At 40.6% G+C, this 42710-nt stretch carries 35 protein-coding genes and 2 pseudogenes; 29 read left to right on the top strand and 8 right to left on the bottom strand.

Translation table 11 applies throughout. The annotated features are described in order from the left end of the window. Positions 1 to 36: 36 nt before the first annotated feature. The 16 genes from AAHB12_RS24520 (at position 37) to AAHB12_RS24595 (ending at position 22629) form a co-directional block, all read left to right on the top strand. Entirely contained in the window at positions 37 to 1011 is a 975-nt protein-coding gene (locus AAHB12_RS24520) for an ABC transporter permease (protein ID WP_342047701.1), read from the top strand. 453 nt (positions 1012 to 1464) lie between these two features. After that, complete coding sequence (tnpB, locus tag AAHB12_RS24525) at positions 1465 to 2655, top strand: IS200/IS605 family element RNA-guided endonuclease TnpB (protein WP_342047702.1); 1191 nt, start codon at positions 1465 to 1467, stop codon at positions 2653 to 2655. A gap of 357 nt (positions 2656 to 3012) precedes the next feature. Further along, a complete protein-coding gene (locus AAHB12_RS24530) occupies positions 3013 to 3186 on the top strand; it encodes a hypothetical protein (RefSeq protein WP_342047704.1) in 174 nt (57 codons plus the stop codon). Between the two features lie 422 nt (positions 3187 to 3608). Further along, positions 3609 to 4865, top strand: coding sequence for a M48 family metallopeptidase (locus AAHB12_RS24535; RefSeq protein WP_342047706.1), 1257 nt, complete (start codon positions 3609 to 3611; stop codon positions 4863 to 4865). Between the two features lie 422 nt (positions 4866 to 5287). Beyond that, positions 5288 to 6877 (top strand): malate synthase A, encoded by a 1590-nt coding sequence (aceB, locus tag AAHB12_RS24540; RefSeq protein WP_342047708.1) that lies wholly within the window; start codon positions 5288 to 5290, stop codon positions 6875 to 6877. Between the two features lie 56 nt (positions 6878 to 6933). Beyond that, on the top strand, positions 6934 to 8211 hold the full coding sequence (aceA, locus tag AAHB12_RS24545) for an isocitrate lyase (protein ID WP_342047710.1): 1278 nt from the start codon (positions 6934 to 6936) through the stop codon (positions 8209 to 8211). Positions 8212 to 8495: 284 nt separating this feature from the next. Further along, positions 8496 to 9512 (top strand): hypothetical protein, encoded by a 1017-nt coding sequence (locus tag AAHB12_RS24550; RefSeq protein ID WP_342047713.1) that lies wholly within the window; start codon positions 8496 to 8498, stop codon positions 9510 to 9512. 581 nt (positions 9513 to 10093) lie between these two features. Then, the gene (locus AAHB12_RS24555; RefSeq protein ID WP_342047714.1) at positions 10094 to 11647 is read left to right on the top strand and encodes an MDR family MFS transporter; all 1554 of its coding nucleotides are present in this window, start codon (positions 10094 to 10096) and stop codon (positions 11645 to 11647) included. Positions 11648 to 11886: 239 nt separating this feature from the next. Further along, positions 11887 to 12093, top strand: a complete 207-nt coding sequence (locus AAHB12_RS24560; RefSeq protein WP_446715608.1) for a YjcZ family sporulation protein — start codon at positions 11887 to 11889, stop codon at positions 12091 to 12093. A gap of 260 nt (positions 12094 to 12353) precedes the next feature. Continuing rightward, positions 12354 to 12932, top strand: coding sequence for a competence protein ComK (locus AAHB12_RS24565; protein WP_129726639.1), 579 nt, complete (start codon positions 12354 to 12356; stop codon positions 12930 to 12932). A gap of 211 nt (positions 12933 to 13143) precedes the next feature. Further along, positions 13144 to 13290: a hypothetical protein gene (locus AAHB12_RS24570; RefSeq protein ID WP_342047716.1), complete on the top strand. Its 147-nt coding sequence runs from the start codon at positions 13144 to 13146 to the stop codon at positions 13288 to 13290. Between the two features lie 513 nt (positions 13291 to 13803). Beyond that, positions 13804 to 14403: a TVP38/TMEM64 family protein gene (locus tag AAHB12_RS24575; protein WP_129726640.1), complete on the top strand. Its 600-nt coding sequence runs from the start codon at positions 13804 to 13806 to the stop codon at positions 14401 to 14403. A 50-nt stretch (positions 14404 to 14453) separates the two neighbouring features. Beyond that, positions 14454 to 15008: a signal peptidase I gene (lepB, locus tag AAHB12_RS24580; RefSeq protein ID WP_342047718.1), complete on the top strand. Its 555-nt coding sequence runs from the start codon at positions 14454 to 14456 to the stop codon at positions 15006 to 15008. Positions 15009 to 15062: 54 nt separating this feature from the next. Next, complete coding sequence (gene addB / locus AAHB12_RS24585) at positions 15063 to 18572, top strand: helicase-exonuclease AddAB subunit AddB (protein WP_342047740.1); 3510 nt, start codon at positions 15063 to 15065, stop codon at positions 18570 to 18572. Further along, complete coding sequence (gene addA, locus AAHB12_RS24590) at positions 18569 to 22300, top strand: helicase-exonuclease AddAB subunit AddA (RefSeq protein WP_342047720.1); 3732 nt, start codon at positions 18569 to 18571, stop codon at positions 22298 to 22300. The genes addB and addA overlap by 4 nt, the downstream gene beginning before the upstream one ends. A 23-nt stretch (positions 22301 to 22323) precedes the next feature. Next, positions 22324 to 22629, top strand: a complete 306-nt coding sequence (locus AAHB12_RS24595) for an HNH endonuclease (protein ID WP_129726643.1) — start codon at positions 22324 to 22326, stop codon at positions 22627 to 22629. 49 nt (positions 22630 to 22678) lie between these two features. Here AAHB12_RS24595 and AAHB12_RS24600 read toward each other — a convergent pair whose 3' ends face one another. The 7 genes from AAHB12_RS24600 to AAHB12_RS24630 all read right to left on the bottom strand — a co-directional run bounded on the left by AAHB12_RS24600 (position 22679) and on the right by AAHB12_RS24630 (position 25369). After that, the gene (locus tag AAHB12_RS24600; RefSeq protein ID WP_129726644.1) at positions 22679 to 22894 is read right to left on the bottom strand and encodes a spore germination protein; all 216 of its coding nucleotides are present in this window, start codon (positions 22892 to 22894) and stop codon (positions 22679 to 22681) included. Between the two features lie 48 nt (positions 22895 to 22942). After that, a complete protein-coding gene (locus tag AAHB12_RS24605) occupies positions 22943 to 23356 on the bottom strand; it encodes a spore germination protein GerPE (RefSeq protein ID WP_342047721.1) in 414 nt (137 codons plus the stop codon). Positions 23357 to 23370: 14 nt separating this feature from the next. Next, a complete protein-coding gene (locus tag AAHB12_RS24610; RefSeq protein ID WP_129726646.1) occupies positions 23371 to 23565 on the bottom strand; it encodes a spore gernimation protein GerPD in 195 nt (64 codons plus the stop codon). Positions 23566 to 23568: 3 nt separating this feature from the next. Continuing rightward, positions 23569 to 24186, bottom strand: coding sequence for a spore germination protein GerPC (gene gerPC / locus AAHB12_RS24615; protein WP_342047723.1), 618 nt, complete (start codon positions 24184 to 24186; stop codon positions 23569 to 23571). A gap of 179 nt (positions 24187 to 24365) precedes the next feature. After that, positions 24366 to 24560 carry a spore germination protein GerPB gene (locus AAHB12_RS24620; protein ID WP_129726648.1) on the bottom strand — a complete coding sequence of 65 codons (195 nt, stop codon included), beginning with the start codon at positions 24558 to 24560 and terminating at the stop codon, positions 24366 to 24368. Between the two features lie 180 nt (positions 24561 to 24740). Then, positions 24741 to 24962, bottom strand: coding sequence for a spore germination protein (locus tag AAHB12_RS24625; protein ID WP_129726649.1), 222 nt, complete (start codon positions 24960 to 24962; stop codon positions 24741 to 24743). Between the two features lie 248 nt (positions 24963 to 25210). Next, complete coding sequence (locus AAHB12_RS24630; RefSeq protein ID WP_342047742.1) at positions 25211 to 25369, bottom strand: aspartyl-phosphate phosphatase Spo0E family protein; 159 nt, start codon at positions 25367 to 25369, stop codon at positions 25211 to 25213. 252 nt (positions 25370 to 25621) lie between these two features. On the opposite strand from AAHB12_RS24630, the gene AAHB12_RS24635 reads away from it, so the two are divergent. The 8 genes from AAHB12_RS24635 to AAHB12_RS24670 all read left to right on the top strand — a co-directional run bounded on the left by AAHB12_RS24635 (position 25622) and on the right by AAHB12_RS24670 (position 36254). Beyond that, entirely contained in the window at positions 25622 to 26524 is a 903-nt protein-coding gene (locus tag AAHB12_RS24635; protein WP_342047725.1) for a fumarylacetoacetate hydrolase family protein, read from the top strand. Between the two features lie 674 nt (positions 26525 to 27198). Beyond that, positions 27199 to 28944 (top strand): sensor histidine kinase, encoded by a 1746-nt coding sequence (locus AAHB12_RS24640; RefSeq protein ID WP_342047726.1) that lies wholly within the window; start codon positions 27199 to 27201, stop codon positions 28942 to 28944. 5 nt (positions 28945 to 28949) lie between these two features. Continuing rightward, a complete protein-coding gene (locus tag AAHB12_RS24645) occupies positions 28950 to 29738 on the top strand; it encodes a response regulator transcription factor (RefSeq protein WP_342047728.1) in 789 nt (262 codons plus the stop codon). Positions 29739 to 30210: 472 nt separating this feature from the next. Beyond that, the gene (locus AAHB12_RS24650; RefSeq protein ID WP_342047729.1) at positions 30211 to 31524 is read left to right on the top strand and encodes an extracellular solute-binding protein; all 1314 of its coding nucleotides are present in this window, start codon (positions 30211 to 30213) and stop codon (positions 31522 to 31524) included. An 87-nt stretch (positions 31525 to 31611) separates the two neighbouring features. Then, a complete protein-coding gene (locus AAHB12_RS24655) occupies positions 31612 to 32487 on the top strand; it encodes a carbohydrate ABC transporter permease (RefSeq protein ID WP_129726655.1) in 876 nt (291 codons plus the stop codon). An 18-nt stretch (positions 32488 to 32505) separates the two neighbouring features. After that, positions 32506 to 33408 (top strand): carbohydrate ABC transporter permease, encoded by a 903-nt coding sequence (locus AAHB12_RS24660; RefSeq protein WP_342047731.1) that lies wholly within the window; start codon positions 32506 to 32508, stop codon positions 33406 to 33408. A gap of 38 nt (positions 33409 to 33446) precedes the next feature. Further along, positions 33447 to 35582 (top strand): glycoside hydrolase family 52 protein, encoded by a 2136-nt coding sequence (locus AAHB12_RS24665; RefSeq protein WP_342047732.1) that lies wholly within the window; start codon positions 33447 to 33449, stop codon positions 35580 to 35582. 36 nt (positions 35583 to 35618) lie between these two features. Then, positions 35619 to 36254 carry a YesL family protein gene (locus AAHB12_RS24670; RefSeq protein ID WP_342047733.1) on the top strand — a complete coding sequence of 212 codons (636 nt, stop codon included), beginning with the start codon at positions 35619 to 35621 and terminating at the stop codon, positions 36252 to 36254. A 495-nt stretch (positions 36255 to 36749) separates the two neighbouring features. On the opposite strand, the gene AAHB12_RS24675 is transcribed toward AAHB12_RS24670, so the two are convergent. After that, a complete protein-coding gene (locus tag AAHB12_RS24675; protein WP_342047734.1) occupies positions 36750 to 37736 on the bottom strand; it encodes a glycoside hydrolase family 43 protein in 987 nt (328 codons plus the stop codon). Positions 37737 to 39256: 1520 nt separating this feature from the next. Here AAHB12_RS24675 and AAHB12_RS24680 point away from each other — a divergent pair. The 5 genes and pseudogenes from AAHB12_RS24680 to AAHB12_RS24700 all read left to right on the top strand — a co-directional run. Then, positions 39257 to 40651: an MFS transporter gene (locus tag AAHB12_RS24680; protein ID WP_342047735.1), complete on the top strand. Its 1395-nt coding sequence runs from the start codon at positions 39257 to 39259 to the stop codon at positions 40649 to 40651. Between the two features lie 170 nt (positions 40652 to 40821). Next, on the top strand, positions 40822 to 41067 hold the full coding sequence (locus AAHB12_RS24685; RefSeq protein ID WP_342047738.1) for a hypothetical protein: 246 nt from the start codon (positions 40822 to 40824) through the stop codon (positions 41065 to 41067). Positions 41068 to 41094: 27 nt separating this feature from the next. Then, positions 41095 to 41184 (top strand): annotated as a pseudogene (locus AAHB12_RS24690) (hypothetical protein); the annotation flags it as partial. Positions 41185 to 41202: 18 nt separating this feature from the next. Further along, positions 41203 to 41865 (top strand): fructose-6-phosphate aldolase, encoded by a 663-nt coding sequence (fsa, locus tag AAHB12_RS24695; RefSeq protein WP_342047739.1) that lies wholly within the window; start codon positions 41203 to 41205, stop codon positions 41863 to 41865. Between the two features lie 262 nt (positions 41866 to 42127). Then, positions 42128 to 42710 (top strand): annotated as a pseudogene (locus AAHB12_RS24700) (xylose isomerase); the annotation flags it as partial.

The raw sequence follows: 42710 nt of genomic DNA on the forward strand, positions 1-42710 counted from the left end.
AGAAAAAATTATGTATTATGCGACAGGAGAGATAGCATGAAAACAGACGTATCGGTTTTACAGGCTAGTCGTGCCAAGGGAAAATGGAGTGTTAAAGAGCTATGGAATCAATATAGCACGATTGTGATTCTTGTGTTAATGTGTGTCGTTCTGTCAATTCTTACGTCTAACTTTTTAGAGGTAAACAACCTTCTTAATGTATTGAAGCAAATTTCGATTATCGCTATTTTAGCGGCTGGTATGACATTTGTTATTTTGACTGGCGGTATCGACTTATCCGTAGGATCTACAGTTGCATTGTCCGGTGTTATATCTGTTATGCTTTCGCAGCAGGGAGTCAATGCTGTTATTTCCATGGCAACGGGCGTGATCATTGGTGTGGCAGCTGGTTTTGTGAACGGCTATTTAACAGCTAAAGTAAAGCTTCCGGCATTTATTGTAACGTTAGGAAGTTTTACATATATCAGAGGACTTGCTTATGTAATTAGCGGAGGATATCCAATTGTATTGGCAGACCCGTTATTTAAGTTTTTTGGTGCGGGTGATATTGTAGGGATTCCTACACCGATTTTCATTATGGCCTTCATTTATATCATTACTTTCTTCGTTTTAAAATATACGATGTTTGGCCGCCATGTCTATGCAATCGGCGGAAATGAAGAAGCTGCCAGCCTTACTGGAATTAAGGTAGGAGCTACCCTCATTAAAGTGTATGTAATCAGCGGTCTTTTATCAGGACTTGCGGGCGTAGTGCTTGCAGGCAGATTGTATTCTGGACAGCCAACAGCCGGTGTTGGCTTTGAACTAGATGCGATCGCCGCTGTTATTCTCGGTGGAACAAGCTTTACCGGCGGAGTCGGAACAATTCGCGGAACGATTATCGGAGCGCTTATTATGGGGGTTCTTAGCAACGGTCTCACTTTGTTAAACGTGAGCTATTATTGGCAGCTTGTTATTAAAGGGGCGGTTATTATTCTAGCTGTTTTGTTGGATCGTTTGCGTACGAAATAATGTAGTGTTTGTTGTTGAAAAAGACAACTCGAAGTACAATGTCGATGATTTGAAACGTAGAAAAGGCTAGCGAAAACAATAACTGCAAGAGAAAATATAAAATGGATTGTCATAGAAACCTTTGATTTTGATAGGTTTTTCCTGACAGTCCATTTTTTTACAATGAAAGTATAACTGTTGGGAGCGATGTCTAGCTCCCACGGCCTATTTCCTTCCGCAAAATAACCTTCACCATAAAAGGAAAAAAGTTCCTTCCGTGGTGAGGAACATTTTACAGATTTTCTAAACGGGAAAGCTCGCTCCTTCAGGTGTGGGATAAAAGTGAGGTCAAACAAGGTGTACCTTTAGGTACGTCAATTGTTTGATTTTTTTATGTTGTTTATCACAGCTACTTTTCAAATATTTTCTTTTTTTGTATAATAGATACAGAACGTATGTACTGGGTGTGAAAAAATGAAAATTCACAAAGCATATAAGTTTAGAATCTATCCCACTGAAGAACAGAGAATCTTAATACATAAAACGTTGGGATGCTGTCGTTATATTTGGAATCTGGCTTTAGGCGCTCAAAAGAAACAAGATGCTTATTGGTATATAACTGAGGAAATGGTTCAAAACGGACAACTTCCTGAAAACCGATGGAAATCGGATTTTTTTAACGCAGTGAAAGAACAAAAAGAAGTAACAGAATTGAAAAAACAATTGGATTGGTTGAAAGAAGCAGATTCTACTGCTTTGCAAAACTCTCTACAAGATTTAGGGGAATCCTTTAAACAATACTACCAAAAGAAGAAAGGGAAACCTAAGTTTAAAAGCAAGAAAAATGAGGTGCATTCCTACACCTCCAAATGTAACTATAGTAAAAGTGGTCCGACTATTCGAGTGGAACAAGACCGTTTTATGAAAATCCCAAAGTTAGGGCTCGTTGAATTTGTTCCCACACAACAAGTAAAGGGGAAAATATTGTCTGCTACAGTCAGTATGAATGCAACAGGAAAGTATTTTGTTTCGCTCCTAACAGAGCAAGAAATAGAATATGTACAACCTTCACTCTTTCAAGTGGGTATAGATGTGGGATTAAAAGATTTTGCTACATTTTCCGATGGAACAAAAATTGAAAATCCAAAGTGGCTTCGGAAACTAGAAGACAAACTCATAAAAGCACAACAGGTTCTATCAAGACGGAAATACAACAGCTCCAATTGGAAGAAACAACGCAAAAAGGTAGCGAAAATTCATGGAAAAATAGTCAATGCTCGTACAGATTTCTTGCACAAGATAACTTCTTCGCTTGTTCGCGAAAACCAAGTGATATGCATAGAAGACCTTCGTGTGAAGAATATGCTCAAGAATGGGAAATTGGCAAAAGCAATATCTGAAGTCTCTTGGTTTGAGTTTCGACGTATGTTGGAATATAAGTGCAAGTGGTATGGTAAAACACTTGTCGTGGTAGGCTCCAATTTTGCTTCTTCTCAATTATGTTCATGTTGTGGGCATAAGAACCCAGAAGTAAAGAACTTAGGAGTCCGAGAATGGATATGTTCAGAATGTAATGCAACTCATGATAGAGACGTAAATGCTGCAAACAATATCTTGGCTGAAGGGCTGAGAATTCTCGTCGATGGACAGTCGATGATCGCCTAATGGGTACCGAGCAGTAGTAGGTACATCCTTTTTGAACTGAAGGTTCAAACGACGTAGGAAAACCTGACAGCACAGATTGACCGCTGTGAAGCGTTATGTCTAACGGCGTGGGGGTTAGAATCCCACTGCTTCAGCTGTGGGATTGTCAAACCTCCTGTAGGCGTATCTTCAAATTCCAAATAAGCTGCTACTTGATCCCTTCAGCAAACAGAGCTTTAATAGGCATTTTGAAGGGCTAGAGTATTTTTCGGAAGTTAGGTGTATACACTATCTACCAAAGCCTTTAAATTGTGCTCTAAGAGGTTTTTAGGGGCAGGGGGGTTGGTATGGGGTATGGGAGAAAGGAGGCTAAAAACCATGAAAAAGGATGAGGCCCTAGTAAAAGCTGTTGTCGCTCTCATTGAGAAAGAAAGAAACGCAAATGAGGGAATATTTGTTGGGTCATCGGAACTTGATGAAGTCATAGGCACATTGATATCCCTTGCTGATGATAAAGAACAGGTGATAGAGCATACTTCAAAAGAAATGTAACAACTTCAAGGATTTAAATTAATAAAAAATCACCACATTTTTCACCCTGCGTAAATTTTTCCAATTCCCCCAAAAAAGCTCTCTAAATTTGGAAGAGAGCCTTTTATCATTCATTTTTGATCGAACACAGATAAATGAAGTCACGCCTTTACCCTTCTGTTTATGAACCACAATGTGAGAAAAATAACTATAAGGAAAGCCGGCGCAAGCTGTTAAAAAAATAACTTGCATACATGTTGATCTGATATATTGAAGAATTAGTTTTTCTCCTATGCCCCAGCAACCTTTTTCTTATAAGAGATAAAGGAAGCAATTGAAGGGAGGACCTGAAAGATATCCGGTATTGCTTGTTCTAATTTTTCTGCTGCGCACTACAATAATAGTACGTGCAGTAGTTTGTACATCAAAGGGGAGGGGAACAAATGCGCAAAGCAGTGAGTTGGTCTCTTTTCGTGTATGTATGTTTCGGGCTGTTTATATATTGGTATTTATTTTATGGAACAAGCGCGGACATTCCAGAGGCGTATAAGGGAACAAGCGCAGATCCGGCAACGTTTATGAATGCCCGCGAGCTTATGCTGAGTCAGGAATTTTCTCGCACAAAGTATTTGCTGTTCTTTTTGGCGACACCATTTGAGTGGCTTGTTTTATTCCTGATCCTTGTTCTTGGTATCTCCAAACGATTTGAGGATTCGGCTAAACTGATTACGAGGCTGCGTGTTGGGCAAGTTGCTATTTACTTCTTTTACTTATCGCTGGTAACGACAGTTTTAGCGCTTCCCTTTAAATGGATGGGCTATCAAGTGTCAAAATCATATGGGATTTCAACACAAACATTAGCAAGCTGGTTCAAGGATATTGTGATTGATTTTTGGGTCAACTTTGGCATCATGCTGCTCGTTGTTGCTACTTTGATGTGGCTGATCCGAAAAAGTGAAAAACGATGGTGGTTCCATGCTTGGGCCTTGTCTGTACCGTTTACCATTTTTCTAACGTTTATTCAGCCGGTTGTCCTAGACCCGCTGTATAATGACTTTCAGCCATTGCAAAACCAGGAATTGAAACAAAAAATTCTATCTCTTGCCAGCGAAGCAGATATTCCTGCTGACAATGTATATGAAGTAAATATGTCCGAAAAAACGAAGTCTTTAAATGCATATGTAACAGGTATCGGATCGAACTCCCGTATCGTACTATGGGATACAACTCTGAAGCAGTTGAGTGAAAACGAGATCTTATTTATTATGGCTCATGAAATGGCGCATTACGTGAAAAAGCATATTTATTGGGCTGTAGCCAGTTCGATCGCCATATCATTCGTCGGCTTATATCTCATACATCGCATTTTACAGTTTATCATTGCAAAATGGGGAGGCGTGCTGAACATACGCACTCTTGCCAGTTTGTCGGTACTCCCGTTATTTTTTCTTGTTTCCTCCGTGCTTTCTTTTGCAGTCAGTCCGGCAGAAAACTATGTATCTCGTATGGAGGAGCGGGTGTCTGATCAATACGCCATGGAAATGACGGAAGACAAGAAAGCGGCTGTAGAGACCTTTCAAGATCTTTCCAAAACAAGCTTAAGTCAAGTAAACCCACCAGGACTTGTAAAACTTTTTCTGTATACACATCCAACGATGCTGGAGAGAATCACTTACTTAGAAGAGTATGGAAAGAAGTGAAGGGAACCGTTTATTTATAATTAACAGGTTGACCTAAAAAGGAATGCATATTCCTTTTTAGGTCAATTTCGTTTGTGAAAAAATAGGATAAGAACGCAGTAAATTAGCAGGGATATTTTAATCTCTCTCCTTAGTACTGTAAGAAAGTATAAATTTCCAGTTAGGCACGAATTCGACGTAGTCAGAAATTTTAGGAATCCAGTATAAGTGCAACTACGTCTCTGTCTTCACCCAAGGGCAGGGCTCGCCAATCGACGAGTTTTCTTTATTTTAGGCTTATTTTTCCTTGGTGTTCAACTTTTACATAAAAATTTACCATAAAATTCAAAAAACATCTTCCATTTTTGTGAATCTGTTATATAATATAAAACAGGTAAAGGAATCATGTTATAATACAGAAGGTATAGAAAGGAGTTGGTCATATGCCAACACAAACGGCTGGAGTAACAATTACTGAAGAAGCAACAGCTGCCACCTCTGAAATTTTAACACCGGAAGCACTGGCGTTTATTAAGTCTCTGCATCGGAAATTTAATGGGCGAAGAAAAGAATTGCTTGCGCTTCGCAAGGAAAAGCAGGAGCGAATCAACGCTGGAGAGCTTCCTAGGTTTTTGAAAGAAACAGAGCATATACGAAACGGTGATTGGACAATTGCTCCGCTGCCGGCAGACCTGCAAGACCGCCGCGTGGAAATTACCGGTCCGGTCGATCGTAAAATGGTTATCAATGCTCTAAACTCCGGTGCGAAAATGTTTATGGCGGATTTTGAAGACGCTAACTCTCCTACATGGCACAACAACCTCGAAGGTCAAATCAACTTACGCGATGCTGTCAACCGAACAATCTCACTTAGCCACTCGAATGGAAAACAATACAAACTTAACGAAACAACTGCTGTTCTTCTTGTAAGACCGAGAGGATGGCATTTAAACGAGAAACATATTCTCATAGACGGTGAAGAAATCTCCGGAAGCTTATTTGATTTTGGATTATATTTCTTTCACAACGCAAAGAACTTGCTGGAAAAAGGGAGCGGTCCATACTTTTACCTTCCAAAGCTGCAGAGTCATTTAGAAGCGAGACTTTGGAATGATGTGTTTGTCTACTCGCAGGAGTATATCGGCATTCCAAACAGTTCCATTAAAGCAACTGTACTTATAGAGACCATTCATGCTGCATTTGAAATGGATGAAATTTTGTATGAACTGCGCGATCATTCTGCGGGTCTCAATTGCGGTCGATGGGATTATATTTTCAGCTTTTTGAAAACATTTCGCAAGCTGCCGCAGTTCTTAATTCCAGACCGTGCTCAGGTAACAATGGCGGTTCCATTTATGAAAGCATATTGCCTCAAGGTCATTCAAACATGCCATCGCCGCAATGCACCAGCAATGGGAGGTATGGCGGCACAAATTCCGATCAAAAATGATCCGGTGGCGAATGAGCAAGCATTCCAAAAGGTGCGTGCCGATAAAGAGCGTGAGGCTACGGAGGGTCATGACGGGACATGGGTTGCCCATCCGGGACTTGTGCCGGTGGCAATCGAGGTATTTAATCAGGCGATGGCAACGCCAAATCAAATTCATGTAAAGCGCGATGATGTTCATGTGACAGAGGAGCAGCTCATCGAGGTGCCTGTTGGAACGATCACAGAACAAGGATTGCGCACCAATATTAATGTTGGAATTCAATATATTGCATCATGGCTATGCGGGAGGGGCGCCGCACCTATTTATAACTTAATGGAAGATGCTGCAACAGCGGAAATTTCTCGGGCCCAGGTATGGCAATGGGTGCGTCATGACGATGGCAAGCTTGAAGATGGTACAAAAATTACGTTCAGACTTGTTGAGCAGCTGCAAGAGGAGGAAATGCGGAGAATTCGGCAAGAGGTCGGAGACGAGAATTTTGCGAACGGGCGCTTTGAAGAAGCGGCAGAGTTATTCACGAAACTCGTACGGGATGATGAATTCGTAGACTTTTTAACACTGCCAGCCTACGACATTCTATAAGAAAGCAAGTTATAGGCAATGTATCTTTTATACTATGTAAAGGGGATGACATGATAATGACAAATACAAGAATTCAACAATTACAAGAAAGCTGGGAAATGGACTCTCGTTGGAAAGGAATTACGCGTCCGTATACTGCTGAGGATGTAATTCGTCTGCGCGGTTCTATTGATATTGAGCATACGCTTGCCCGCCGCGGTGCAGAAAAGCTCTGGAAGGGCCTTCATACAGAGGATTACATCAATGCACTTGGTGCATTAACTGGAAACCAGGCGATGCAGCAAGTAAAGGCTGGTTTGAAAGCTATTTACTTGAGCGGTTGGCAGGTGGCGGCAGATGCCAATCTTGCCGGCCACATGTACCCAGATCAAAGCTTGTATCCGGCAAACAGCGTGCCAGCTGTTGTAAAACGCATTAACCAGACGCTTCAGCGTGCTGACCAAATTCAGCATATGGAGGAAAACGGAGAGATTGACTATTTCGTTCCAATTGTAGCTGACGCAGAGGCGGGATTTGGCGGTCAATTGAATGTTTTTGAGCTGATGAAAGGCATGATCGAAGCGGGAGCTGCCGGTGTCCATTTTGAAGACCAATTATCTTCGGAGAAAAAATGTGGTCACTTAGGCGGAAAAGTGTTGCTTCCGACGCAAACAGCGGTACGCAACTTAATCTCTGCACGCCTTGCAGCTGATGTAATGGGGGTTCCAACAATTATCGTAGCCCGTACGGATGCTGACGCTGCGGATTTGATCACAAGTGATATCGATGACAACGACAAGCCGTTCATTACAGGTGAAAGAACAGCAGAAGGCTTCTTCCGTACGCGTGCGGGTCTCGACCAAGCGATTGCCCGCGGTCTTGCCTATGCACCATACGCAGATTTAATTTGGTGTGAAACGTCTGAGCCGAATTTAGAGGACGCAAAGCGCTTTGCAGATGCCATCCATGCAAAATTCCCAGGTAAGCTCTTAGCGTATAACTGCTCGCCTTCCTTCAACTGGAAGAAGAAATTAGATGACAAAACAATTGCAAATTTCCAGCGTGAAATTGCGACATACGGATATAAGTTCCAATTCGTAACATTGGCTGGCTTCCATTCTCTAAACTACGGTATGTTTGAGCTGGCGCGCGGCTACAAGGAGCGTGGCATGGCAGCATATTCCGAGCTGCAGCAGGCCGAATTTGCTGCTGAAGAGCATGGCTACAGCGCAACCCGCCACCAGCGCGAGGTCGGAACAGGCTACTTTGATCAAGTAGCTCAGGTCATTACTGGAGGAACATCTTCAACAACAGCGTTGAAGGGATCTACAGAGGAAGAGCAGTTTACGAAATAAGAAGCTGGTGAGGAGGGGTGTCCCGAAATGAGGGCACCCTTTTTGCGAGTGAAAGGAGAGGGAATCTGGAAGAAGATATTTAATCTGCCTCAATTCCTATTAAAGCCTTTTCATTTTCTAGCTTAATAATATCAATATGCGCAATTTTACTAGATTTTCTGCGCTAGAATCTTAAATTGCATACGGTAATTTAAGTGATTTGTTGTACGATGGGTTTGTTTTCTTAGCAAAAAAGGAATACAATAAAGATAGATATGAATTGGTAATTTCAAGGGGGAAAAATCATGACTGATAAAACAAAAGTGTTCCCAGTTGAAGCAGCAGGAGAAAAGGGACTGAAAAAGAAAGAGGAACTACATAACAAATCGACACGCATAGCTGATGAAGAAAAAGCGAAGGGTAATAGAATGGTAGAGTTAGAGAGTGTTGCTCACTTTAATGAAGCGATGAAAACATTAACGGCCCGCTATTTTGCTGTTTCATTAGAAAGCGTTGAAACTTTTGGAACTCAAATCCAAAGAGCAAACAACTTGGCTTTTCGACTGCATGATATTTTCACATCCGTTATTACAACATCGAGAGAAAGGCTAGAACAAAATCCATTTGGTTTTGAACAGAATAAAAAGGAATTACAAGGAAAGATAGAGGAGCTGTCAGCTAAGCTAAATTCTGAAGAAGAGCTTACAAAATCCCAAGTAAAGCAAATTCTTGAATTAAAAAAGGCTGAAGCACGTTTAGAAAAATTAACACAAACGCAAAAAACTTCTATCGAAAAATTAAATGCAACAATTGAGATACTTCATTCTGATAAGGCAAAGCTAGCAGCTGATAAAGAGGAGCTGCACCTTAAAGTAGAGGCAGCAACGAAAGAAAATCAGGAATCCCTACAAAAGATAGCAGATTTGCAGAATCAATTACATGCTGCACAGCAAGAATTGCAAGAAATAGGAGAGTTAGAACAGCAGTTAGCCCTTGCTGTTGAAACCCACAAAAATGAAATAATACAAATTTCTGAACAAAAAGATTTAGAAAAACAAAGTGAAATATTAGAGCTGCAACAAAAGCTGTTAACTGAACATCAAGAGGAGCTATCCAAAGAAGTTAAGAAAAGAGAAGAAATGAATGATACGGTTTTAGAGTTAAACCGAATCATCGAGAAACAAACAGTAGATGCAGCTAAAGTAAAAAACAAGCATGAGAAAGACATTGAGAAACTAAACAAAAAAGCGCTTGAAGCCCAAAATGGATATGAAGCGCAATTTGCAAAGTTAAAAAAGGAAATTACCGCTTTAAAGCAGTAGAGGAAAGTAAAAAGTGCATTTGAAGAGAGTGCCTCATGACCGCCAAATTAAGAAAATGATATAAACAGACACAAAATGACCATCCTGATTTATTTCACATCTGAATCAGGATGGTCATTTTTCTATGATGAATGTCACCTAGCTTTTTTACACTTTAAGAAATTTCTAGCTGGAAGACAATTCGACGTAGCGAGAAACTTTAGGAATACAGTATAAGGGAAACGATGCCTCTGGCTTCGCCTAAGAGCAGGGCTCACCAATCGGCGAGTTTGCTTTATGAGTAGAGAATTATCAGTATACAAACATATGTTCTTTTAGTAGAATGAGATTACCAAAATGAACCAAAAGGGGGAGAGTGAAGACGTGCGGTTTTCCCAAGCGAGTCTATAAACATACTGTACCTCATAATCTTAATCAGGAACTCTTTTGTTCTTTTTTTGTACGCAATACATAAAGTGTGAAGGCAAGTATGCTTTTTTGCTTACAAAAGAGGGCTTTGAGTTCGAAATATCCAAATGAATAAAGGTTTATATTTTGCATTGCTACTGATTTTCTCTAAATTAAGAAAGGAATTCATAAATATGAGGATAAAACAAAGCAATTTAAAAGTTGTGTTGGCAGGTCTCTTGTTAGCAATTTTAATGGCGTCTATGGATAATACTATTGTCGCTACCGCAATGGGAACAATTGTAGGTGAACTTGGCGGGCTCGATAAGTTTGTATGGGTTACATCTGCGTATATGGTTGCTGAAATGGCGGGGATGCCAATATTCGGCAAATTGTCGGATATGTTCGGACGTAAAAGGTTTTTTATTTTTGGATTAATTGTCTTTTTGTCAGGATCTATTTTGTGCGGAATGGCGGACAGCATTGTCCAGCTTAGTATCTATCGTGCAATCCAGGGAATCGGCGGCGGAGCACTTATCCCAATCGCCTTTACAATTATGTTTGATACTGTACCAGTTGAACAACGCGGCAAGCTAGGCGGATTATTTGGGGCTGTATTTGGTTTATCCAGTATCTTTGGTCCGCTATTAGGTGCCTATATCACAGACTATCTGGACTGGCGCTGGGTGTTTTACGTGAACATTCCTTTAGGTTTATTGGCTTTAGTATTTATCGTTTTCTTCTATAAGGAATCACCTGTTCACACCAAACAAAAAATTGACTGGTGGGGCGCCTTGACACTAGTTGGAGCCGTAATCAGCTTGATGTTTGCATTAGAATTGGGCGGCAATGAGTATGATTGGGATTCAGCTTTCATTCTAGGCTTGTTCGCTGTTTTTGCCGTGTTGTTTGTTGCCTTCATTTTCATTGAACGAAAAGTAACAGATCCGATTATCTCATTTCCAATGTTTAAGGTTCGCTTATTTGCTACAAGCAATCTTTTAGGATTGTTGAGCGGTATGGCTTTCATTACGGCTTCTGTGTATATCCCTATCTATATTCAAGGGGTGTTAGGGGGAACTGCAACAAATTCCGGTCTCGTCCTGCTCCCAATGATGTTAGGTTCGGTTGTTTCTGCTACAACCGGGGGCTTTTTAATGAGCAAATGGAGTTACCGTAACATCATGATCTTTTTTGCTATTATTTTTGCAGCAGGAATGTTCTTATTAACTACATTAGAGCCAGATTCAGGACGATTCCTAGTGACAATCTACATGATTCTGGCAGGTTTAGGAATTGGAGCTACCTTCTCTGTCCTAAGCAATGCGGCCATCCACCATTTCGAACCGTCACAGCGGGGCTCTGTTAATGCTACTGTATCGTTTATCCGCTCATTGGGAATGTCACTTGGAATTACTGTTTTCGGGATTATTCAACGAAATGATTTCTCTGCGAAGCTAAATGATATTTTTGCAAGTATGGGGAACGGGCAAATGGCAGAAAATCCGGCGTTTAAAGACCCTCGTGTGCTGCTTGCGCCGGAGGCTCGCGCTCAGATACCAGCACCGATTTTAGATAAAATTACGGCAGCCCTATCCTCCTCCATCACAACTACATTTATGTGGGCACTCATTCCTACGGCACTAGCATTTATTGTAGCGATGATGATGAGTAAGGAACGATTGCAATCATCTATTGAATATCAGCAGGCTAGAGGGGAACAGAAAGCTGGGCATGCACACCAATAACCGTTTTTGATGATAAAGCGTAATCCGTGTTCAAACACTTATGAGACTGGAACGAAAAGCAATGGGAACCCGTTTGTTGCGAAGATTTTTATTTATGCAGATAAAAAATAGACGCGCTCACATTTCCTCTATAGGCATATGATATGGTATCCGTACAGCAGTATCCCTCCTTATCAACGAAGGGAAGAGTAAAAAAAATGATGTCAAATGCGAATATTCCTTACAGCAACAATGCGCCAATGCCTGCAAATGTGGCTCCTGTAGCCCCTGTTCAACAAGTTCCAGTCTATGGTGGTTATTGCCACACACCATGTTTTGATTATGGATATGGATATGGCGGTTACGGCTGCGGAGGCTACGGTCATGGCTTTGCGCTTATCGTCGTACTATTTATCTTGCTCATCATTATAGGCGCTTGTACTTTCCACCACGGTGATAAGTGTTGAGGTACTAACCTTTACCCCCTTGTATTCGTACAGGGGGGTTTTTGTTGTTAGAATGAAAGGTATGTAAGTAGTAGGGTATGTGCCAACGACGACGTACTAATCGATGTAAATGTTAATCGCTTATACATAAAGATGACGACAAATAAAGTTTATTTTTAATAAATAAAGAAAAAAATCTCCACTTTTTATAAAAAGGTGGTATAATTCTCCGTAAAGGGATATCTTTCCTAATCTTTAATATAGAAAGGTGGAGAAATCATATGAAATTTAAACCATCGCGATTTGTATATGATTATATTATAAATCGAAAAACAATGGCGATTGTACCTGTGTTAACGGTAGATAATCGAATTTTATCCGGTATTTTAGAGGAAGAGGATACCCTCATTGCGCTTCCAAGGCCTTATGAGGTTGTTGATCAAAGCTGTCGTTTCCACGGTTCTAGCTTTGAAGGCCGCAAAGAGGGCACTCGTGAATTAATTGGAATCACCCATAAAGCACCTATTGCAATCAGCTCCACAGAAAGCCTGTATTTTCTTTCTACTTTGTCCTACACCCGCAGAGAATGCTCTTGGATTTCTCATTTCCACGTTACTAACACGAAAGCAACTCCTCATAACAATGTTCTCATTACATTCATGAACGGCCAAAGCTTTGAAGTGGGAATTTCAAAAACAAGCTTTGACACATTGCTATATCGAACCGCACACCTTCGCTCTGAGTCAGAAGATCGCCAAAAGCGCAAGCTTCTGCAAGTATCACGAACAGTAAACAAACAAGACCTGCCGCAGCTTGCTTCTGAGCCAATGTATCCGTACAAAGCAAAATGGGAAACCTAATTTTGTAGGGCTGTTTCACAAGTCGGTGTTAACTGACTTGTGGACAGCCTATTTGCATGCAGATTTGATTAAATGAAATAGAAATTGGGTAGATTTATTATAAAACAGAAGTTGATTTTTACAATCTGTTATAGTACAATGAATGTAACAAATATTAGAAAATGAAACAATTAAAAAACATTACCGTACAGGATGAGAGGAGAATGTACAAATGGAAATGTATACAGAGGCTTATCGAAAATATTCTGAGAAGTGTCAGCGCTTTGGGATTACAGGCATTGAATTTATTGATTTTATTCAAAGCTTAACATTAGAGCAGATTCAAATGATGGTAATGGATTTGGACTGCGTCAATTGAGGTGGAAAAATGGATAGTGATGTGGACGTTATAAAAAGATGAGCCATCTGTTTATCTTACTTGTAAGAGAGCGGATGGTTTTTTCGTGTTCTTTTTCACGCTTTAAGAAAGCATACATTCTCAGACGTAGCGAGAAATTTTAGGAATCCAGTATAAGTAGGGTTACGCCTCTGTCTTCGCAGGGGGGCAGGGCTCGCCAATCAGCGAGTTTTCTTTACAAGAAAATATAACTTTTCGGGGTGATGTCTAGCTCCCAAGGTCCAAAATGGCAGCGTAGGGCTGAACCTCCGCAACAGGCAAAAAGCGTCTTTTACTCCGAGCCACCCCTACGCTGCCATAAAAGGTGGGTCTTGTCCGCTTTTCTTTATAACTTACCTATTTCTTTCGCAAATGAAAAGGAATTGCGCAGAATATATGGAAATAGAAACAAGAAAGCAAACAGCGCGTTTAGCGAAATCGGAAAATAGTGGTACAATACAAGAAAGTATGAGATGAAGGAGCAGCAGTATTTACATGGATATACATACAATCAGGGAATTTTTCACATTGGAGCATATGGAGCGGTTGCTTGAAAGCTATCGGGATTTTGGGCCGCTTGCAGGTATTCTTCTTCCGATAGTCGAGGCATTTATACCGGTGCTGCCGCTTGTTGCATTTGTGTTGGCAAACGCGGCAGCATATGGGCTTTGGGTTGGATTCTTCTATTCATGGCTGGGCTCTTGTATTGGGTCATTGCTTCTCTTTGCGCTTGTTCGAAAATTTGGCCGCCATCGTTTTTTTACATTTTTAAATGATCATCCAAAGGTGCGGCAGTCGATGCTTTGGATCGAGAGAAGAGGTTTTGGTCCTATTTTTATCTTGTTTTGTCTCCCGTTTTCGCCGTCTGCCTTAATCAATGTAGTTGCCGGCCTATCGAGAATTAGCCAAAGGCAGTTTGCGCTTGCGCTTTTGCTTGGAAAGGTTGTTATGATTTTTATTATTAGTTATGTTGGTCATGATTTGCTTTCATTTGTGCAAAAGCCTTTGAAAACGGCAATTGCAGTTTTGGTTATTTTCCTGCTTTGGTATGTTGGGAAAAAGGTTGAAGTGAGGCTAGAACTCGCAAAGAAATAATCTTCATGTTGATAGACAGCCCTAATACATGGAAGAAATGGGGGAGCGTCATGAAGCGAGCGTGGAAGCAAGAAGGTGTGCAATGGATGCAAATAATTGGATGTGGCATTATTTTGGCTGTATGTGTCCGGATTTTTTTCTTTTCGACCTATGTAGTCGAGGGAAAGTCAATGATGCCGACGCTTCAGGATGGAAACATGATTGTCATTAATAAGCTTGGGTATGATGTAGGAAGCTTGCATCGGTTTGACGTTGTTGTGTTTCATGCGAATGAGAAGGAAGATTATGTTAAGCGGATTATCGGGCTTCCAGGTGACACAATTGAGTATATACGTGATAGACTATATATAAATGGTAAGCTTATGAAAGAGCCATATTTGGATCGCTTTAAAGCAGAAATGATGGGCGGGCATCTGACCGATGATTTCACCTTAGAGGAAGTAACAGGAAAAATGAAGGTTCCAAAGGACAGCGTGTTTTTGCTTGGAGATAATCGTTTAAGAAGCTGGGATAGCCGTTATTTTGGCTTTGTAAAAATAGAGAAAATTGTTGGGAAGGTTGACTTACGGTATTGGCCGATTAATGAGGTCAGCACTGCATTTTAAAGGGGGTAATTCAACATTGAGTTACCTTCTTTTTTCGTGAAGGGTGGAGGTATGATGTCACTTCGTTTTATTCTCGGACGGGCAGGCAGCGGCAAAAGTGAGCTGTGCCTAGAGGAAATCCGTCAAGAGCTGCGCATATCAGCACGCGGCCGTACAATTTTGTATCTTGTGCCAGAGCAGATGACATTTCAGGCGCAAGTGGCGCTTCATCACGGTATAAGTGGTTCTGTTCGCGCCCAGGTGTTCAGCTTTTCTCGTTTGGCATGGAAGGTGCTGCAGGAGGCGGGAGGAGCAAGCCGTCTGCATATTGACGGAGCTGGTGTACAGATGTTACTTCGTAAAATTGTTGAGGCGAGAAAACAAGAGTTAACAGTGTTTCAAAAAGCAAGTGAGCAAACTGGTTTTCTAGAGCAGGTAAGCCGGATGATTAGCGAATTGAAGCGCCATAATGTCAATCCGTCTCATCTGTACGCCATTTGGCAGGAGGCAGACCAAAAAAGCCAAAAAGCACAAGAAATATTGCTGGCTAATAAACTGCATGATTTGCAGTTGCTATATGAAGATTTTGAGCGGTCGCTTATTGGCCGTTATTTAGATAGTGAGGATTATTTGCAGCTTCTTGCGGAAAAAATTCCATATTCTCGCTATGTGAAGGATGCGATTGTATATGTAGATGGGTTTCATACGTTCACACCGCAGGAGATAAATGTGTTAAAGCATTTATTGCTTGCAGGTGCTGAGGTGACAGTCGCATTAACGATGGAGCATGCGCCAAACGGATATATGCAGGAATTAGATTTGTTTTATCCATCGAGCGGTTCCTATGAAAAGCTTGGGCGTATGGCAAAGGAATCTGGCATTGCAATGCAGGAGCATGTGCTGCTGCAGGAGCAAAAGCGCTTTGTGAAAAGTGAGTCTTTAGCTCACCTAGAGAAGTATTTTGATACGCGGCCTTACAAGTATTTCGGACAAGAGCCAGATGTTGCATTATATTCTGCCGCCAACCGCCGTGCGGAGGCAGAAGCCGTCGCACGGGAAATTCGCCGTCTCGTTCGTGAAAACGGCTATCGCTATCGGGACATAGCTGTTATGGTACGAAATGGCCATAGCTATTATGACGTACTAAAAACGATTTTCCCAGATTACAATATTCCTTATTTTATTGATGAGAAACGAGCGATGCTGCATCATCCGCTTATTGAGCTGATTCGTTCTGCGCTTGAGGTGATAACTGGAAATTGGCGATACGATGCAATATTCCGCTGCGTGAAAACTGAGCTGTTGTACCCGCTGGGAGAGGAAAAGAACAAGCTGCGCGAGGACATGGATGAGTTTGAAAATTATTGTCTCTCCTATGGTATACAAGGGAAGAAGTGGACATCTTCAGAGCGATGGACATACCGCCGCTATCGGTCTTTGGAACATTATACAGAGAGGCAAACAGATAGTGAACGGGAGATTGAAGAAAAGCTGAACGAAATGCGGACGTTAATCGCAAAACCTCTTCTTCAGCTGCAAAACCGCTTCAAACGTGCAAAAACAACGATGCAAATGTGCGAAGCGCTGTATTTATTTTTAGATGAGCTAAAAATTCCGAAAAAATTGGATGCACTTCGGCTGAAGGAGGAAGAGGAAGGAAATCTTCTGTTTGCGAATGACCATGACCAAGTGTGGCAAGAGGTTATCGATTTGCTTGATAAATGTGTGGAAATGCTTGGGGAAGAAAAGCTGTCCCGTGATATGTTCATCAAGGTCATTACAGCAGGGTTAGAGGCGCTTCAGTTTGCAAATATCCCGCCATCGCTTGATCAGGTGCTCGTCGCAAATATCGATCGCTCCCGTCTGGCCAATGTGCGCGCTGTATTCGTCATCGGAGCAAATGAGGGTGTGATTCCATCAGCACCAAGCGATGAGGGTGTTATATCAGACGAAGAGCGGGAGATGCTGTTTACAGCAGGTATCGAGCTTGCGGCAACGAGCCGTCAAAAGCTGTTAGAAGAGCAGTTTGTATTGTACCATACGCTGACGAGATCATCGGAGCGGTTATATGTATGCTGTCCGTTAGCTGATGAAGAAGGGAAAACGCTGCTGCCGTCCTCGTTGTTTAAAAGACTCAAAGCAATGTTTCCGCGTGCGCAGGAAGTGTTTGTAACGAATGATGTGAATGATATAACGCTAGAGAAGCAGCTTTCATTTGTTGCAACGCCGTCAGTTACATTGTCATACTTAACGCAGCAGCTGCAGCATTGGAAACGGTACGGCTATGAAAGCAATTTGTCATTTTGGTGGGATGTGTACAATTTTTATATTACATCACCAGCTTGGAGCGGGAGAAGCAAGCTGGTGCTCAGCAGCCTGTTTTATGAAAATAAGGCCCGCAAGTTAACAGAACGTGTAAGCCAAGAATTGTATGGGGAAACAGTGCAAGGAAGTGTTTCGCGTATTGAGCTGTTTCAGCGCTGCTCCTATGCGCATTTCATCCAGCACGGCTTGTTACTAAGGGAGCGCGACATTTTTAAGCTCGATGCTCCGGATATCGGGCAATTATTCCATGCAGCTTTAAAGCATATTGCTGATAAGCTGGAAAAAGAGAACAAGACGTGGCAGGATTTAGATAGACGCGGGTGCGAGTATTTGGCGGCAGATGCGATAGAAGAGCTTGCGCCGCTTTTGCAAAAGGAAATCTTATTAAGTTCCAACCGCCATCATTATCTCAAGCGGAAGCTGCAGCATATTTTATTTCGCACCTCTCTTATCTTAAGTGAGCATGCAAAGGCGAGCGGGTTTGTGCCGGTTGGGCTTGAAATTCCGTTTGGCATTGGAGAGGAAGCTTTGCCGCCGCTTCAATTCGAGCTGCCTGGCGGTACAAAAATGAAGGTTGTCGGACGGATTGATCGTGTGGATAAAGCTAAGCATGAAAAGGGCACATTTTTACGGATTATTGATTATAAGTCGAGCGCGAAAGCTCTTGATGTAACAGAGGTATATTACGGGCTGGCGCTGCAAATGCTTACCTATTTGGATGTTGTTGTTGAAAATGCCAGCAAGTGGGTTGGAAAGGGAGAAGAAGTCTCACCGGCGGGCGTATTGTATTTTCATATCCATAACCCGCTTATCGATTTGAAGCGTTCTTTGTCAGAGGCAGAGATTGAGCAGGAAATGATGAAGAAGTTTAAAATGAAGGGACTTTTACTTGGAGATACCGATATTGTTACGTTGATGGATAAAAATTTAGAAGAAACCAGCTCGTCCCATATTATATCTGCAGGCTTCAAAAAGGGTGGCGGATTTACATCCAATTCGTCGGTAGCGAGCGAAGAGGATTTTCAAGTGCTCAGGTCTTATGTTCGCCGGACATTTGAGAGTACCGGAACACGTATCGCAGAAGGAGAGATTGATATAGCTCCTTATAAAATGGATAAAAAAATAGCCTGTACATTTTGTCAATTTAAAGCGGTTTGTCAATTTGATGAATCGCTCGGAGATAATCAATATCGGGTATTAAGACCGATGAAAGGGAACGAAGCCCTACAGAAAATGAGGGAGGAGGTTGAACCAGAATGATAGATTCTATTCTAGCAAAGCCGCCTAATAGCCAATGGACGGATGATCAGTGGAAGGCAATTGCGGCGAGCGGCCGTGATATTCTAGTTGCAGCAGCGGCTGGCTCAGGAAAAACGGCTGTTCTTGTAGAGCGCATCATCCGAAAAATTATTTCTCCTGATAACCCGATTGATGTGGACCGGTTGCTCGTTGTGACATTCACGAATGCCTCAGCACAGGAAATGAAAAACCGAATTGGCGAGGCATTGGACAAAGAGCTGACGAATGACCCTTCATCACAGCATTTACGCAGGCAGCTCAGCCTGCTTAGCCGTGCATCCATCTCTACGATTCACTCCTTTTGTTTACAGGTAATTCGAACATATTACTATATGCTTGATATTGATCCAAGCTTTCGGATTGCCAATGAAACGGAAATTGAATTGCTAAAAGAAGAAGTGATGAACGATATCCTCGAGGAGGAATACGGTCTAGATGGAAATGAAGCGTTTTTTGATTTAGTGGACCGTTATACAGGGGATAGAAGTGACAGCGATTTACAGGATATGATTTTAAAGCTTTATACTGAAGCGGGGGCACACCCTAATCCGGAGAAGTGGCTGGACAAGCTTGTTGCATTTTATGATGTGGAAGGAAAAAGTATTGATGATTTACCATATACGCAGTATTTGCTTCAGGATGTTATCCTTCGGCTCGAAGGAGCAAAGCAATATACGCAAAAAGCCATTCGACTTTCTCAGCTGCCCGATGGTCCTGCGCCGAAAATCGAGGCATTTGAGAGCGACCTCAGCCTGTTGGAAAGGCTGTTAGCAGCGGCTCATACCTCCTGGCAAACGCTGTATGGTGCGATGCAGGAGATTGAATGGAAAACATTTAAGCGTATTAAAAAAGCTGACTACAATGCTGATTTAATTGAGAAAGCAGATAAGCTGCGTAAAAAGGTGAAGGATGACATCGGTAAGCTGCAGGAGGAGCTGTTTAGCCGTTTACCAGAGAATTATGTAAAGGATTTATCTCGTATGCATTATGTGCTGCAGACGCTCATTCACCTTGTGAAGGAGTTTTCTGTTCGTTTTCAAGCAGTAAAGCGTGAGAAAAGCATGGTTGATTTTACAGATTTAGAGCATCTCTGTCTTGCGGTTTTAGCGGAGGATACAGCTGCAGAAGAGCTGAGACCATCCGCTGTGGCGCTGCAATATCGCGATAAGTTTGCAGAGGTGCTTATCGATGAGTATCAGGACGTTAACTTTGTACAAGAGTCGATTTTGCGGCTGGTAACGAAGGAAACAGAAGCGGCGGGCAATTTGTTTATGGTTGGAGACGTGAAGCAATCGGTATACCGCTTTCGTCTTGCGGAGCCAGGTTTGTTTCTTGGGAAATACAGGCGCTTTACGCCAGATGGTATGAATGGCGGCATGCGTATTGATTTGGCTAAAAACTTCCGGAGCCGTTCTGAAGTGCTTGATGGAACAAACTTTGTGTTTAAGCAAATTATGGGTGAAGCAGTTGGTGATCTTGACTATGACAAAGATGCTGAATTAAAGCTTGGCGCAGCTTATCCAGAGGGAGCAGATACTGCAGCTGAATTTCTGATTGTAAATCAAAATACGAAGGAAATGACGGGCGAGGAAGAGGCAGACGCCGAAGAAGCAATGGATTTGGAAGCGGCACAAATGGAGGCACGCTTGATTGCAGCAAGAATAAAAGAGATGGTCAGCTCCGGTTATGAGGTGTACGACCGAAAACATAATGCGATGCGTCCTGTTTCCTACCGTGATTTTGTCATTTTGCTTCGCTCGATGACAACTGCCCCGCAAATGACGGAGGAATTTAAACGTTCGGGTATTCCGGTGTACGCAGAACTTTCCAGTGGATATTTCGAGGCAACAGAAGTAAGTGTTATGCTGAATGTGCTTCGTGTTATTGACAATCCAGCGCAGGATATCCCGCTCGCAGCTGTTCTTCGCTCCCCGCTTGTCGGGGCAACAGACGAGGAATTAGCTGTTTTGCGTATTCATGCAAAGAAAGGTTCTTTCTATCAAGCGATGCGCAGCTTCTTGCAGGCTGAGCGGGATGGGAGTGCAGCACTTCGTAAAAAGCTGTCCTCCTTCTTTGACAATGTACAGCGTTGGCGCAGTTTTGCTACGCAGCAGCCGCTTTCGGATCTGATTTGGAAGGTATATCGTGAAACGGGCTATTATGATTTTGTGAGTGGTCTGCCAGGCGGCAAGCAGCGTCAGGCTAATTTACGCGTCCTGTATGACAGGGCACGGCAATATGAAGCTACATCATTTCGCGGATTATTCCGCTTTCTCCGATTTATTGAGCGTATCCTAGAGCGCGGCGATGACATGGGAACGGCGCGGGCGCTTGGTGAGCAGGAGGATGTTGTACGTATTATGACAATTCATAAAAGCAAAGGTCTTGAGTTCCCGGTTGTTTTTGTTGCCGGCTTAGGCCGACGCTTTAATATGCAGGACTTAAATAAAAAGTTTTTACTTCATAAGGATTTAGGATTTGGTTCTCCGTTTATTGATCCACAAAAGCGCATTAAGTACGCAACAATTTCGCAAATTGCGATAAAACGAAAGATGAAAATGGAGCTCATCGCAGAGGAAATGCGTGTTCTCTATGTTGCCTTGACGCGTGCGAAGGAAAAGCTTATTTTAATCGGAACAGTGAAGGATGCAAGTGCCGCACTTTCAAAATGGACAGAGGCGCGAGATTACGATGCTTGGTTATTACCTGACCATATGAGAGCGCAGGCCGCTTCTTATATAGATTGGCTTGGTCCTGCGTTAATGAGGCATAAAGGCAGCATATCTATGGAGGAGGCACTCGGTGCGTCTATACCAGCAGAAATCTATGAATATCCTGCGAGTTGGGCGATGAGGCAGATTGAAGCGGCGGATCTCCGAGAAGAGCAGCAGCTGCAGGAGGAAAAGCAGGAGCTGGTGCAAGCTTTATATGAGCAACGAACAGCGCCTGTGGAGACGGAGAAAAAGGATGAGGTGACGCAAATTCTCACATGGCAGTATAGCTTTGAAGCGGCTACAACCCACCGCGCCAAGCAGTCTGTTTCTGAGATTAAGCGTAATTATCAAGCGGATGAAGAAAGCGATACAGCTTTTCTGTCTGGTTTCCGTTCTCAGATTGAGAAGCGCCCGCGTTTTATGGAGCGAAAAGGTCTTACACCGGCGGAACGTGGAACTGCTGTTCATGCGGTGATGCAACATGTAGATTGGACAAAGCCGGTTACTGAATTAAGCATTCAGGAGCAGCTTGCTGACATGGTGAATAAGGAATTATTAACGTACGAGCAGGCGGAAAGCATTGTAGTCGAAGAGATTGTGGCGTTTTTCCAAACGCAGCTAGGAAAGCGGACGATGCAGGCAGAGCTGGCAGAACGCGAGGTACCGTTTATGATGATGATTCCGGCATCATCCGCCTATCAGGATTGGCATGGAGAGGACGAGGAGCTTGTCCTCGTACAAGGGATTATCGACTGTCTCATTGAGGAGCCAGACGGTATTATTTTAATTGACTTTAAAACAGATAGTATTTCGGAGCGTTTCCCTGGCGGATTTGAGCAGGCACGGCCTGTTTTGGAAAATCGCTATCGTTTGCAGCTTGAAATGTACAGTCAGGCACTCGAGAAAAGCTATGGAAAACGTGTAAAGGAAAAATATTTATACTTTTTTGATGGCAGCCACATACTAGAAATATAGTAAGTAACAGGCGAGTGAGCATAATGGGAAAAAAGCTGATTGGAACATGTGAGCTGTGCGGCAGGGATGATTTAGAGCTGACAGTGCACCATTTAACACCAAAGGAGCTTGGTGGAACCTTTCTTCCGACTGCAAATGTATGTATAGCTTGTCATAAGCAAATTCATGCGCTATACACCAATGAAGAGCTTGCGATTCGTTTATATACCATTGCATCCTTACAAGATGATGAAAAAATTTCGTCATTTTTGAAATGGATTCGAAAGCAGCCTGCTACAAAGCAAGTACGCATACGGAAATCAAATGAAAGAAAGCAAAAAGGAAGGTAGCTGCCTTCCTTTTTTGCTTTTTGGAAAGGACTGTGTCTGTTTGGTTTGTTTATGCAGTACCGATTTGGTTTTGGTCATTCACATCTGGATCAAATGTATTTGTAGCGTTTATCCCGTTAAATGTGTTCACAACAAAGCCGACATTGGAAGCGCCTGATCCATTATATGCTTTAGCATTTTCCTTTGGAGAAACATTATAAAAGTCTCCTAAATTAAAGGAGCCATTACTGTTTTGTACAACTAAATTGCCTACGAAAGAAGGCATTTTCCGCTCACCAGCCTCTTTTTTCTTGTAATAACGGTTTCCTATTATTTAAGGTATGAGGGAACGCTCAGAAGGTGTTTCTTCAAATGGATCCTCCGAAATGAATTGTCTGATTTGCAAAATGCGAGAATTATTAAACACGTAGTCAGTAGAGCCAATGTGAATGATACCGCTACTCAGTAAACTTATTATTTCAACACGATCAACGCATACAAATGGATTGGTGTTTACGACATGCATACGGACAGAAGTTTGTCTCGTTGGTATAGTTATTTCTGTATCTGTGAACATTACATATTTCTCGAAAGAACCTTCTTGTGCTAAATAGAATGACTCCTCGCGCTGCACCAAAATGTCACGGTTTCGTGATGCTATCATATTAGAATCACCGATTTGCAAAACGCCGTCTATCCCCATGGAAATAACATTAATCTGATTCACAATAGAAACATGACGAAGCATAGTATCTTCCTCTCTTACGCTGGAGTTCCTGGCACATTGAAAACAAGAGGAACGAATGGTCCAGCTGCAAGCGATTCTGGAGGTGTATCTAGGATGGAGGTCAGGATTAAAAAAGTGGCATCTCCAATGAGAAATAATGCAGAGCTTGATACACCAGCTGACTTGATGCGTCCAACTTTAATTTCATGATTCACAACGGTAAAATTCACCCTTTACCACTCCTTTTGGATATGATGGGGCATATTCTGAATAAAGGCGAGGAATGCTTTATCAATGTCTTGCTTCATATTTTGGACAATAATCTCCTTCATATATTGCGGATTAGAGGTGATTTCTGGATATGGTTCCACTTGGGATAAATAATACGGTAATCGATGCTCCATTTGCTTTTGAATATCGTCAATCATCATTTGCCGATACGTATCATCGAGAGCTGTACCCTGCTCTGTTTCCATTTCAACGATGCGGCTGTAAGCACCCTCATTTAAATAACGTGTAACTTGCTGCAAAACATCCTGATAAAAATCTGGATTTACCTTTGTTTCAGGATTCACCTTAAGTGTTTCCGTCTCTATATCAAAATCTTCAATTGCGTTCCCGTTGCTGTTAAATGGATTAAGTCCGATATTTAAAGTACCATTTAAGTTTTCAACCTTTAGCTGATCAAATTTATATTCTATCTTGCCGATGGACTGGGGAGGATTCCGTTTGAAATTTTCCAGCTCTGCTGTTAGTCTTTCAACAGTTTCTTCAAGACGCTGGAGCTGCTGCTGCTGTAATTGAATGGTGTTATATAGCTGTTGTAAGTAAGTAAGCCAATCTTGGGTCATAATCATAGCCTCCTTTACTCTAAGAGGGGAGGATTAAAGGTTTAAATCCCTATTTCACACTGTGAGAACATATAAATTTCCAACTGGAAGAGAATCCGACGCAGTCGAAAATTTTAAGGATAAAGTGTAAGTGCAACTGTGCTTCTGTCTCGCTGATCGGCGAGTTTTCTTTAAGAGGCTTAGGAATTGGTAGATGAAATGATTTGTCCCCTTGCTTTTAACGGACGTGCAGGTTCTGTAAATGCGCCAGTGTTGGAAAACTTGGAAAGTGCCTTAATCGTTCCGGTACTGCCAATCTGAAATACAGAAGAGGTCGTAATACTCCCTACTCGAAGATTATGAATGATAATGCTTTGATTTACATAGAAGTTCAAGCAGATCACTCTCCTTTTAGAAATAAGGATGTATCAGATACTAAAGTCCGCCTAACTCCCTTTTGTAAAGTACCTTCACCATAAAAATAGAGAAGATCTTTTTGCTGCGAAGAACATACAGAAAGACTCTATAAGCAGCCTCGTACGAACTGTATGTTTTCTTCAGGGCTAGGCATGTTCTTAATAGGTTAACGATATAGGCTGATCTATAACGTCTTGGTCGTTTACATTTGTAGAGTTCTCATAATTATAAACGTTTACTGTTTCTCCGACATTAAATGACCCTGCTCCCGCAAACGTTCTTGAATAGCTAATGGGACGAATCGCAAAGACATCGCCAATATGAAAGACGCCGCTAGACCCAATATTTACAACGTTGATGTGTCCTACGATAGCAGGCATGAAAAAACACCCTTCTTACAGATTCTTATGCTTATTATATGGACATTTATCCAAGAATGTGTCTAAAAATTTTTTAGATAAAAGAAAAATCGCTGATTGACAAGCCGTTAGGCGAAGACAGAGTGTAGCTGCTCTTGTACTTTGTTCCTAAAACTTTCTAATACGTCGAATTCGTCTTTAGCTGGAAATTTATACTTTCTTACAATGTAACAAAAAGACATGCCCCATAGAGGCATGTCCTGTATTTGTTAGCTCCCTAACTTGCGGCTGCATTGCAAAAACAGAAGTATGTTTAATAGCTTGTCCAGCTCCTGGCTGCAATGTACCGTTTTCTTTGCGGTAATTCCATACCGTTGTACAAAATACTTCATTTCTTCTCGTTTCTTTTCGATTGCTTGTTCAAACATAGCCTCTGCTCCGTCTCTATCAGTTTTCACAACAACTGCCACAATCTGTATGTAACTCATATTATACAAAAGTACTATAAAAAAGAAATGGTTTCGATAAAAGAAGAGAGAATTCTACACTTTACTCCAATGTATGGTGATATTAGAATTGAGAAAAGTTGAAGTTTGTAATTTTTCGCCGAAAGAAGAAGGAATTTCTCTGCTCTTTTTCGAATGTAATGTGTGGTAAAGTTTTAGATGGGGTGTGAAGGGATGAAGTTCGTAACGGCAAAGAGAGAGGAAAAGGTATTTGTTGGTGTTGTGGATGAGCGATCCGCGTCCGTTTTACACCTGCGTGAGGCACAGAAAGCGATGATAGGAAAGGCGATAATTCCTATTACAATGATTGAGTGTATGGAGCAGGGAGAGCTGTTCCTCCAGCAAGTATCAGATGTTGTGAAATGGGCAAGAGAGCAGGGGCAGGCACCAGGTTTATATCCACTGTCTGATGTGAAGCTGCTTGCACCCATTCCAAGACCAAGGAAAAATGTGACTTGCATAGGGAAAAACTATAGTGAACACGTAATTGAGATGGGTGGAAAAGAGGATATTCCAGAGTATCCGCTCTTTTTTACGAAAGCTCCCACAACTGTCATTGGTCAGGATGAGCTCATACACAGTTATCCGAATATCACCAATGAGTTAGATTATGAAGGAGAGCTTGCTGTTGTAATCGGGAAAAAAGGGAAAGCTATTTCTCCAGAGAGCGCATTTGACTATGTGTTCGGATATACGATTATTAATGATATTACAGCACGTGATATTCAAAGCCGGCATAAACAGTTTTTCCTTGGCAAAAGCTTCGATACTTTTTGTCCAACGGGACCGTTCCTTGTTCATGCATCAGCCATTAATCAGCCGAGCTGTTTAGGAATTGAGACGAGGGTAAACGGTGAAGTACGTCAATCGTCCAATACATCCAATATGATTTTTGATATTCCAACGATTATCTCTGTTTTAAGTCAAGGTATGACATTAGAACCAGGAGATATTATCGCAACTGGTACACCGGCAGGAGTTGCGAAGGGAATGAAGGAACCCGGCTTTCTGAAGCAAGGGGATGTTGTTGAGGTGACAGTTGAAGGTATCGGCACGCTTCGTAATACAGTGAAATAAACAAACGACGACCTTATCAACACAGCCTTGTTTGATTTTGGCAACATTGTTTTACCATAATACGGACGTAGCTTTTCTTTGATAAAACCAAAACAAATGGGATCTATCTGAAAATTGGTATTTTCTTACAACTTTAAAAGCCTGTGGAGAAGACATTCTCCACAGGCTTTTAAAGTTGTAGAAAGATTCCTGCACATGAGAAGGTGTTTTCTTACAGTTCTATTAGTTTATTCGTTGGACAAACAAAGATATCAGTGTTATTATTAGTTTACGAACTCCGTATGTTCTACACAGAAAAATCCTTTTCTTGACGTTAGGGAAGTAGTACTGAGAAAATATACTTTTTTCATCTTCTATAAGAAATTTTCTTACAGAAGACCACCGTATATTGCAACTTAAAATAAAATTGACTGTAAGAATTTTTAAAATTCCCTGGTAAATGTAACAAAATGCTGCGTGTTTTATTAACAATAACAGTGTAAAATATCGATTAATAATATAAATTAAAAAATGTGTTGGAGATGATCATGCTCCAGCACGTTTTTCAATTAATAGAATTAAAAGGTCTAGTTTATTATAAACTAATACGTTTATAATATCTCATTCCAGAGAACCATCATAACTTGTAGAATATAGCAATCTGAAATAACTTACTTCCGGGATGGGTGATCGTTATGTTAGGGACAAGATTTAAGAAATATAATACGCTGCGTAACCAAATATTAGCGATTTATTTAGTCGTAATGATGATAGTCTTGTCAATCGTGGGCAGTTTGATGTTCAATCAGCTTGGAGCCCTGATGAGAAACAATGCAGAAAAGCAAATGCAGCAAACAGCTGTTGAAGCGAACGGTAGAATGGAAACGCTTTATAAACAAATTGATACATTAACAAATCAGGTAGCTACAAACAATACAGTTCAACAGTTACTGACTGATGTCGTGGATGGAAAGAGTGTAAGTGTGCCGCAGAGGGAATCGCTAATTAGGGTGATTAATAATTTTCATGCTTATTCCAATGCAATTTCTTCATTTAATTTATACACTGTTAATGGAGAAAGAATCTATCCATCTGACAATGTGAATATTTTTGAAAAGGTAGACCCGGTGTGGATACAGAAGGCAAATCGGGAAAAGGGCAGGCTCGTATGGATTGGGAATGACCCAAATGATCGGGAGTATTCGTTTGCTATCCGTAAAGTAACCTTAATGGAGCGCTCTTTTTCAGGCGGCGGCTATTTATTGGTTCGGATTAATAATAGTTATTTTCAAGTGAAGGATAACAGTCTGGATCATAAAGCAAAGGAATATATGATGTTGTTAGATCGGGATTATAGTGCGATAACCTCAAATTATAAAGGGAATACACAACAAATTTTAAAAGAAGATACAAAAAATGTTGTAATAAATCAGACGAAATATTTAATTGTAAAAGAGAAATCCGATGTGACGGGCTGGACTCTTGTCATTCTTAAGCCTGTGAGTCTTTTGATGGAAGGGGTATCAGTTGTTCGCACATCCATCCTGATTTCAGGAGCTATTGGATTTATTATTTTTCTGATATCTTCTATATTCCTATCAACGATAATTACCCGACCTATTATTAAACTAACCAATACAATGAAAAATGCCAAGATGGATGAGTTAAAACCGAATCCACATATTTCATCAATTAATGAAATTGTTGACTTAAATAATACGTATAACCAGATGGTAGAAAATACAAATCATTTAATCCAGCAGGTGTACGAAAAAGAATTACTTCATAGCCGTGCGGAGCTAAAAGCATTACAGGCACAAATTGATCCGCATTTTCTGTATAACACCTTGAATGCTTTGTATTGGTCCTTAGAAGACAAAGGAGAGGAAGAACTTGCGAATCAGGTAATCGCAATGTCAGAGTTTTTCCGTTATACCATCGGCAAAACAGGCAAGGAAAAGGATCCAGTAACAATTCGTGAGGCTCTTGAGCATATTGAACGGTATTTACAGATTATGAAAATGAGGATGGGCGATAGGCTGCTTTGGGATGTATCGGTACAGGAGGATTGTCTAGATACAAAAATTCCTAAATTAATTATTCAGCCATTGGTGGAAAATGCAATTTTGCACGGAATCGGGAACCAGCGGAAGCAGGGGGCAGTGTCTATAAAAGTCAAAAAAGCGGAAAATTCTCCAAATCTAGTTATAACCGTAAGCGATAACGGGGTTGGAATTGATCAAGAAACTCTTTGTGCTATAAATGAATCTATCGAAAGGGGAGATGTCGCCTCGTCTAAAGGGATGGGGATAGGACTGGCTAATGTCAATAAAAGACTCAGCTTGTTTTATGAGAAGCAGAGTTTAGCTACCCTAACAGTGAAAAGTGACCAAGGCAAAGGTACAGAAGTGACATTTGAGATCCCCAGCAAAGGAGCTTGATTAGTATGGAAACTAAAACGATTTTAATTGTTGATGATGAGCAGATTACTAGGCAGGGATTGAAAAAAACACTGGAGAGATGGTCGCAGGGTAAATATGAGGTGCTAAGTGCTGCAGATGGTGATGAAGCCTTAGAAGTATTCCAAAAAACAAAGGTTCATTTGCTAATTACAGATGTAAATATGCCTGAGATGACAGGATTAGCATTGTTAAAAGCCGTAAAGGAGAAAGGGAATAAGCCTGTCGTTATTATTGTTTCAGGCTATCCTAATTTTGAATATGCCCAGGAAGCAATTCGTCTGGGAGTGATTAATTATTTACTTAAACCAGTGAGCAAGCAAAAGCTGATTGAGGCTGTAGAACAAGCTTTGGAAACGGAGGCAAGCATCGAAAGGGCAGATTACATCGAAAAGGTGGCGGATCTAAAGCTTCTTAATATTGAAAGCAGCCAAACCTCCAAATCTCCTATCAAGGAGGCTCTTCAATATGTCAATAACAACCTTAGCCGGCAGATCAGCTTAAAGGATGTAGCAGGTACGGTTCATTTAAACCCAAGCTACTTTAGCGTACTCTTTAAGGAACAGACCCGCTTAACATTTAGTGAATATTTAACGAGAAAAAGGCTGCAGACCGCTAAAAAACTATTGCTAACCACAAATTTACCGATAGAAGAAGTTGCACAGGAGACAGGATATCAGACAGCTAAATATTTTATTAAACTATTTAAAGAATATGAAGGCATTACACCGAGCAAATACAGAAAGATGGCTGAACTGGAGGATTCGGCTATCTAAAAATAGTAGTATTTTTTCCAATCGCGGTTAGATAACCGCTTTTTTTACACTTTAAGAAAGTATAAATTTCTAGCTAGAAGACAATTCGGCGTTAGGAATACAGTATAAGCAGGGCTACGCCCCTGTCTTCACCCAAGAGCAAGGCTCGTCAATCGGCGGGCTTTCTTTAATACTAGCATGTAATTATAAGACAAAAATAAGTAGAGGATCGGAATGCACAAAAGAAAGCGCATACATTCAACTAAAAATAGTGGCATTTTTCCCAATCGTAGTTATCTAACCGCTTCTTTTGTTAGGTGTTAGAATGTAATTGTAAAGCAAAACATAAATAAGGGGGATTGGGAACAGATAGGAAAGCGCATACATTCAACTAAAAATAGTAGCATTTTTCCCAACCGTAGTTATCTAACCGCTTCTTTTGTTAGATGCTAGAATGTAATTGTAAAACAGAACATAAATAGGGGGATTGGAAATGTTTAAGAAAGCGTATACAACGTTGCTTGCTTTTGTGTTATTGCTTACAGTTATACTCACTGGCTGTTCAGGCAATTCAGAAGAGGCCTCTGGAGAAAGCGGTTCCAAGAAAACGATAAAATTCATGCACCTTTGGCCGCAGGGAAGCTCCAAACAGCAAAACATGATTGTAACTGATATCATTAAACAATTTGAAGCAGAACACAAAGATGTGAAAGTTGAGGTAGAGGTTCTTGAGAACGAGCAGTATAAAAACAAAATCAAGGTTCTTTCTTCCTCTAATGAATTACCGGATGTAGGATTTACTTGGGCAGCAGGCTATATGAAGCCATTCGTAGAAGGTAAGTTGTTTGCATCACTTGATGATGTTCTACAGGATGGTCTGCAGGATTCCTTCATAAAAGGTACAACTGAAGCTTACGCAACTAATGGAAAAACATACGGCTTACCGCTTGAATTGAACATTGCACCAATTTATTACAACAAACAAATTTTTGAAAAATACAATCTAGAAGTACCGAAAACATATAGCGAGTTCCAAAACGTAGTACAAACACTTGAAAAGAATGGTGTTGCTCCAATCGCACTTGGAAACAAAGACAGATGGACAGGCTCACTATGGTATATGTACTTGGCTGACAGAATTGGCGGACCAGAGGTATTAAACAAGGCGATTAACCGCTCTGGCTCTTTCGAAGATCCAGCACTTGTTTCTGCTGCTGATGAAGTTCAAAAGCTGGTAAAAGAAAGCGCATTCAACAAAGGCTTTAATGGTCTTTCTAATGACGAAGGAAAATCTGAGTTCTTAAATGGAAAGGCTGCTATGTATTTAATGGGAACATGGGAGCTGCCAAACTTTACAACAAATGAAGAAATTCCAAAAGATTTCCGTGATAATGTAGGATTCTTTAAATTCCCTACTGTTGAGGGAGGAAAAGGCGATATCAACAGCTGGGTTGGCGGACCTGGTGTAGGATTATTCGTTGCTGAAAACTCAAAAGTAAAGGATGAGGCAAAAGAATTTGTTAAGTTCTTTGTTGAAAAGTGGGGAGAACAGTCTGTTGAAAAAGCAGGTGTAATTCCAGCGACAAAGGTAGATACGACAAAGGTTAAGTTACCTCAGCTATACGTTGATGTGTTGAACGAATTAAATAATGCAAGCAATCTAACATTGTTTGCGGATGTCCAAATGAGTGCTTCTGTAGCGGAAACTCATCTAAACCTAATCCAATCGTTGTTTGGCGAGGAAGTGAAACCAAGCGACTTTGCTAAGAAACATGAGGAAGCGCTGAAGAAGGAAGAAGGGAAATAAAAAAATCCCAAATTCTTAGAAAAGGACATATCAAATATGATCGATATGTCCTTTCCTATCTTTCCTGTTTGAAAGGAGTGACATGTAGTGGATAAAGTTATGTCTAATAAAAAAGTGATTGCTCTTTATATTGCACCTGCATTATTCCTGGTTCTTGCCTTGATTTATGTTCCAATTGTACAAACGGGGTATTTTGGAATGACGAAGTGGAATGGGGTTGGGGCGAAGGAATTTATCGGCCTTGAGAATTATATGGCTCTTATCAAAGATCAAATGTTTTGGAAAACAGCATACCATTCTCTTATGCTCGCTGTATTTTCAGTAATAAGTCTGATTGGCTATCTATTTATTTCCATCATTTTAGCAGGTAAAATCAAAGGTGCCGATTTGCTCAGAAAAATTTATTTGATTCCAATGTTGCTGGCTTCCGTTGCCATTGCACAGCTTTGGCTTAAAATCTATCATCCGGGCAATGGTATCTTAAACACTATTCTAGTTTCTCTAGGAGTCGAAAATCCGCCAGCCTGGTTGGCAGAGCCTGAGCTTGCGCTATATGCCATTGTCGTTCCAATTATTTGGCAATATGCAGGTTTCTATATATTAATCTATTATGCAGCATTGAAAAATATTCCTGAATCCTTGCTGGAGGCTGCCAGAATTGACGGTGCAACACCGTGGCAAATTGCATTAAAAATCAAGCTCCCTTTAATCATGAATGTAATAAAAGTAACGATTGTACTTGCAGTTGTTGGTTCGTTGAAATATTTCGATCTAATTTATGTTATGACAGATGGAGGACCAAACGGATCAAGTGAGGTTATGGCATCTTACATGTATCATCGAGCATTTAAAGAGTTTGATTTTGGATATGGAAGCGCTATTGGTTTCTTCTTGCTCGTAATCTGTCTTGTTGTTACTTGGATCATTCGCAAGTTTACTGCAGCGGATGAAAATGTGTATTAATAGAGAGGAGGCTTTTAGATGAATCAGCCTGTTAGAAAAAATGCGGGTCCGGTTATTTTGCCCGAGAAACAAAGCAGTTTCGGTACTCATTCACTCTGGAATCGTACAGCCTATGGAATTCTATATTTATTTCTAGCGATTGTAGCTGTTTTTCAAATATTTCCTATCATCTGGTTATTCCTTTTTTCCTTAAAGAATAACCAGGAGGTGTTTAATATGTCCCCGTTCGCTTTGCCAGAGCATCCGAAATGGGAGAACTACGCAAAGGTATGGACGGAGGGAAACATCAGCCAGTATTTCATGAATAGTGTTGTTTATACAGTTGCAGCTGTCATTCTCACTGTTGTACTAGCAAGCATGGTTACCTTTGCTATTACGAGAATGAACTGGAAGGGCAGTAAATTGGTACTAGGATTATTTATGGTTGGGTTAATGATTCCCGTGCATTCAACGCTGATTCCTTTGTTTAGCACATTCACACAATTCAATTTGATTGATAGTCCGTTGTCTGTCATTTTGTCTTACACTGCTTTTAATCTTCCTATTACAATCATGATTCTGTTAGGCTTTTACGAAGCCCTGCCTCGTGAGGTAGAGGAGGCAGCTGTCATGGACGGGGCATCCATTAATCATATTTTCTTTAAAATTACACTACCGATGACCTCGCCGGTCATTGCTACGGCAGCTATTATTAACATGATTTATAACTGGAATGAGTTTGTGTTTGTTAATACATTTATCAGTTCAGATTCGTATAAAACGTTAACAGTTGGTATCCAAAACTTTATTGGGCAGTATACAACAGATTGGGGAGCAATCGGCGCCACGCTTGTTATTAGCATTCTGCCAATTTTAATCGCGTTCTTTGTTCTGAGCAACCGCATTGTGGAAGGAATTGCATCTGGATCTGTAAAGGGTTAATTGATAGTTGAAAATTGATAGTAAGAGAGGGAGAGAAGATGAGTAAAAATATGTTTTTTAATGCACATCATTCACCGCTCGGAGCGTTTGCAAGCTTTACATTAGGCTTCCCCGGAGCAGGGGGAGGACTTGATTTAGAGCTTGGACGCTCCCCGCGGCAGAATGTTTATATTGGAGCAGAATCTTTAGAAAAAGAAGGAACATATGAAGCATTTCCATTCTTTACTTCCTCGGATGATGATGAAAGCAAAAGGTACGATATCGAAAACATGGATCCGGATCCTGATAAGCCAAAAATCATCTTCCCTTTTTCAAAGGGAAATGTAACACGCGACTTTCAGCTTGGGACAGATACATGGAAGGCTGGTGATTTAACCTTTACGATTTATTCTCAGGTTGAATCTGTGCCGGACCCAGCCACGGCCGACGAAACAGAAATGAAAAGAATATTGATGCCGGCTGTACTGGCCGAGCTTACAGTTGACAATACGAATGGACCAAAGAGTCGCCGGGCTTTCTTTGGCTACCAGGGAAGCGATCCGTATAGTTCTATGCGGAGATTAGATGATACAATGGATGGCTTTTCTGGTATAGGGCAAGGAAGAATTACTGCGGTTGTATCTAAAAATCCCGACGTGAAGTCTGCCATGCATTTCAGTCTTGAAAATGTACTCACTACTCCTCAAGAGGAAAACTGGACGTTTGGTTTAGGGCCATTAGGAGCACTTGTTATGGATGTACCTGCAGGTGAGCGCAGAACCTACCAGTTTGCTGTTTGTTTTTACAGAGGCGGCCTTGTAACTGCTGGTATGGACACCTCCTATTATTATACAAGGTATTTTCGGAGTATTGAGTCAGTTGCAGCTTATGCACTTGAAAATTTTGATGCTATAGCAGAACGCTCCAAGAAGGTAAATGAGCTGGTAAATGAGGTTAGTCATTTATCTGACGATCAGAAATTTATGCTAATTCATTCAATTCGCAGCTACTACGGATCAACACAACTGCTGGATCATGAAGGTGAGCCATTTTGGGTAGTAAATGAAGGCGAATATCGAATGATGAATACCTTTGATCTGACTGTTGACCAGCTCTTCTTTGAATTAAAGATGAACCCATGGACCGTTAAAAATGAATTGGATATGTTTGTTAAGCGTTTCAGCTATGAAGATACTGTTCGTTTCCCTGGGGATGATACTGAATATCCAGGCGGCATCAGTTTTACTCATGATATGGGAGTAGCAAACACGATTTCCCGTCCTAATTTTTCATCTTATGAGTTGTACGGACTAGATGGATGCTTTTCACATATGACGCATGAGCAGCTGGTAAACTGGGTTCTGTGTGCAGCTGTTTATGTGGAACAGACAGGAGATACAGAGTGGCTGAAAGCTAACATGGACATTGTAGAGCGCTGCTTTGAAAGTATGCTGAACCGGGATCATCCACAACCTGAAAAGCGTAATGGCCTTATGGGTCTTGATTCCTCCCGTGCTATGGGCGGAGCAGAAATTACGACATATGACAGTCTGGATGTATCGCTTGGTCAGGCAAGAAATAACATTTACTTAGCTGGGAAGATTTGGGCGTCTTATGTAGCACTCGAAAAGCTGTTTGCTGAAAATAATAGAGCTAACCTTTCTAAGGAAGCAGGCGAACAGGCCGAAAAATGTGCCAAAACGATTGTGGAGCATGTAACAGAAGGAGGGTATATTCCAGCTGTTATTGGAGAAGGCAATGACTCAAAAATTATTCCTGCAATTGAGGGGCTTATCTTCCCATATTTTACAAACTGTAAAGAAGCTCTGGATGAAGCAGGACGCTTCGGCGCTTATATCAGTACGCTCAAGAATCATCTTGAAACAGTGCTTACAGAAGGTGTTTGCTTATTTGAAGATGGTGGATGGAAGATTTCATCCACAAGCAACAACTCTTGGTTGAGCAAGATCTATTTATGTCAATTTATCGCCCGTGAGATTCTTGGCTGGAAATGGGATGAAAAAGGGGCAAGAGCAGACGCAGCCCATGTAGAATGGCTGACTCATCCCGAATTATCCGTCTGGAGCTGGAGTGATCAAATTATATCGGGTGAAATTGCGGGAAGCAAATACTATCCGCGTGGTGTAACGAGTATCCTGTGGCTTGAGGAAAACGAAAAAACGGCTGCCTTCTAAAGGGCAGCTGGAAAGAAGCAGGAAGAGGTGGTATTCATGTTTGGAAAATCAGTAGGAAAACTATTTACGGTATGTGAGTGGATTATGAAGCTGGCCTATGTAAACATATTGTGGTTTCTCTTTACAGCAGCAGGATTGGTTATGTTTGGGTTTATGCCTGCCACTGTGGCTTTATTCACAATTGTCCGTAAATGGCTGATGAAGGAAATCGACATACCAATTTGGAGAACATTTCTTACTGTATATAAAAATGAATTCCGAAAATCAAATATTTTAGGGCTCATATTAGCAGTAGGGGGTGCCCTGATTTATGTAGACTTTCAGTTTTTGTTAAATACAGGAGGGATAATCCAGCTTGTTATGTCTATATTCCTGCTGATTATCGCATGCATTTACCTGATCCTTCTATCATTCTTCTTTCCGGTATATGTACATTATGATTTGAAGGTATTTGATTATCTAAAATACGCATTTTTATTGGGAGCTTTAAATTTTCATATGGTGTTGTTTATGCTGGCAGGATTGTCGGCTGCGGTATTCCTGCTATTATACGTGCCCGGACTCATCCCGTTTTTTAGTGCGGTATCTATTTCATGCGTTCTTATGTCTGGTGGGGTCTATAGCTTTAAACGGGTTCAAAAGTTGCAGATGAAAGCAAGAGTGGCTGGTTGAGCTGACTCCAATTAAAGAAATTTGCTAATGGCTTTGTAGGTTTGATTGGGAATATAGATAACTAGTATGACCTAGTAAAGGATAAGGGCTTTTCTAATTCCAGGTAAGAATCAGCCGGAAATTATAGTGCTAAATACTGAGACAAAATAAAAGAAGGGTGTCCTCAAAGGGTAGCGCTATGTGCTACCTTTTGGGGACACCCCTTTTTTGTGCATATAAAATAAGAGAACTCTGTATTCAGGTATAATGTAGTAACCACAACCAGCACTCACAGAAAAGGGGCTGATTCCTTTTTATTTGCTGCTTAGTTTTCTCTTAAGTTTATTATTTTCCGACAGAAGAGCCCCCTATCGCTTTTGTAGACTTTTGAGTATCCACTTTGAAAGTGGAAGTCAACTTTACCAACTATACTTTGATATTCACGATATCGGAATTATAAAGTAACTGCTTATGAAAAAAGCTGACCCCACTAATGAGAGTCAGCCGTCAACCTAATTATTTTTCTCCATAAGGGTCAATAGTTTGAATAGTTCCATCTTCGTTATACTTTAGTTCAGTGTATTTCACAGAACGTTTATGGTTCACTCCATCTGATAACGAGCAATCATGATAGAACAGATACCATTTATCCTTAAACTGGACAATCGAATGATGTGTGGTCCAGCCGATTACAGGAGTAAGAATCGTACCTTTGAATACAAATGGGCCTTGTGGATTTTCACTTACAGCATAAACAATTTTATGAGTTGTACCCGTAGAATAGGATAGATAGTAGACGCCATTGTATTTATGAACCCATGGACCTTCAAAATATCTTTGGTCTTCGTCACCTGCAAGAATCGGATCGCCGTTTTCATCAACAATTGAGATTTCCTGCGGTTCACTTTTAAAAGTCAGCATGTCGTCGCTTAATTCAGCTACTCTTGGTCCTAAAGCTGGCTCTGTTGGAGCTGGACCTTCAGCATCTGGGTTAAAAGTTCCTGTCTGCCATTTTTCCAACTGTCCTCCCCAAAGGCCGCCAAAATAAACATATGCTCTATCATCATCATCCACTAACACAGCTGGGTCAATACTGAAGCTACCTGGTATATAGTTTTCCTCAGGTGTAAAAGGTCCCGCAGGATTAGGGCTTGTCGCAACGCCAATCCTAAAAATACCATCTTTATCCCTTGCCGGGAAAAATAAGTAATACGTATTGTTTTTGTAAGCAGCATCGGGTGCCCAAAGCTGTTTACTTGCCCAAGGAATATCTCTTAAGTGAAGCACTTCCCCGTGGTCCACACATGGTGCGTTTACATCATCCATGGATAAGACATGGTAATCTTCCATCTTATATTGGTCGCCATTATCATTTGAAGGTTCATCATGATCGAGGTCATGAGAAGGATAAATATAAAGCTTGCCTTCAAAGACATGTGCAGAAGGGTCTGCCGTAAAAATATGTGTAACTAAAGGTTCATTAGGTTTTGAGTTTTTTGCCATAATATCACTCCGTTAAATAGTATAGATACTTATAAATTTAGGATAGAAAGAAGTTAGTTAACTTTGTACACTCGATAAACTAACTTGTAGATTTAGTATAGCAGAAGTCGGTTAACTTTGTACACTCGATAAACTAACTTTTTTAGAGATATTATTCATGGAATATTACAGTGAATGTTCTAACAGTTTGCAATGGACAGAGCTTCGGTTCAATATCCTATTCGACTAACGGCACCTTAATTGAACAAGAAGCCTAAAAAAGTGTCCTTTTTTCCTGTTGATCGATTATTCATGTAATTGTTTAACAGAAAATAAAACCTTTAACTTCCGTATAATCCCTTACATATACTTTCATCTTTCCTCTATGTATCGTAAAGCATTCATTGGTGATTTCTTAGTTTGACAACCACCTAATCCGAATTGTGAATTTGGCTGTTGAGGAGATGAACCCCAACATATTTTTAGCTCTTCATCCAGGAAGGCTGTCCTCCGTATCATCAAAGAATGGTGTTAAAATTAACCTTTTACGCCTCGGTGAAAACGTTTCTTTCATGTGGCAATCCGAGAACTGTTTAGCGATTTGACGGGAAGAATAGCTTGACATCATTAATAGAACTCTATTCTGCAGCAAAACGAATAAGCGATGGAAATCATGAAGGTACGATTTGGTAACCAATTAAAAGGGCAGTTGGTCCCGATATATTATATTGCCTCGTGAAAAATAATGTGTTAATATGATTACGAACTTAGTTTGTCTATCGGATAAACTAAGTGAACACTTTCTAAACCCATATTTGTATCCGTTTTCGACTTACAAAAGGAGGAGGTATTAGTTTTAGTTTATTTGCCCAGTACAAAACAAAGTTCAACTTTAAAACAAATAATTAGAAAGTGACTTAGCGTTTCATTACTAGGAATCCGAAGGAAATAGCGGCAGGAAAAACAATGAGGGAATATAGCGCTTCTCTGTTGCTTATTGGTATATTTTTATCTTCTATGAATCAGAGCCAATTTGGAATGGAAACGATTGTTCACCTATAGAAAAACCTGCCGGTATGGACCTTTGCAAAATGTGTGGAAGCTTCAGCTGTTTTTTAATAATTTAGAAAAGTATCCTTTGAATTCCCGACAGATCCTTAGGAGAGAATTATGTAAAGGAAAATGGAGAAGCTACTTGCATATTTTGAGGCTGGCGGGTGGAAGCCTTCTTCTACAAGCCACAGCTCCTGGTTAAGTAAGATTTGGCTTTGCTAATTTATTGCCCGACAAATCCTTGGTTAGAGGTTGGGATAAACTAGATTATTGTAGGAGAAATTACGGGTGGTAAATATTACTTATCTATGAGGGATCACAAATATGTTATGGCTGGAAGAAAACCAAAAAAACAGCGCATTAACTTTTGCTCACTTTTGATTAAAGGTGTTAGCCCCGTTTGAAAATTTGAAAGCGATTGTATCGAGGCAATACATGCATCTTTAAATAAAAACATAATAACTACTAAGTTTTAAGGGATGATGAATATGAGCAGTCTAGCCAAAAAAGAAGTTTATAATAGTGAGGTTCAAAGCGAGAAAATTCGCTTTAAAGAGAAAGTCGGCTACGCATCCGGTGACCTAGCATGTAATTTAATTTACCAAACAGTTTCAACTTATCTTCTCTTCTTTTACACGGATGTGTTTGGCATTTCTGCTGCAGCTGCTGGTACAATGTTTTTAATTGTCCGCGCTATTGATGCTTTGAGTGACCCATTTATCGGAACACTTGTAGATAAAACGAATTCAAGGTTCGGTAAATTTAGACCATATCTTTTATTTGGAGCTGTACCATTTGCATTATTAGCTATTCTCTGTTTTACAACACCAAACTTCACGGGCTCGGGTAAACTTGTATACGCTTATATTACCTATACTGCTTTATCAGTACTCTATACCTGTATTAACGTACCATATGGTGCACTGACATCAGCGATTACACGGGACAGTAAAGAAGTAGTTGATTTAACCTCTGTACGTATGGTTTTTGCGAATCTTGGGGGTTTAATTGTTGCTTTTGGTGTTCCATTATTAGCTGGCGCAATTAGCGAATCAACAAGTAAGGCAACAGGCTGGCAAGCTACGATGACCATTATGGGAATCGCTGGTGCCCTGTTATTACTTTTCTGCTTTAGAAATACAAAAGAACGTGTGCAAATAAAAGAAGTACACGGCAAAATTAAGTTTGCGGATATTTTTGAACAATTTAGAGTAAATCGTCCTCTTGTCGTTCTTTGTACATTTTTTATCCTTATCTTTGGGATTAACTCCATTAGTAATTCAGTCGGAATTTATTATGTAACGTATAATGTAGGACGTCCTGATTTAGTTAAATGGTATGGATTGTTAGGAAGCCTGCCAGCACTCATTATCCTGCCATTCCTGCCTGTTCTGAATAAGAAATTAGGAAAAAAGAATTTAATGAGAGTATCACTATCCTTAACAATCGTTGGAACTCTTTCCTTACTAGTCATTCCACCAACAGCGATCCCACTAATTTTAACGGCACGCTTATTAGCAGCAGCAGGCAGTTTGATTGCCGGAGGATTTATGTGGGCGCTTATTCCTGAGACAATTGAGTATGGTGATTACAAAACAGGTAAGCGCTTAGGTGGATTAATTTATGCAATGATCGGTTTCTTCTTTAAATTTGGAATGGCCTTAGGTGGAATTGTACCAGGCTTGGTTCTTCAGCAATTTGGTTATGTTGCCGATCAGGTACAAACACCACATGCTTTAACAGGGATATTAATTACAACGGCAGCCATTCCAGCTGTATTATTAGCAGTAGCACTAATTATTATTAACTTCTATGAACTTGATGAAAAGCGCTATGCTGAAGTTGTCAAAGCCTTAGAAATGAGAGAGAAGACAGGCAGGTAGTGTTCATCGAGAGAGTGGATATTAAATTTTAACTTACAACATAGAAGGATAGAAAAATTTATTTAACATCAAAAGGTTGTGTAAACAGAAAATAAGGAAAAATCAACAATGTAAAAGTGTTTAAGCATGTTTTCAAAGCTTGGAAATGCTTAATAAAGGGGAAGTGCCGAATGGATAATAAGGGTAAGAAAATGAAGATTGATGCTGAAAAGTTTGCTTACGCAGTTATATCTTCACATCATGTTAAAAGTGATTCGCCGGAGGAAATAGGCAAAAAACAATTAACACTTTATTTAATTGCCTATTGTTTAGCAGAGAGGTTTAATGAATTAGAAGCTCAATCCTTCGGGAATATGGAAAGGAAAGATTATGAAGACCTTATGCTGAAACTTTCAGGGTTTAGAGCGTTTCAATAACTGAATATATGTCCTGTTTGGGAGTAGGACACCTTTACAGGAAAGGTCGTAGCTGCATTAAGAAATGAGTTTGGTGGACATGCTGTTAAAAAAATAGATAAACACATTTCAATTTAAAAATAGAGGAGAATGAACATGAAATTTTTTATTGATACTGCAAATTTAGATGAAATTAAAAAAGCCTATAAAGTCGGAGTTTTATCAGGTGTTACAACCAACCCTTCATTAGTAGCAAAAGAAGGCGTGAAATTTGAAGATCGTATTGCCGAAATCCTCAATGCTGTTCCCGAGGTTGAATCTGTATCTGCCGAAGTAACTCCTAACGCTCTAACAGCTGATCAAATGATTGCTGAGGCAAACGAACTTATTAAAATTAATGGTGGAGATAAGAATGTTACCATTAAACTGCCAATGACATTAGATGGATTAGAGGCATGCAGATATCTTACACAAAAAGGTGTAAAGACAAACGTTACTCTTATTTTTACAGTAAATCAAGCACTTTTGGCAGCACGTGCTGGTGCTACCTATGTTTCTCCATTCTTGGGCCGTTTAGATGATATTAGCGAAGACGGTGTACAACTTGTTTCACGAATTGCTGAATTGTTCCGTATCCAAAATTTAGATTCGCAAATCATTGCAGCATCTGTTCGTCACCCAGACCATGTAACGCGTGTAGCTTTGGCCGGAGCCCATATTGCAACCGTTCCATTTAAGGTAATTGAGCAATTGTCTAGACATCCATTAACAGATCAAGGGATGGAAAAATTCGCTGCTGACTGGAAAAATGCTCTTTAAGCATTTGTAAAGGGTTCTACAAATAGACTTACATTTATTATAGCGATTTTATTCTCTTGAATGAATTTTAATCACCACAAACTTTGTTTATCCGATGGACAAACAAAGTTTGTGGTGATATAATCATTTCATAAGTTACACAGCTGAGGGAGAACTGGTGCATAGTTGTTCTTCTGGGTCTATCTTTAGCTTGTTGTAAACGGTAACAACGAAAATCATTCGTGAATGTATAACATGAAAACAAAAGAGGGGGAATTTTCACATGACTTATTTCCAGAATATTAACCAAATCCAGTATGAAGGTCCAACATCAAAAAACCCGCTTTCATTTAAATACTACAATCCAGAAGAAAAAATCAATGGCAAAACAATGGAGGAAATTCTGCGCTTTTCTGTTGCGTATTGGCATACATTCGCTGCTGACGGAACAGACCCATTCGGTGCGGGAACGATGATTCGCCCTTGGGATCATTATAAAGGCTTAGATTTGGCAAAAGCGCGTGTGGAAGCAGCATTTGAATTGTTTGAGAAACTAAATGTGCCTTTCTTCTGCTTCCATGATTCCGATATCGCGCCTGAAGGAAATACGCTAAAGGAAACATATGATGCTCTTGATCCAATCGTTGCGATGATTAAAGATTATATGAAAACAAGCAAAACAAAATTGCTTTGGAATACAGTGAATGCGTTTACGCATCCAAGATATGTTCATGGTGCAGCAACTTCCAATAATGCAGATGTGTTTGCTTATGCTGCTGCGAAAGTGAAAAAGGGTCTTGAAATCGGAAAAGAGCTTGGGGCAGAAAACTATGTATTCTGGGGCGGCCGAGAAGGCTACGAAACGC

This window comes from Bacillus sp. OTU530 (assembly GCF_038440375.1).

What these genes read in the sequence shown, in the direction of transcription:
- AAHB12_RS24520 (WP_342047701.1), top strand. Translation starts at nt 37, where the DNA reads ATGAAAACAGACGTATCGGTTTTACAGGCTAGTCGTGCCAAGGGAAAA.
- tnpB (WP_342047702.1), top strand. Translation starts at nt 1,465, where the DNA reads ATGAAAATTCACAAAGCATATAAGTTTAGAATCTATCCCACTGAAGAA.
- AAHB12_RS24530 (WP_342047704.1), top strand. Translation starts at nt 3,013, where the DNA reads ATGAAAAAGGATGAGGCCCTAGTAAAAGCTGTTGTCGCTCTCATTGAG.
- AAHB12_RS24535 (WP_342047706.1), top strand. Translation starts at nt 3,609, where the DNA reads ATGCGCAAAGCAGTGAGTTGGTCTCTTTTCGTGTATGTATGTTTCGGG.
- aceB (WP_342047708.1), top strand. Translation starts at nt 5,288, where the DNA reads ATGCCAACACAAACGGCTGGAGTAACAATTACTGAAGAAGCAACAGCT.
- aceA (WP_342047710.1), top strand. Translation starts at nt 6,934, where the DNA reads ATGACAAATACAAGAATTCAACAATTACAAGAAAGCTGGGAAATGGAC.
- AAHB12_RS24550 (WP_342047713.1), top strand. Translation starts at nt 8,496, where the DNA reads ATGACTGATAAAACAAAAGTGTTCCCAGTTGAAGCAGCAGGAGAAAAG.
- AAHB12_RS24555 (WP_342047714.1), top strand. Translation starts at nt 10,094, where the DNA reads ATGAGGATAAAACAAAGCAATTTAAAAGTTGTGTTGGCAGGTCTCTTG.
- AAHB12_RS24560 (WP_446715608.1), top strand. Translation starts at nt 11,887, where the DNA reads ATGCCTGCAAATGTGGCTCCTGTAGCCCCTGTTCAACAAGTTCCAGTC.
- AAHB12_RS24565 (WP_129726639.1), top strand. Translation starts at nt 12,354, where the DNA reads ATGAAATTTAAACCATCGCGATTTGTATATGATTATATTATAAATCGA.
- AAHB12_RS24570 (WP_342047716.1), top strand. Translation starts at nt 13,144, where the DNA reads ATGGAAATGTATACAGAGGCTTATCGAAAATATTCTGAGAAGTGTCAG.
- AAHB12_RS24575 (WP_129726640.1), top strand. Translation starts at nt 13,804, where the DNA reads ATGGATATACATACAATCAGGGAATTTTTCACATTGGAGCATATGGAG.
- lepB (WP_342047718.1), top strand. Translation starts at nt 14,454, where the DNA reads ATGAAGCGAGCGTGGAAGCAAGAAGGTGTGCAATGGATGCAAATAATT.
- addB (WP_342047740.1), top strand. Translation starts at nt 15,063, where the DNA reads ATGTCACTTCGTTTTATTCTCGGACGGGCAGGCAGCGGCAAAAGTGAG.
- addA (WP_342047720.1), top strand. Translation starts at nt 18,569, where the DNA reads ATGATAGATTCTATTCTAGCAAAGCCGCCTAATAGCCAATGGACGGAT.
- AAHB12_RS24595 (WP_129726643.1), top strand. Translation starts at nt 22,324, where the DNA reads ATGGGAAAAAAGCTGATTGGAACATGTGAGCTGTGCGGCAGGGATGAT.
- AAHB12_RS24600 (WP_129726644.1), bottom strand. Translation starts at nt 22,894, where the DNA reads ATGCCTTCTTTCGTAGGCAATTTAGTTGTACAAAACAGTAATGGCTCC.
- AAHB12_RS24605 (WP_342047721.1), bottom strand. Translation starts at nt 23,356, where the DNA reads ATGCTTCGTCATGTTTCTATTGTGAATCAGATTAATGTTATTTCCATG.
- gerPC (WP_342047723.1), bottom strand. Translation starts at nt 24,186, where the DNA reads ATGACCCAAGATTGGCTTACTTACTTACAACAGCTATATAACACCATT.
- AAHB12_RS24625 (WP_129726649.1), bottom strand. Translation starts at nt 24,962, where the DNA reads ATGCCTGCTATCGTAGGACACATCAACGTTGTAAATATTGGGTCTAGC.
- AAHB12_RS24630 (WP_342047742.1), bottom strand. Translation starts at nt 25,369, where the DNA reads ATGTTTGAACAAGCAATCGAAAAGAAACGAGAAGAAATGAAGTATTTT.
- AAHB12_RS24635 (WP_342047725.1), top strand. Translation starts at nt 25,622, where the DNA reads ATGAAGTTCGTAACGGCAAAGAGAGAGGAAAAGGTATTTGTTGGTGTT.
- AAHB12_RS24640 (WP_342047726.1), top strand. Translation starts at nt 27,199, where the DNA reads ATGTTAGGGACAAGATTTAAGAAATATAATACGCTGCGTAACCAAATA.
- AAHB12_RS24645 (WP_342047728.1), top strand. Translation starts at nt 28,950, where the DNA reads ATGGAAACTAAAACGATTTTAATTGTTGATGATGAGCAGATTACTAGG.
- AAHB12_RS24650 (WP_342047729.1), top strand. Translation starts at nt 30,211, where the DNA reads ATGTTTAAGAAAGCGTATACAACGTTGCTTGCTTTTGTGTTATTGCTT.
- AAHB12_RS24660 (WP_342047731.1), top strand. Translation starts at nt 32,506, where the DNA reads ATGAATCAGCCTGTTAGAAAAAATGCGGGTCCGGTTATTTTGCCCGAG.
- AAHB12_RS24665 (WP_342047732.1), top strand. Translation starts at nt 33,447, where the DNA reads ATGAGTAAAAATATGTTTTTTAATGCACATCATTCACCGCTCGGAGCG.
- AAHB12_RS24670 (WP_342047733.1), top strand. Translation starts at nt 35,619, where the DNA reads ATGTTTGGAAAATCAGTAGGAAAACTATTTACGGTATGTGAGTGGATT.
- AAHB12_RS24675 (WP_342047734.1), bottom strand. Translation starts at nt 37,736, where the DNA reads ATGGCAAAAAACTCAAAACCTAATGAACCTTTAGTTACACATATTTTT.
- AAHB12_RS24680 (WP_342047735.1), top strand. Translation starts at nt 39,257, where the DNA reads ATGAGCAGTCTAGCCAAAAAAGAAGTTTATAATAGTGAGGTTCAAAGC.
- AAHB12_RS24685 (WP_342047738.1), top strand. Translation starts at nt 40,822, where the DNA reads ATGGATAATAAGGGTAAGAAAATGAAGATTGATGCTGAAAAGTTTGCT.
- fsa (WP_342047739.1), top strand. Translation starts at nt 41,203, where the DNA reads ATGAAATTTTTTATTGATACTGCAAATTTAGATGAAATTAAAAAAGCC.